The organism is Butyrivibrio sp. DSM 10294 (assembly GCF_028539135.1).
Taxonomy (GTDB): domain Bacteria; phylum Bacillota; class Clostridia; order Lachnospirales; family Lachnospiraceae; genus Butyrivibrio.
Genome location: NZ_JANSWL010000066.1, coordinates 1 through 47,001 on the forward strand (window position 1 = coordinate 1; position 47,001 = coordinate 47,001).

The 47,001-nt window shown below is 42.5% G+C and carries 46 protein-coding genes; 24 read left to right on the top strand and 22 right to left on the bottom strand.

Going from position 1 to position 47,001, the window contains the following annotated elements; translation table 11 throughout:
• Nucleotides 1-185: 185 nt before the first annotated feature.
• Entirely contained in the window at nucleotides 186-1,118 is a 933-nt protein-coding gene (locus tag NXH67_RS06505) for an alpha/beta hydrolase (protein WP_022777373.1), read from the top strand.
• Between the two features lie 120 nt (nucleotides 1,119-1,238).
• Here the strand turns inward: NXH67_RS06505 and trpA are convergent, their stop codons facing one another.
• The 6 genes from trpA to NXH67_RS06535 all read right to left on the bottom strand — a co-directional run bounded on the left by trpA (nucleotide 1,239) and on the right by NXH67_RS06535 (nucleotide 6,593).
• A complete protein-coding gene (trpA, locus tag NXH67_RS06510; protein ID WP_022777374.1) occupies nucleotides 1,239-2,009 on the bottom strand; it encodes a tryptophan synthase subunit alpha in 771 nt (256 codons plus the stop codon).
• Nucleotides 2,002-3,192 (bottom strand): tryptophan synthase subunit beta, encoded by a 1,191-nt coding sequence (gene trpB, locus NXH67_RS06515; RefSeq protein WP_272796817.1) that lies wholly within the window; start codon nucleotides 3,190-3,192, stop codon nucleotides 2,002-2,004. The genes trpA and trpB overlap by 8 nt, the downstream gene beginning before the upstream one ends.
• Nucleotides 3,189-3,794, bottom strand: coding sequence for a phosphoribosylanthranilate isomerase (locus NXH67_RS06520; RefSeq protein WP_272796818.1), 606 nt, complete (start codon nucleotides 3,792-3,794; stop codon nucleotides 3,189-3,191). Before NXH67_RS06520 ends, trpB begins: the two co-directional genes overlap by 4 nt.
• A gap of 33 nt (nucleotides 3,795-3,827) precedes the next feature.
• Nucleotides 3,828-4,607 carry an indole-3-glycerol phosphate synthase TrpC gene (gene trpC, locus NXH67_RS06525; RefSeq protein WP_272796819.1) on the bottom strand — a complete coding sequence of 260 codons (780 nt, stop codon included), beginning with the start codon at nucleotides 4,605-4,607 and terminating at the stop codon, nucleotides 3,828-3,830.
• A 9-nt stretch (nucleotides 4,608-4,616) separates the two neighbouring features.
• A complete protein-coding gene (trpD, locus tag NXH67_RS06530) occupies nucleotides 4,617-5,633 on the bottom strand; it encodes an anthranilate phosphoribosyltransferase (RefSeq protein ID WP_272796820.1) in 1,017 nt (338 codons plus the stop codon).
• A 435-nt stretch (nucleotides 5,634-6,068) separates the two neighbouring features.
• Entirely contained in the window at nucleotides 6,069-6,593 is a 525-nt protein-coding gene (locus NXH67_RS06535; protein WP_022777377.1) for a hypothetical protein, read from the bottom strand.
• A 249-nt stretch (nucleotides 6,594-6,842) separates the two neighbouring features.
• Here NXH67_RS06535 and NXH67_RS06540 point away from each other — a divergent pair, with 249 nt between their 5' ends.
• The 3 genes from NXH67_RS06540 (at nucleotide 6,843) to NXH67_RS06550 (ending at nucleotide 9,119) form a co-directional block, all read left to right on the top strand.
• Nucleotides 6,843-7,268 carry a hypothetical protein gene (locus NXH67_RS06540; protein ID WP_022777378.1) on the top strand — a complete coding sequence of 142 codons (426 nt, stop codon included), beginning with the start codon at nucleotides 6,843-6,845 and terminating at the stop codon, nucleotides 7,266-7,268.
• Nucleotides 7,269-7,273: 5 nt separating this feature from the next.
• Complete coding sequence (locus tag NXH67_RS06545; RefSeq protein WP_272796821.1) at nucleotides 7,274-8,035, top strand: exodeoxyribonuclease III; 762 nt, start codon at nucleotides 7,274-7,276, stop codon at nucleotides 8,033-8,035.
• A gap of 94 nt (nucleotides 8,036-8,129) precedes the next feature.
• On the top strand, nucleotides 8,130-9,119 hold the full coding sequence (locus tag NXH67_RS06550; protein WP_272796822.1) for an AEC family transporter: 990 nt from the start codon (nucleotides 8,130-8,132) through the stop codon (nucleotides 9,117-9,119).
• A gap of 4 nt (nucleotides 9,120-9,123) precedes the next feature.
• On the opposite strand, the gene NXH67_RS06555 is transcribed toward NXH67_RS06550, so the two are convergent.
• The 7 genes from NXH67_RS06555 to dnaA all read right to left on the bottom strand — a co-directional run bounded on the left by NXH67_RS06555 (nucleotide 9,124) and on the right by dnaA (nucleotide 19,342).
• Nucleotides 9,124-10,581, bottom strand: coding sequence for a GGDEF domain-containing protein (locus tag NXH67_RS06555; protein WP_272796823.1), 1,458 nt, complete (start codon nucleotides 10,579-10,581; stop codon nucleotides 9,124-9,126).
• Nucleotides 10,582-10,622: 41 nt separating this feature from the next.
• On the bottom strand, nucleotides 10,623-13,178 hold the full coding sequence (gyrA, locus tag NXH67_RS06560; protein WP_022777382.1) for a DNA gyrase subunit A: 2,556 nt from the start codon (nucleotides 13,176-13,178) through the stop codon (nucleotides 10,623-10,625).
• Nucleotides 13,179-13,210: 32 nt separating this feature from the next.
• Nucleotides 13,211-15,148 carry a DNA topoisomerase (ATP-hydrolyzing) subunit B gene (gene gyrB / locus NXH67_RS06565; protein ID WP_272796824.1) on the bottom strand — a complete coding sequence of 646 codons (1,938 nt, stop codon included), beginning with the start codon at nucleotides 15,146-15,148 and terminating at the stop codon, nucleotides 13,211-13,213.
• A 15-nt stretch (nucleotides 15,149-15,163) separates the two neighbouring features.
• The gene (recF, locus tag NXH67_RS06570) at nucleotides 15,164-16,279 is read right to left on the bottom strand and encodes a DNA replication/repair protein RecF (RefSeq protein WP_022777384.1); all 1,116 of its coding nucleotides are present in this window, start codon (nucleotides 16,277-16,279) and stop codon (nucleotides 15,164-15,166) included.
• The gene (locus NXH67_RS06575; protein ID WP_022777385.1) at nucleotides 16,276-16,491 is read right to left on the bottom strand and encodes an RNA-binding S4 domain-containing protein; all 216 of its coding nucleotides are present in this window, start codon (nucleotides 16,489-16,491) and stop codon (nucleotides 16,276-16,278) included. Before NXH67_RS06575 ends, recF begins: the two co-directional genes overlap by 4 nt.
• A gap of 38 nt (nucleotides 16,492-16,529) precedes the next feature.
• The gene (dnaN, locus tag NXH67_RS06580; RefSeq protein ID WP_272796825.1) at nucleotides 16,530-17,639 is read right to left on the bottom strand and encodes a DNA polymerase III subunit beta; all 1,110 of its coding nucleotides are present in this window, start codon (nucleotides 17,637-17,639) and stop codon (nucleotides 16,530-16,532) included.
• 305 nt (nucleotides 17,640-17,944) lie between these two features.
• Nucleotides 17,945-19,342 carry a chromosomal replication initiator protein DnaA gene (dnaA, locus tag NXH67_RS06585; protein WP_022777387.1) on the bottom strand — a complete coding sequence of 466 codons (1,398 nt, stop codon included), beginning with the start codon at nucleotides 19,340-19,342 and terminating at the stop codon, nucleotides 17,945-17,947.
• 539 nt (nucleotides 19,343-19,881) lie between these two features.
• On the opposite strand from dnaA, the gene rpmH reads away from it, so the two are divergent.
• The 16 genes from rpmH (at nucleotide 19,882) to NXH67_RS06665 (ending at nucleotide 36,324) form a co-directional block, all read left to right on the top strand.
• Complete coding sequence (gene rpmH, locus NXH67_RS06590) at nucleotides 19,882-20,016, top strand: 50S ribosomal protein L34 (RefSeq protein WP_013282343.1); 135 nt, start codon at nucleotides 19,882-19,884, stop codon at nucleotides 20,014-20,016.
• Nucleotides 20,017-20,103: 87 nt separating this feature from the next.
• On the top strand, nucleotides 20,104-20,454 hold the full coding sequence (gene rnpA, locus NXH67_RS06595) for a ribonuclease P protein component (protein ID WP_022777388.1): 351 nt from the start codon (nucleotides 20,104-20,106) through the stop codon (nucleotides 20,452-20,454).
• A complete protein-coding gene (gene yidD, locus NXH67_RS06600; RefSeq protein ID WP_022777389.1) occupies nucleotides 20,451-20,660 on the top strand; it encodes a membrane protein insertion efficiency factor YidD in 210 nt (69 codons plus the stop codon). The genes rnpA and yidD overlap by 4 nt, the downstream gene beginning before the upstream one ends.
• A 32-nt stretch (nucleotides 20,661-20,692) precedes the next feature.
• Nucleotides 20,693-21,991, top strand: coding sequence for a YidC/Oxa1 family membrane protein insertase (locus NXH67_RS06605; RefSeq protein WP_272796826.1), 1,299 nt, complete (start codon nucleotides 20,693-20,695; stop codon nucleotides 21,989-21,991).
• 26 nt (nucleotides 21,992-22,017) lie between these two features.
• Nucleotides 22,018-22,806 carry an RNA-binding cell elongation regulator Jag/EloR gene (gene jag / locus NXH67_RS06610; RefSeq protein WP_272796827.1) on the top strand — a complete coding sequence of 263 codons (789 nt, stop codon included), beginning with the start codon at nucleotides 22,018-22,020 and terminating at the stop codon, nucleotides 22,804-22,806.
• 128 nt (nucleotides 22,807-22,934) lie between these two features.
• Nucleotides 22,935-24,371 (top strand): tRNA uridine-5-carboxymethylaminomethyl(34) synthesis GTPase MnmE, encoded by a 1,437-nt coding sequence (gene mnmE, locus NXH67_RS06615; protein ID WP_272796828.1) that lies wholly within the window; start codon nucleotides 22,935-22,937, stop codon nucleotides 24,369-24,371.
• Between the two features lie 6 nt (nucleotides 24,372-24,377).
• Nucleotides 24,378-26,306 carry a tRNA uridine-5-carboxymethylaminomethyl(34) synthesis enzyme MnmG gene (mnmG, locus tag NXH67_RS06620; protein WP_272796829.1) on the top strand — a complete coding sequence of 643 codons (1,929 nt, stop codon included), beginning with the start codon at nucleotides 24,378-24,380 and terminating at the stop codon, nucleotides 26,304-26,306.
• The gene (gene rsmG / locus NXH67_RS06625; RefSeq protein ID WP_272796830.1) at nucleotides 26,296-27,036 is read left to right on the top strand and encodes a 16S rRNA (guanine(527)-N(7))-methyltransferase RsmG; all 741 of its coding nucleotides are present in this window, start codon (nucleotides 26,296-26,298) and stop codon (nucleotides 27,034-27,036) included. Before mnmG ends, rsmG begins: the two co-directional genes overlap by 11 nt.
• 279 nt (nucleotides 27,037-27,315) lie before the next feature.
• Nucleotides 27,316-28,089: a ParA family protein gene (locus NXH67_RS06630; RefSeq protein WP_022777395.1), complete on the top strand. Its 774-nt coding sequence runs from the start codon at nucleotides 27,316-27,318 to the stop codon at nucleotides 28,087-28,089.
• A gap of 51 nt (nucleotides 28,090-28,140) precedes the next feature.
• Nucleotides 28,141-29,040 carry a ParB/RepB/Spo0J family partition protein gene (locus NXH67_RS06635; RefSeq protein WP_022777396.1) on the top strand — a complete coding sequence of 300 codons (900 nt, stop codon included), beginning with the start codon at nucleotides 28,141-28,143 and terminating at the stop codon, nucleotides 29,038-29,040.
• Nucleotides 29,041-29,062: 22 nt separating this feature from the next.
• Nucleotides 29,063-29,584: a DUF4446 family protein gene (locus tag NXH67_RS06640; protein ID WP_022777397.1), complete on the top strand. Its 522-nt coding sequence runs from the start codon at nucleotides 29,063-29,065 to the stop codon at nucleotides 29,582-29,584.
• A 51-nt stretch (nucleotides 29,585-29,635) separates the two neighbouring features.
• Nucleotides 29,636-30,922 carry a serine--tRNA ligase gene (serS, locus tag NXH67_RS06645; protein ID WP_022777398.1) on the top strand — a complete coding sequence of 429 codons (1,287 nt, stop codon included), beginning with the start codon at nucleotides 29,636-29,638 and terminating at the stop codon, nucleotides 30,920-30,922.
• A gap of 41 nt (nucleotides 30,923-30,963) precedes the next feature.
• Entirely contained in the window at nucleotides 30,964-31,854 is an 891-nt protein-coding gene (locus tag NXH67_RS06650) for a DUF3881 family protein (protein WP_272796831.1), read from the top strand.
• A 23-nt stretch (nucleotides 31,855-31,877) separates the two neighbouring features.
• Nucleotides 31,878-32,585 carry a purine-nucleoside phosphorylase gene (gene deoD, locus NXH67_RS06655; RefSeq protein ID WP_272796832.1) on the top strand — a complete coding sequence of 236 codons (708 nt, stop codon included), beginning with the start codon at nucleotides 31,878-31,880 and terminating at the stop codon, nucleotides 32,583-32,585.
• Between the two features lie 885 nt (nucleotides 32,586-33,470).
• Nucleotides 33,471-35,282 carry a hypothetical protein gene (locus NXH67_RS06660; protein WP_272796833.1) on the top strand — a complete coding sequence of 604 codons (1,812 nt, stop codon included), beginning with the start codon at nucleotides 33,471-33,473 and terminating at the stop codon, nucleotides 35,280-35,282.
• Nucleotides 35,283-35,301: 19 nt separating this feature from the next.
• A complete protein-coding gene (locus NXH67_RS06665; RefSeq protein WP_272796834.1) occupies nucleotides 35,302-36,324 on the top strand; it encodes a DUF6709 family protein in 1,023 nt (340 codons plus the stop codon).
• An 89-nt stretch (nucleotides 36,325-36,413) separates the two neighbouring features.
• Here the strand turns inward: NXH67_RS06665 and NXH67_RS06670 are convergent, their stop codons facing one another.
• Both NXH67_RS06670 and NXH67_RS06675 read right to left on the bottom strand, forming a co-directional pair.
• Nucleotides 36,414-37,436, bottom strand: a complete 1,023-nt coding sequence (locus NXH67_RS06670) for an NAD-dependent epimerase/dehydratase family protein (RefSeq protein WP_022777404.1) — start codon at nucleotides 37,434-37,436, stop codon at nucleotides 36,414-36,416.
• Between the two features lie 43 nt (nucleotides 37,437-37,479).
• A complete protein-coding gene (locus tag NXH67_RS06675) occupies nucleotides 37,480-39,060 on the bottom strand; it encodes a PP2C family protein-serine/threonine phosphatase (protein WP_272796835.1) in 1,581 nt (526 codons plus the stop codon).
• Nucleotides 39,061-39,228: 168 nt separating this feature from the next.
• Here NXH67_RS06675 and NXH67_RS06680 point away from each other — a divergent pair, with 168 nt between their 5' ends.
• Nucleotides 39,229-40,191, top strand: coding sequence for an alpha/beta hydrolase (locus tag NXH67_RS06680; protein WP_272796836.1), 963 nt, complete (start codon nucleotides 39,229-39,231; stop codon nucleotides 40,189-40,191).
• Nucleotides 40,192-40,254: 63 nt separating this feature from the next.
• Here NXH67_RS06680 and NXH67_RS06685 read toward each other — a convergent pair whose 3' ends face one another.
• From NXH67_RS06685 to NXH67_RS06710, 6 genes are all read right to left on the bottom strand, one after another.
• Nucleotides 40,255-40,677: a DUF3021 family protein gene (locus tag NXH67_RS06685; RefSeq protein WP_272796837.1), complete on the bottom strand. Its 423-nt coding sequence runs from the start codon at nucleotides 40,675-40,677 to the stop codon at nucleotides 40,255-40,257.
• A 21-nt stretch (nucleotides 40,678-40,698) separates the two neighbouring features.
• Nucleotides 40,699-41,148, bottom strand: coding sequence for a LytTR family DNA-binding domain-containing protein (locus NXH67_RS06690; RefSeq protein ID WP_022777408.1), 450 nt, complete (start codon nucleotides 41,146-41,148; stop codon nucleotides 40,699-40,701).
• Nucleotides 41,148-42,059, bottom strand: coding sequence for an ABC transporter permease (locus tag NXH67_RS06695; protein WP_272796838.1), 912 nt, complete (start codon nucleotides 42,057-42,059; stop codon nucleotides 41,148-41,150). Before NXH67_RS06695 ends, NXH67_RS06690 begins: the two co-directional genes overlap by 1 nt.
• Nucleotides 42,059-42,973, bottom strand: coding sequence for an ABC transporter ATP-binding protein (locus tag NXH67_RS06700; RefSeq protein WP_272796839.1), 915 nt, complete (start codon nucleotides 42,971-42,973; stop codon nucleotides 42,059-42,061). Before NXH67_RS06700 ends, NXH67_RS06695 begins: the two co-directional genes overlap by 1 nt.
• 130 nt (nucleotides 42,974-43,103) lie before the next feature.
• On the bottom strand, nucleotides 43,104-43,385 hold the full coding sequence (locus NXH67_RS06705; RefSeq protein ID WP_272796840.1) for a DALR anticodon-binding domain-containing protein: 282 nt from the start codon (nucleotides 43,383-43,385) through the stop codon (nucleotides 43,104-43,106).
• On the bottom strand, nucleotides 43,386-44,264 hold the full coding sequence (locus NXH67_RS06710) for an SPL family radical SAM protein (RefSeq protein WP_272796841.1): 879 nt from the start codon (nucleotides 44,262-44,264) through the stop codon (nucleotides 43,386-43,388).
• 116 nt (nucleotides 44,265-44,380) lie between these two features.
• On the opposite strand from NXH67_RS06710, the gene NXH67_RS06715 reads away from it, so the two are divergent.
• The 3 genes from NXH67_RS06715 (at nucleotide 44,381) to NXH67_RS06725 (ending at nucleotide 46,414) form a co-directional block, all read left to right on the top strand.
• A complete protein-coding gene (locus NXH67_RS06715; RefSeq protein ID WP_272796842.1) occupies nucleotides 44,381-45,079 on the top strand; it encodes a hypothetical protein in 699 nt (232 codons plus the stop codon).
• 65 nt (nucleotides 45,080-45,144) lie between these two features.
• Complete coding sequence (locus NXH67_RS06720) at nucleotides 45,145-45,891, top strand: ParB/RepB/Spo0J family partition protein (RefSeq protein ID WP_272796843.1); 747 nt, start codon at nucleotides 45,145-45,147, stop codon at nucleotides 45,889-45,891.
• Between the two features lie 16 nt (nucleotides 45,892-45,907).
• Nucleotides 45,908-46,414, top strand: a complete 507-nt coding sequence (locus tag NXH67_RS06725; protein WP_272796844.1) for an AAA family ATPase — start codon at nucleotides 45,908-45,910, stop codon at nucleotides 46,412-46,414.
• A 32-nt stretch (nucleotides 46,415-46,446) separates the two neighbouring features.
• On the opposite strand, the gene NXH67_RS06730 is transcribed toward NXH67_RS06725, so the two are convergent.
• On the bottom strand, nucleotides 46,447-46,842 hold the full coding sequence (locus tag NXH67_RS06730) for a hypothetical protein (RefSeq protein WP_272796845.1): 396 nt from the start codon (nucleotides 46,840-46,842) through the stop codon (nucleotides 46,447-46,449).
• Nucleotides 46,843-47,001 lie beyond the last annotated feature (159 nt).

The following is a 47,001-nucleotide window of genomic DNA, read 5'->3' on the forward strand; positions in this document are numbered from 1 at the left end:
AAAACATGCTATAATATCGTCAATTTTTGCCATCATTTCTGCAAATTGTATATTTCACGCTCTTACAAAATCCGGATAATGCCACAATTTCCATTAAGAAAATCTAAATAATGCGATAATTCTCCCAAATAATGGTATTATATGATATAGTCGAAACAATCTATAACATATTGTTAGGAGTAGAAATGAGTAAGAAGAATACTTTTTTGAAATTAGGCATTTTTACCGCTCTTTTCGGCGGTGCTTATGCCTTCGGAAATTATATATACGGAATATCCTCAGTTCCCCGTCAGCACACTGACGAAGATGATTATATGGACGCTTCCCCCGAAATAACCAAGGGACGTAAGTTTATCAGAAATCATGAACGCAGACAGGACATGTACATCGACAGCATCGATCAGCTAAGGCTTCATGCATCCTACATTCCTGCCAAAGATGAGAGCCACAGATATGTGATACTTATCCACGGAATCCGTGATAACCACGAATCAGGCGGAATATACGCCGAGCACTACCTTGAGAAGGGTATTAACTGCCTGCTTCCCGACCTTAGAGGCTTTGGTAAGAGCGAAGGCAAATACATTGGCTACGGCTATGATGACAGACTTGATATCCTCGAGTGGATCCACTGGATAATCAAAAGAGATAAGGAAGCCAAGATCATTCTCCACGGAATGAGCATGGGCGCCGCCACAGCTCTTATGACATCCGGCGAAAATCTCCCGGAGAACGTCAAGGGAGTAATAGCAGACAGCTCCTACTCTTCACTTCGTGAACAGTTCGCTGACACCTACAAGAGTTTCAAATACTCTCTGGTTCCCACACCAATCGCACTTGGCATATCAAGAATCGCGATTCTGTGCAAGGCCGGATATGATATCAATAAAGTTCGCCCCATCGATGCAGTTAAGATGAGTAAGACACCTACACTTTTTATCCACGGTGATAATGATACCTTCATTGATCCCCACATGTGCTCACGCCTCTACGAGGCAGCGGCTTGTCCCAAGCAGTTCTGTATGGTTCTTGGCGCGGGTCATATTGAAGGAGTGGTGAAGGATCCAACAAATTATTGGAATAAGATTGGAAGTTTTTTGATAAAGATTTCGTTCTAAATTTATGGCAAGTTGTAAGACAAGGGGACGGTATGAGTCAGTGGGGACGGTTCTTTGTGACTCACGAAAGCGAGTCACAAAGAACCGTCCCCACTGACTCATATCGTCCCCAATTAACTGTCAGGCAATCGCCTCTTTCATACTCTTAACATATTCTCCCACATACTTCGGCGCATCCTTGCCATACTTCTCAAGTATCTTGATAATAGCGGATCCGACAATGACGCCGTCCGAGAGCTTGGATATCTTCTCTGCCTGCTCCGGCGTTGAGATTCCAAAACCGATGGCACAGGGGATATCTGTGTTTTCTTTTACAATTTTGACCATTGAACCAAGATCTGTTGTGATCTCGCTTCTTGTTCCTGTTACTCCAAGGCTTGATACGATGTACAAAAAGCCCTTGGCTTCCTTGGCGATCATGGCTATTCTGTTCTCTGAAGTAGGCGCTATCAGTGATACAAGATCAACGCCGTACTTATCACATACTTCATCAAATTCCTCTTTTTCCTCAAAAGGAAGATCAGGAAGAATGATTCCGTCAATGCCTGCCTCTTTGCAGCCCGCCATGAATTTCTCCGCGCCGTAGGAATATACTACGTTGGCATAGGTCATGAAGACAAGGGGAATCGTAACTTCTTTTCTCACATCCTTAACAAAATCAAAGATCTTGTCTGTGGTAACACCGCCCTTCAATGCACGAAGGTTAGCTCCCTGGATTACAGGTCCTTCGGCTGTCGGGTCGGAAAAGGGAATTCCCAGCTCTATAAGGTCCGCTCCGTTATTGGCGGCTTCTATAACGGTCTTTTTTGTGGTCTCAAGGTCCGGATCACCGCAGGTTATGAAGGCTACGAAGGCCTTACCATTTGCAAAAGCATTCTTGATATTACTCATTGATATCCTCCCCTCTGTAACGGGCAATGGCGGCGCAGTCCTTGTCTCCGCGGCCTGAAATTGTGATTACGATTATCTGATCCTTATCCATAGTAGGTGCGATCTTCATTGCATGGGCAACGGCATGTGAGGACTCGATGGCAGGAATGATTCCCTCTGTTCTTGAGAGGTATTCAAAGGCATCCACCGCCTCGTCATCTGTTATTGCAACATACTCAGCTCTCTTGCTGTCATGAAGATATGCATGCTCAGGGCCGATTCCCGGGTAGTCAAGTCCGGCTGAAATTGAATAAACGGGGGCTATCTGACCATATTCATCCTGGCAGAAATAGGATTTCATACCGTGGAAAATACCAAGTTTGCCGGTATTTATAGTAGCTGCGGTCTCGAAGGTGTCTATTCCTCTGCCTGCGGCCTCACATCCGATGAGCCTTACGCTCTTATCCTCTATGAAATTATAGAAGCTTCCGATGGCGTTGGATCCACCTCCGACGCAGGCTATTACTGCATCGGGAAGCTTACCTTCTTTTTCCAGCATCTGCTCCTTGATCTCTTTGGAAATAACTGCCTGGAAGTCACGGACAATTGTAGGGAAAGGATGAGGTCCCATGACCGATCCGAGGCAGTAATGAGTGTCGCTGATTCTTGAGGTCCACTCTCTCATGGCCTCGGATACAGCATCCTTAAGGGTTGCTGTTCCTGAGGTTACTGGGATAACTTCGGCTCCGAGAAGGCGCATCTTATATACGTTAAGGGCCTGTCTCTTGGTGTCCTCTTCTCCCATGAACACAACACATTCCATTCCAAAGAGTGCTGCCGCAGTGGCTGTTGCAACGCCGTGCTGGCCTGCACCCGTTTCTGCGATAAGCCTTGTCTTACCCATTTTCTTGGCAAGAAGTGCCTGTCCCAGAACGTTGTTTATCTTGTGGGCTCCTGTGTGGTTAAGATCCTCTCTCTTTAAATAGATTTTGGCTCCGCCCAGGTCCTTAGTCATCTTCTCTGCATAATATAGCCTTGAAGGACGACCTGCATATTCGTTAAAAAGCTCTGTAAGTTCCCTGTTAAATTCAGGGTCATCCTTGTATTTATTGTAGGCTTCTTCCAGCTCTATCACTGCATTCATCAGTGTTTCCGGAATGTACTGTCCGCCGTGTATACCAAATCTTCCCTTTGGATTAGTCATAATATTTCTCCTCTTACGTTTTCCACAAAGCGCTTCATCTTTGCTGCATCTTTCTTTTTATCTGTTTCAATTCCCGAGCTTACATCAACACCGAAGGCACCTGTCACCTCAAGAGCCTGTCTTACATTCTCAGGGTCAAGACCTCCCGCAAGGAAGTAATCTCTTTTTATCCCTTGAAGTAGCTCCCAGTTAAAAGGCTTTCCTGTTCCCATTCCTGAATCAAGCAGTACATAATCGGCACCGGATCTGTTGGCAAGATCAACATCCTCTTTTTCTCTGACCTTGAAGGCCTTGATCACCGGAGCCTTGGTCTGCTTCTTGATCACGGAGATGTACTCTTCATCCTCAGATCCGTGGAGCTGTGCAATATCTATGATTCCTTCGCTTATTAGTTCATTGATAAAAGAGATATCCTCATCAACGAATACTCCCACGGCCTTAATTTCGGGATTAAGAAAGCTCTTTAAGAGCTTTGCCTGTTCTTTTGTGACATTTCTGCTGCTTTTTTCATAAAAGACAAAACCTATGAAGTCGGGATTAAGCTTGTTAGCCGCTTCGATATCCTCTTTTCTTGATAAGCCGCAGAGCTTGATCTTTACCATATTTTTCACCATTATATTTCAAATCCGAAGACTTCAGAGCCCCTTAAGTTCCCGCAGGAGAGCTTTTTTATCGGTTGCCCGCATGAGCATCTCCCCTATAAGAACCGCATCAACACCGATGTTTTTTAACGCAATTATGTCTTCCCCTCTTGATATTCCGCTCTCGGATACGAAAATCGTATCTGCGGAAACAAGACTCCTAAGTCTTGCGGAATTTGAAGTATCGACATTAAAGTCCTTAAGATTCCTGTTATTTACGCCTATTATCCTTGCCCCGACCGATACAGCCGTCTCGATTTCCTTCTCGTCATGGGTTTCCACAAGAGCTGACAGTCCCAGATCATCGCAGATATTCATGTACTCTTTTATCTGCTCCTTCTCAAGGATTGAGCAGATTAGAAGAACTGCCTTGGCACCGAGGTTCTTGGCCTCGTAGATCATGTACTCATCTACTGTGAAATCCTTACGGATGCAAGGAGTTGTAACCTTAGCAGCGATCTCTCTTAAGAATTCATCGGACCCCAGGAACCACTTGGGCTCTGTCAGGACTGAGATGCAGTCTGCACCTGCCTCTTCATACTCTTTTGCAATATCAAGATATGGAAAATCCGGCGCTATAAGTCCCTTTGACGGAGATGCCTTTTTGCATTCACAGATAAAAGACATTCTGGGTTTTCTTAAGGCTTTCTCAAATTCGAAATCGCCCTTTGGAAGGCCCTCTGCCTGCCTTCTTACCTCTGAAAGAGGTTTAACTTTTTTAGCTTCTTCTGTCCTGTATGCGGCATGCTGTGCCAGTTCGTCAAGAATATTCATAATCTTTCCTTATGAGTTACTTACTTCGATAAACTTGTTTAATGTCTCTGTTGCCTTGCCTGAATCGATAATCTCTGCTGCAAGCTTTATTCCTTCTGCAAAAGAAGCTGCCTTGCCGCCGATGTATAGAGAAGCTCCGGCGTTCATAAGAACCGCATCTCTCTTGGGTCCCTTTTCTCCTGCCAGAATCTTTCTTGTGATCTTAGCATTCTCCTCAGGGGTTCCGCCTAAGAGGTCCTTCTTCTCACATCTTGTGAGGCCGAAATCCTCGGGAGTTATGGTGTAAACCTTGTACCATCCGTCCTTGATCTCGCAGACTGTGGTGGGTGCACTTAAGGATATCTCATCCAGCTTGTCCTGTCCGTACACTACCATTCCTCTCTTGACTCCAAGGCTTACAAGAACCTGCGCAAGGGGTTCAACAAGATACTCGTCATACACGCCAAGAAGCTGCATTGCAGGCTTGCCGGGGTTGGTAAGAGGACCAAGGATGTTGAATACTGTTCTGAATCCAAGCTCCTTTCTGATAGGTCCTACATATTTCATTGAGGTGTGGTACTTCTGTGCAAAGAAGAAGCACATTCCAACCTTCTCAAGTAGCTCAACGCACTTCTTTGGATCTTGCTGAATATTGACTCCAAGAGCCTCCAAGCAGTCGGCAGTTCCGCACTTGGAAGAGGCTGCTCTGTTTCCGTGCTTGGCAACCTTCATTCCGCCTGCTGCAGCAACCAGTGCTGAGGTTGTGGAAATGTTAAAGCTTCCTGCGTTATCTCCTCCGGTTCCAACTATCTCGAATATATCCATTCCGGTATCAACCAGTGTAGCGTGCTCTCTCATGGCAGCTGCGCAGCCTGCAATCTCATCTGTTGTCTCTGCCCTTGCACTCTTGGTTGAAAGAGCGGACAAAAAGGCTGCGTTCTGTGTAGGAGTTGTTTCTCCGCTCATAATTTCATTCATTACCGCATAGGCTTCATCATAAGTAAGGTCTTCTTTGTTAACGATTTTAACGATTGCTTCCTTGATCATCTTCTTTTTCTCCTGTCTTTACTGTTGTTTTTGGTCGATTAGTAACGTAAAAAAGCGTCTTGGCTATTCTCCTGCCAAAACGCTAAGCAATAAAAAAGTCCTTGGCAGAGAATATACCTCTGTCAAGGACGAATGTACTAAAATACTATCCGCGGTGCCACCTTGAATTCGTAGTGATGATGTTCCTACGCGCTTAATTCGAATACTAACATATTCGTCGCAACTAACGTATGCGCTCACGTTGCAGAATACTCTGCCTCCTGTTTGTTATAAAAGAGGCATTTGACTGCACCCTCAGCGGTCCATTTGACTACCTGTTTCTTACCCGTTCTCAGCTATGTCGGGCTCTCTGTGAAGGCATCTTAGCCTTTATCTCCGCTTCATCAGTTTAAAGTATTAACTTGGTTAACAGTTTAACCCCATTGCCTTAATATGTCAATAGTCTTCAGAAAAGAGATTGGTAGTATAGGTTGCAACTGTCTTGCCATTGGACTCATATATTACAAGACCATAGCATTCCTCACCGCCCGGAAGATCATTTTCATAATATTCTTTGAACTCAAGAGCGGAGATATCTGTGAGGAAAGCCTGTTTGTTACCTACCTTACCACTGTATCCGTAAGTATCGCCTCCTCTGAAAGAGCTTCCTTCAACCTTGAAATTACCATCCTGCTTATATACAAGATAGCCGTCATTAACTGATGAAGTTCCATCATAGGTATAATATGCAATGAAGTCATCTTCGCTGATACTGTCAGGCATTTCCTTTGTGTATTCGCTTATAGTGGCTTCTATATTTTTGAAATCATCATATTTGTTGGCCTTCGAATCTTCAGACAATGACATTTTGTATTTTTTCATATTCTTCGTCAGAGCCGGATTCTTTGACATGCTGCAGCCTACTGCCAAAATAACTACCACAAAAGTCAGAGTTAATGCAATAAACTTTCTGTAATTCATAATTGTTCCACCTTTCAATTGTCATTATTTTGGGGATTTCTCAGAACTAATTATAGTATAGCAACTCAGATATTCATAGAACATCTGCATTTTAGTGGGTTATAATGTCATAAGTCTCCATTTTTTCAAATTGCAGGCCTTTTTCTGACAAAAGGTAGCTGAAATGGGACGAACGACACTTTAATTCTTTAGTTTACGATGTTAGAATAAGACAGCAATAAAAAGGAAGTAACAAACTCGGGAGAAATTATGACGGATTACAATATTAAATATCTTACAGATGACAGCACTCCGTTGCAGATCTCTTTTGACAGTTTTATGGATATTTCTGAGGAAACATCTACTTCTTTCCCTAAATATCTTTCCATGGACAACTTTTGCGGATATTATGCCTATTGCGGAAATCCTCTTAATAATGTTGAATATATAGTAGTGAATAACGGTTATTCCCTTTTGGCATACAAAACAAGATCAAGTGGCGGATTTCGGGATAACTTCGCAGGTATCGTAAACGGTGAGGAGTTATTTCTCGAAGAACTTACATCAGTTCCTCATACTATGAACCTATATATAAATGCCAACGGAGGGTACAATAGTTTCGGTTACCTTTTCTTCAAGCAGAGCGGGAGAGTAACCGTTTTACACACGACCAATATCTTCGGTGATGAGAGGTAAATACTATGAGTACTAAGCTTGTTTCGTGGAATGTCAACGGACTAAGGGCCTGTGTATCAAAAGGCTGCTTTCAGGAATTTATGGACAAAGAAAACCCTGATGTGATCTGCCTTCAGGAGACCAAACTTCAGGAGGGACAGATTGAGATGGATCTTCCCGGCTATGAAGAATACTGGAACTACGCTGAGAAAAAAGGCTACTCAGGCACGGCTATTTTTACCAAGGAAAAGCCCTTATCCGTGACCTACGGCCTCGGAATAGAAGAGCATGACCACGAGGGAAGAGTAATAACCGCTGAATATCCGGATTATTATCTCGTAACGGTCTATGTTCCCAATGCAAAAGAGGATCTTTCAAGACTTGAATACAGACAGATGTGGGAAGATGATTTCCTTGCTTATATCAAAAAACTGGAAGAGAAGAAGCCCGTTATCTACTGCGGCGATCTCAATGTTGCCCACAAGGAGATAGATCTTAAGAATCCCAAGCCCAACCGCGGACACGCAGGCTTTACAGATGAGGAGAGAGCTAAGTTCGACAATGTGGTTAACTCCGGTCTTGTGGATACCTTCAGACATTTCTATCCCGATCTTGAAGGCGCATATTCCTGGTGGAGCTACAGGTTCAACTCAAGAGCCAAGAACGCCGGCTGGCGTATTGACTACTTTGTTGTATCCGAAAGTCTGATCGATAGGGCAGAAGATGCCAAGATTTACGCTGATGCTCTTGGTTCCGATCATTGTCCTGTGGGACTTATTCTTAAATAACAGCAATATTTGTCTAACAGGCTACGAAGGTGTACAATGTTTTGCGGTTTGATTCGCTGACATTTACACCTTTTTTATTGTGAGGAATGATACTATGGATAACCTGATTTTCAGTCTCAATGCGACTTTTCCGATTTTTCTTCTCATGGTTCTCGGATATATTTTCAACAAGATTGGACTTATGGATGAAAAAGCAGCTTCCTGGATGAATAAATTTGTTTTTAAAGTTGCTCTGCCCGTACTTTTATTTGAAGACCTGTCCAAGGAAGATTTCGCAGCAGCCTGGAACGGAAGATTTGTACTGTTCTGTTTTTTGGCAACAGCGATAAGTGTCCTGATGATCACCCTGTTATCAATGTTTCTGGTCAAAAATAAAGGAAGAAGAGGAGAGTTCATTCAAGGCTCCTACAGAAGCAGCGCAGCGCTCCTTGGTATAGCTTTTATCCACAATATCTACGGAGAAGCCGGCACAGGTATGGCTCCTCTTATGATCCTTGGAAGCGTTCCACTCTACAATATTCTTGCAGTTATAATTCTGATGGTCACAGCCCCTTCGGATTATGTAATGGGAGACAGTTCGAAAGAGAGCAGTAGTGACAATGCCAAAAAAGTTCTTATCAAAAAAACATTACTCGGAATCCTTAAAAACCCTATTATTCTCGGTATCTTCATTGGTATGATCTGGTCTTTGCTTCGGATTCCTCAGCCTAAGATTTTTAACACCGTAGTCAGTAACATAGCTTCACTGGCAACACCTCTTGGTCTTATGTCCATGGGTGCCACCTTTGATTTCAAAAAGGCCGCAAATGAAATAAAGCCGGCACTGTGTGCCAGCTTTATCAAGCTTTTTGTATTAGTTGCTATATTTCTTCCTGTTGCTGTAACTCTGGGATTCTCCGGAGAACAGCTGGTAGCCATTCTTGTTATGCTTGGGTCAGCCACAACAGTCAGCTGCTTTATCATGTCCAAGAATATGGGCCATGAAGGAACTCTTAGCAGCAGTATCATTATGATGACTACCTTTGGATGTTCATTTTCACTGACCTTCTGGCTCTATATACTGAAATCTCTAAGCTTAATCTAAGACATCAATAATTTCCTTTTATCCTCTGGAGATTTTCATCTGTCTCTTTCAGCATTTCTCTAAGGGACAGGTTCTCCTCGTGACCAAACTCACAGATTGAGTACTGAAGATGATTGATATATCTGCTGGTTTCTGATAGCAGTATAGCATTCTGCGTTGACATTTCCTGACGGAAAGTTTCCCCCTTGCCTTCATCTTCGGTTATATCTATTACAGCGAACTCATCACCGCGAATTCTGCCGTAAATACTTCCTTCAAATACTTCTTCAAGAATCTTGGCAACTCTCTTAACAGCTCTGTCACCTTCCTCATGTCCGTACATTTCATTGATCTTTTTGAGGGATTCCATATGAATATATGCCACAATGGCGCTGCTACCGGGCTTGAATTGTTCCTTAAGATAATCATAAGCCTTGGCAAAAAAGCCTCGTCTGTTAAGACCACCGGTGAGATAATCCTGATCGCCGATGTGATCAAGAACAGAGTCATCTCTTGCAAGTTCTTCCTGAACCTCGTAGAGCTCTTCATTGGTGCGCTTTAACTCTTTTTCCAGATAAGATACTCTGGAAACTCCGGTTATTACGCTAAGAAGACATTCAAAAAAGTTATCGGTCAGCATCACCGGTTTGAACTCTATGATCAGAAGTCCCAACTGATATTCGCCAACGAATATATCTCCCATGATGAAAATGTTATGTCCGGCCTTGGTAAAGGATGAGATTATCTTGTCTGTACCGATACGAACTTCATCATCCTTAAGTTCTGTGATAGTGCCGTTTATCAGTGCACTCTTGATTGAAATGACTTCAGGTCTCTCCCAGCTGTATTTGATGGTGTTTCTGACCTTTTTGTCATAGAGCATTATTCCGCAGTTCTTGACTCCGGCCTTCCTGGCATCCTCGGCGAAGGTCTGATAAGCCTTCTCGGAGGCATATTTTCTGTGAAGAAGGCTGCTGCTGATGTTGGCAAGTTCCTCAATCGCAGCTGCAGGAGAGCATTCCACAAAGTTAAACTGCTTCTGTGATTCTGAAGGAGGTAGTTCCTTATTCTTGGCAAAATAGATTGCATCACATACAGACTCATAACCCATCTGCTGCATCTGATCATGGTCTGACTGCACGGGATTTACATTGGTAAAACCTTCGCATTCCGTAAGCGTCAGAACAGGAACCGGTTCAAATTTTCTAAGAAATGCCTCTTTTTTAAGAATCGGGGCATTCTTTCCTATTCTCTCGATGTCGATTATAAGTGCATCAAAATCGGTGGTCATGGCATAGTCGAAGAGAGCAGAGTTCTGATAATCATAGGGTCTGTCCTCATTCACCGATTTATCCGTGTATAGGTATCTGCCCGGCAGGATAAAAAGATTAATCTCCTTATCCTTGGCTGCCTGGCAGGCACCAATACAGATATTCTTAACATCTATGTCTTCCAATTCAGATATCAACAGTCCAATATTCATGTATCCCCTCACATATTACTGCCTGATCTGTTAATTGCGACTTATTTCTCTTCAATATCCTCGGAAACATCATCGATGTTGTCGATATCCTTGTCTCCGTCGGAAATCTTTTCTCTTACCTTGGCAATCTTGGCAACAGTGACACCCTTATCAAGATTGATCATCTTAACACCGGAAGTTACACGTCCATGAACAGTGATCTCATCCATACGAAGCTGGATGATGGTTCCCTGGTTGGTGATCATCATGATCTCGTTGTCATCCTTAACTGCCTTGACGCCTACTACGCTACCGGTCTTCTCTGTTATCTTGTAGCACTTAACGCCCTTACCGCCTCTGAACTGGCTGTTGAACTCTTCAAGTGTGGTACGCTTGCCGTAACCTTTTTCGGATACGATAAGAAGTGAATCACCCTGTGAATCCAGCTGCATTCCGACAATCTCATCTGTATCGTCAAGCATCATACCCCTTACACCGATAGAAGATCTGCCGGTTGAACGAACATCCTCTTCATCGAAGTGGATACACATTCCGTTCTTGGTAACAAGGAAAATCTCTGCGTCCTTCTTAACTGTCTTAACTTCGATAAGTTCATCGTCATCACGAAGGTTGATGGCTACAAGTCCGGTCTTTCTAACATTTGAGAAGTCTGTGATAGGAGTCTTCTTAACGGTTCCCTTCTTGGTTACCATGAAGAGGCTCTTGGTCTCATCCTCAAATCCGGTAACAGGAATCATAGCGGATATCTTCTCACCGGGAGCAAGCTGCAGGAGGTTGACGATAGCCATACCTCTTGATGTTCTTGAAGCCTCGGGAATCTGATAAGCCTTGAGTCTGTATACACGTCCTGTGCTGGTAAAGAACATGATGTAGTTGTGTGTTGTTGTCATGAGAATATCTTCAACAAAGTCGTTATCGATTGTTGTGATACCCTTAATTCCCTTACCTCCGCGGTTCTGGGCCTTAAAGTTATCGATGGACATTCTCTTAATATATCCAAGGTCGGTCATTGCGATAACGGTATTAACATTGGGGATAAGATCCTCGATATCAATATCTGACTCATCATGTCCGATCTGTGACTTTCTGTCATCGCCGTATTTATCGGAGATTTCTGTAATCTCTTTCTTGATAACTCCAAGAAGGAGCTTCTCATCTGCAAGAATAGCCTTAAGTTCCTCAATCTTTTTAAGAAGCTCTGCGTGCTCCTGCTCCAGCTTGTCTCTTTCCAAGCCGGTGAGAGTACGAAGTCTCATGTCTACAATAGCCTGCGCCTGAACATCTGACAGACCAAAGCGTCCCATCAACTGTTCCTTGGCAATTGCTACTGTTTCACTGCCTCTGATGATCTTGATAACTTCATCGATGTTATCAAGGGCTATAAGCAGACCTTCCAGGATATGATTACGTTCCTCAGCCTTGTTGAGGTCGTATTTGGTTCTTCTGGTTACAACTTCTTCCTGGTGTCTGATGTAGTGCTTAAGCATCTCGGTGATGCTAAGAACCTTGGGCTCGTTGTTGACAAGAGCAAGCATGATGATACCGAAGGAATCCTGCATCTGTGTGTGCTTGTAGAGCTTATTCAGCATGATGTTAGGGTTAACATCACTTCTAAGCTCGATAACAACACGCATACCTTCACGGTCTGACTCATCACGAAGAGCAGTGATACCGTCAAGCTTTTTGAGCTTAACAAGTTCTGCTATCTTGGAAATCATATTAGCCTTGTTAACAAGGTATGGAAGCTCTGTTACAACGATTCTGTTCTTGCCGCCCTGCATGGGTTCTATGTTGGTAACGGCTCTTACTACAACCTTGCCTCGTCCTGTTCTGTAGGCTTCCTCGGCACCTCTTGTTCCAAGGATGATACCACCTGTAGGGAAGTCAGGAGCCTTAACAATTTCAAGAATCTCCTCAATCTCAGTCTCTCTGTCCTCAAGGACTCTGTTGTCGATCATCTTGACTACAGCGCCGATGACTTCACGAAGGTTGTGAGGAGGAATATTGGTTGCCATACCTACTGCGATACCTGTTGTACCGTTAACCAGAAGGTTAGGATATCTTGAAGGAAGAACAACCGGCTCTTTCTCTGTCTCGTCGAAGTTGGGAACAAAGTCAACGGTGTCCTTGTTGATATCGGCAATCATTTCCATTGAGATCTTGGTAAGTCTTGCCTCAGTATATCGCATGGCAGCTGCGCCGTCGCCGTCCACGGAACCAAAGTTACCGTGACCGTCAACGAGACAATATCTCATTGACCAGGGCTGTGCCATATTAACCAATGAACCATATATAGAGCTGTCACCGTGAGGGTGATATTTACCCATTGTATCGCCGACGATACGGGCGCACTTACGATGCGGCTTGTCGGGACCGTTATTGAGCTCTATCATGGAAAAAAGTATTCTTCTCTGTACAGGCTTAAGTCCGTCTCTGACATCAGGAAGAGCACGGGATGCGATAACACTCATGGCATAGTCGATATAATCGGACTCCATGGTCTTCTGAAGGTCTACTTCCTTGATTCTGTCAGTGGTTACTTTGTCAAAGACGTCATCTGACAATTCGTTGTTGTTATTGTTGTTATTATCAGGCATTTTCTATCCCCTTTTTTACAACCTTGTTTGCTTTAGATATCAAGATTCTTAACAAACTTAGCGTTCTTTTCAATAAATTCTCTTCTTGGCTCAACCTTGTCACCCATGAGAGTAGTAAAGGTTACGTCGATATCGGACTCGGACTCCTCATCCATGTTTACACGAAGGAGTACTCGTCTCTCAGGATCCATGGTTGTCTCCCAGAGCTGCTCGGGATCCATCTCACCAAGTCCCTTGTAACGCTGAATCTTGTTGTTCTGGTCACGTCCAACATCAAGAAGGATCTTATTGAGCTCCTCATCGCTGTAGGCATACCAGACCTTCTTGTTCTTCTCAAGCTTGTAAAGAGGCGGCTGAGCAAGATATACGTGGCCTTCCTTGATAAGCTGAGGCATAAATCTGTATAGGAAGGTGAGCATAAGAGTAGCTATATGCGCACCGTCAACATCGGCATCGGTCATGATAATGATCTTGTCATAACGGAGCTTGCTGATATCAAAGTCGTCGTGGATACCTGTTCCGAAGGCTGTGATCATAGCCTTGATTTCGGCATTACCGTAGATACGGTCAACACGGGCTTTTTCAACGTTAAGGATCTTACCTCTAAGAGGAAGGATAGCCTGTGTTGCACGGCTTCTTGCTGTCTTGGCTGATCCGCCGGCGGAATCTCCCTCAACGATGAAAATCTCGCAGTTCTTGGGGTCCTTGTCGGAGCAGTCCGCAAGCTTACCGGGAAGTCCAAGTCCGTCAAGAGCTGATTTACGTCTTGTGAGATCTCTTGCCTTTCTTGCGGCGTCTCTTGCACGCTGTGCAAGAATAGCCTTCTCAAGAATCTGCTTGGCAACACCGGGGTTCTGCTCAAGGTAGTAGGTGAGCTGCTCGCCAACGATTCCGGCTACAGCGCCTCTTGCCTCGGAGTTACCCAGCTTTTGCTTGGTCTGTCCTTCGAACTGAGGATCCTCAATCTTGACACTGATGATAGCTGTGAGACCTTCTCTGATATCTTCACCGGTGAGGTTCTCCTCACTGTCCTTGAGCATCTTGTTGGCACGGGCATAGTCATTGAAGGTCTTGGTAAGTGCTGCCTTGAAGCCTTCAAGATGTGTACCGCCCTCAGGAGTGTTGATATTGTTTACGAAAGTATAAATACTCTCGTTGTAAGAATCGTTGTGCTGGAAGGAAACTTCAACCTGAACGTTGTTCTTGTTTCCCTCAAAATACATAATGTCGGTATAAAGAGCTGTCTTACTCTTGTTCAGATACTGAACAAATTCCTTTATACCGCCTTCGTAGTGGAAGGTCTGAACAATAGGATCTTCACCTTCCTCAACACGCTTGTCAGTAAGAGAGATTCTAAGTCCCTTGGTAAGGAAGGCCATCTCTCTGAGTCTCTGCTTAAGAATGTTGTAGTCATAGACAGTGGTCTCTTTGAAAATAAGAGCGTCGGGCTTGAAATATACTCTTGTTCCGGAAGCTCCTTCAGGTGCGGTTCCAACCTCCTTAAGAGGGTAGCATACCTTGCCTCTTTCGTATCTCTGCTGATATACCTTACCATCTCTTGTAACCTGGACTTCAAGCCACTCGGAAAGAGCATTAACAACGGAAGCTCCAACTCCGTGAAGACCGCCGGATACCTTGTAACCGCCACCGCCGAACTTACCGCCGGCATGAAGAATTGTGAAAACAACCTCAACACCTGTAAGTCCGGATTTGTGATTCACGTCAACAGGGATACCACGACCATTATCCTTGACAACGATGGTGTTATCCTCATTTATGGTAACTTCAATGTGATCACAAAAGCCTGCAAGTGCCTCATCAACAGAGTTATCAACTATCTCGTATACAAGGTGGTGAAGTCCTCTGCTGGCTGTTGTTCCGATATACATACCGGGTCTTTTTCTGACTGCTTCAAGTCCTTCGAGAATCTGAATTTGGTCAGCTCCATATTGTACTTCTTCGTTAGCCATATTTCGCTCCATTTCTTAGTTTTCGCTGCTTACTGTTCCTTCTGTAACTTTGAACAGCTTATCTATTTCAAATCTGTTATTAACGAATTCATCAAGTCCGGTACAGGTGATGATGGTCTGAATATCACCAATGGTATTAAGCAGGTAATTCTGTCTGTTTGAATCAAGCTCCGACAGAACATCATCCAGAAGAAGTACCGGGTTTTCCTTCTTTGCTTTTTTAACAATTTCTATTTCTGAAAGCTTGAGTGAGAGAGAAGCGGTTCTTTGCTGTCCCTGGGAACCGAATTTTCTGATATCGATTCCATCACTTAAGCTGTCTTCACTTATTCTTTTTCTGACAATAAAAGAAAAATCATCCTTATGAGGTCCAACTGTTGTCTGCTTCAGAATCACATCCTTCTGCCTGGAAGCCCTTAACTTGTGCTCAAAATCAGCTGCGGACACATAAGGCTCATAATAAACGGACAGGCTTTCTTTTTGACCTGTCAATTTCTCATGAATAGGTTGTATTATTTCATTTAATTCGCCTATGAATTTTTCTCTAGTCTTGATAATGACGGATCCGTATTCGCACAGCTGCTTGTCCTGAACATCAAGAAGCACGCTGTTTTCTGGATGTTCGTACAGATCCTTTAGAACTTTGTTGCGCTCGGTGACGAGCTTATTGTACTTAGAAAGACTATTTAGATATATCTGATCCAGCTGACACAGCTCCATATCCATGAATCTGCGTCTCTCTGAGGGACCATTCTTAATAATGCTGAGATCTTCCGGAGAAAAAAATACTACATTAAGCTTGCCTATCAGGTCTGAAGCCTTTTTGATCTTCTGACCGTCAATGGCTATTCCCTTGGATTTGTTCTTGCGAAGGTGCATGTCTACTCGGTACTCTGCACCGTCTCTCTCAAGTATGGTGCGGACATGACCTTCGTCCATTCCAAATCTGATGATTTCCTTGTCCTTACTTCCTTTGTGGGACTTGGTGGTGGCGGATACAAATATTGCCTCAAGAATATTGGTCTTACCCTGGGCATTGTCACCATACAAAATATTTGTACCGCTGCTGAAATCGATCTTTAAATTTTCATAATTTCTGAAATCAGCCAGTTCCAATGACTTTATAATCATTTCTCTATCTTTACCTGCACGCCGTCGTATTCGAAAATGTCACCATCATAGAGCTTGCGGCCACGTCTTTCTTCTATTTCACCGTTTACCTTAACAAGTCCGGCCTGAATATCATTTTTGGCATCAACGCCGGAACCCTCAAGACCTGCTTTTTTCAGTGCCTGTCCAAGTTTGATAAAGTCATCCTGTTCACGTAATTTAACAATTTCCATATTCTTACTTCTAAAACTTTCTATTACAAAAAATATTTTTAATCAACTGTTGTAAAGTTAACCGGAAGAACAAGGTAGATGTAGGTTGATTCCTTGTCTCTGATAAAGCATGGTGCCTTAGGGTTAACGAGGTAAATATCAACAATCTCATCCTCAATTACTCTAAGAGCATCAATGAGGAACTTAGGGTTGAAGCCGATCATAAGATCCTTACCCTGTTTGTCGATGTCAATCTCTTCATCCATGCTTCCGATTGCTGAATTGATCTTGAGCTCCAATGTTCCGTCAGTTACTGATACGATAACAGGCTTCTTGTCACCCTCTTTTACAAGAAGGGTAGCACGGTCGATACAGCTAAGGAACTCTTTTCTGTTGATGCTAAGCTTGGTCTCGTAGTCGCTTGAGAGCATCTGATCTATGCTGAAGTACTCGCCTTCAATGAGACGTGATACTACAGTTGTCTTCTCAAATTCAAATAAAACATGCTTGTCTGTAAAATAGATGCTGACCATCTTGTCGGTGCTGTCACCAAGGATCTTGCTGATCTCACCGAGAGTCTTACCGGGAACAATAACCTTCTTGTATGGATAGCTGCCGCCCAGCTTGACCTTTCTTATAGAGATTCTGTGACCATCAAGAGAAACCAGCTTGAGATTCTCTCCATCTACTTCAAAGAGCTCACCGGCCATGATCTTGTTGGCGTCGTTCTCTGCGATGGAGAAAATAGTCTGCTGAATAACATTCTTAAGAGTAAACTGTGATACTTCTACGCCGTCAATCTTCTCAATAGCAGGAAGATAAGTAAAGTCATCCCCCTTTCTTCCGGGAAGATTGAACTTGGCTTTCTCACAGCTGATTGTTACTTTATTGGATGAATCAGATTCAATTGTTACATCATTGTCAGGGAGTTTTCTTACAATATCTACGAAGATCTTGGCATCGATTGCAATGAAACCTCTCTCTACAATATTTCCTTCTACAATAGTCTGAATGCCAAGCTCCATATCGTTGGCAATGAATTTGATTATGCCTTCGGTTGCATCTATAAGAATACATTCAAGAATAGACATTGTAGTCTTAGAAGGAACTGCTTTAGATACAATCTGCAAACTGCTGACGAGATTTGATTTCGAGCAAACGAATTTCATGTGCGGAATTACCCCCATCGGAAAATATATAAAATAATTATAAAAAAATAGTAAAAGTATTAATAAGAGCTGTTGATATGTTGAAAACCTATTCTATTATACAATTTTCAAGGCTTTTTTACAAATTTTTGATTGTTGAAAACAAAAAAATTGATGTTGAAAATTAAAAAGTTATAAACAAGCCAAATTTTTGCAAATGGGACTATAAAAATCTATCCACCCATTAATAACAATTAATCCCCAGCCAAATCACAAGTTATCAAGATAGTTATCCACAAATTGTTGATAACTCGGTTTATAAAGGCTTAAAGTGAAGGATTTAATTTCTTCATTATAATATCAAGGTTTTTGTTAAGCTCATCGTCAATGGTAATCTTCTGCTTGATCTTGTTGATACCGCTCATTACTGTGGTGTGATCTTTTTTGCCAAGGACCTTACCGATTTCCTCAAGAGAGGCATCAGTATGTTCTCTGCAGAGATACATGATGATCTGTCTGGGAAGAACTATCTCGGAATTTCTCTTCTTGGAGATGATGTCTTCCTTCTTGGTTCCGTACTGCTCACAGACGGTATCGATAATAAGCTGAGGAGTAATAACCTTGGTCTTGTCGGGATAAATGATATCCTTCAGGGCTTCCATTGCATTTTCCAGAGTGATATCAACATTGTTAAGTCTTGAGTAAGCGATGATCTTGTTGAAGGCACCCTCAAGCTCACGGATGTTGGATTTAATATTGGTAGCAATGTAGTTGATTACTTCATCATCTATGGTCTTGCCGTAGTTCTCGGCGTTTTTGCGAAGGATTGCCATTCTGGTCTCATAGTCGGGAGACTGAATGTCTGCGATAAGGCCCATCTCGAATCTGGAACGGAATCTTTCTTCAAGAGTCTCCATTTCCTTAGGCGGCTTATCGGATGAAAGGATGATCTGCTTGCCGGCCTGATGGAGCTCGTTGAAAGTGTGGAAGAACTCAACCTGAGTCTGTTCCTTACCTATAATAAACTGAACGTCATCGACCATGAGAACATCAACGGTACGATATTTGTCACGAAGCTTGGACATGCTCTCTGTCTTACCACTACGGATGGATTCAATAACTTCATTGGTAAACTGCTCGGAAGTTACGTACAGAACCTTGGCCTGATGATTATGTTCCATAATAAAGTGACCTATGGAATGCATAAGGTGAGTCTTACCAAGTCCGGGACCGCCGTACAGGAAAAGAGGATTGTAGGATATTCCGGGAGACTCCGCAACCGCAAGAGCAGCGGAATGAGCAAACTTGTTGTTGCTTCCTACAACGAAGGTATCAAATCTATATTTAGGATTTAAGTTGGCATGTTCAATGTTGGCGTTAGTAACGTAGCGGTTTTCACTGCTTCCGGAATTATCGCTTTCAACTGTTTCTTCATTATTAATAGTATCTTTGTTTAAAATGAAGATTACTTCCACCATTGAATCAAGAAATTCTGAAATTGTAACCTTGAAGAAATCCATATAGTTCTTGCTGATATAAGAAAGAGCCATGGGATTGTCCTGTGGAATAAGGATCTTAACGGTATCCTCTGATGCTTCATAAACAGACAAAGGCTCAATCCAGGTACGATAAGAGATATCTGTGATGCCTGAAAGTGTCCTGATCTGTTTCTTGATGTCCTCCCAGTTGTTTTTGAGATTTTGTGTGATTTCTGATGATTGCATGAAAAAACTCCCCAATTATGCTAATTTTAAACTTTTACTATTTTATATTAAAAGCCACCTAATATCAAATTGTGGATAACTTTTTATTTTTTGCCTGAAAAAAATGTGAAAAATATGTGTTGTGGAAAAACCCCCTTTTTTCCACTTTAAGGTTTCAACCGTTATAAACCGCATAAATCCGGGATTTCTGATTAATTTTCAACCGATTAATAACCCTTTTATCCACAAAAAAAATGAAAAATGTGGATAAAACAGGTCAAAAAATATTAATCAACAGGTTATCCACAAAATCAACATTTTGCTGTGGATAACTATTCAATCTACCATATATTGTTGGAGTTTTTTTGAAAAAAAATTTTTATTTCAGTTAAGATATTTTAAGGGTTTTTAAGGCTTGACTGACCTATTTTTATTTATTATAATTATAAAGATTTTTTCCACACAGGATGTAATCAATTGATAATTATGAGATGCATTTATGTATTCTCATTTAACAGACCCGCAAGGGTTAGTTTGTAGACGAAGGAGGTGTTTCCGTAATGAAGATGACATTCCAGCCTCATAAGCTCCAGAGAGCCAGAGTTCACGGCTTCAGAGCAAGAATGGCTACTAAGGGCGGCAGAAAAGTTCTCGCTGCTAGAAGAGCTAAGGGAAGAAAGAGATTATCAGCATGATTTTAAAGGCCGCAGTTTTATGTGGCCTTTTTTCTTCTGTCTTTTAATCTGAAAACAGTTTTTTCTATATTATAAGGAAACTTAATAATGCTTTTTTCCGAATCAATGAAAAAAACAGATGATTTCCGCAATGTTTATGAGAATGGCAAGAGTTATGCCAATAAGTTTATTGTAGTTTATGTGTGGAAAAATGACAGTTCTCGTAATCATCTTGGAATCTCATGCAGTAAAAAAATTGGGAACAGTGTTGTAAGGCACAGATTTGCAAGACTTGTTCGAGAATCTTACCGGCTACACGAAGATGTATTCAATAGTGGTTTGGATATAGTAGTCGTTGCCAGAGCCTGTGCATCAGATGCAAGCTTTTTTGATATTGAGAGTGCTCTTTTAAGCCTGGCAGGGAAGGCCCGCATAATAAAAAATGGCGGTGAGAAATGAAAAAAATACTTATCTTATTAATCAAGTTTTATAGGAAGTATTTGTCTCCGTTAAAACGAACGAAATGTCCGTATATTCCGACCTGTTCTGAGTACGGACTAGAAGCAATAGAAAAGTACGGAGCCCTTAAAGGGGGACTTTTGGCCGTTTGGAGGATTCTTAGATGCAATCCTTTTTCCAGCGGTGGATACGATCCGGTTCCGTGAGCTTTTAGAGGAGGTTGAATTTGGAGGGATTTTTGTTAACCCAGTACTCTGGGAAAATTGTAGGACCCGTAGCTTGGCTTCTTGGCCACTTGATGAACGGAATTTATACAGTTCTTAATCTTATTGGTATTCCTAATACCGGTCTTGCAATTATCATTTTTACAATTGTTATTTATTTGTGTCTGCTTCCGCTTACTTATAAGCAGCAGAAATTCTCCAAGCTTCAGAGCAAGATGAGTCCTGAACTTAAGGCTATCCAGGCCAAATACAAGGGCAAGAAGGATAACGATTCAATGCTTGCTATGCAGCAGGAGACCAAAGAGCTCTATGCAAAATACGGTGTTTCTCAGACAGGTAGCTGTCTCCAGCTCATTATTCAGATGCCTATCTTGTTTGCTCTTTATCGTGTTATCTATGCAATTCCCGCTTACGTTACTATCGTAAGAAATGCTTTTTATCCCCTTGTTGAGCAGCTCAGAACTACTGACGGAGCTGCTGAGTTCATGCAGACTCTCAAGGGAGCATCAGGTTTTGCCAAGCAGTTTACCAATGATGCTTTTGTTGCAGGCAATGTTGATTATGTAGAGAATACCTACATCGATGTTCTTAATAAGGCAACAACAGCAGACTGGACAAGTCTCCAGGAGCATTTTACAGGACTTTCATCATCAATTGATGCAACACACAGCACTCTGAATCATTTCAATTCATTCCTTGGTCTTAACATTGGTCAGGCACCTTTGGAAATGATCCAGACAGCATTTGCCAACAAGCAGTTCCTTCTTCTTATCGGAGGTATTCTTGTTCCTGCCCTGGCTGCTCTTACACAGTGGATCAACACCAAGCTTATGCCTCAGGCAGCTGATAACAATGGTGGCAAGGTAGATCCCGATGATCCGTCAGCACAGATGGCTCAGTCCATGAAGACAATGAATATCATGATGCCTTTCATGTCAGCGTTCTTCTGCTTGAGTCTTCCTGCAGGTATGGGTATTTACTGGATTGCCGGTGCTGTTATCAGATCAATTCAGCAGATTGTTATCAACAAGCACATTGATAATACAGACATTGATGCAGAAATAGCCAAGAATACCGAGAAGTACAAGAAAAAAATGGAAAAGATGAAGACTTCTCCTCAGATGAACCGCTATGCAAACATGTCTACAAGAACCATCAATAAGACACAGTCCATCTCTTCTTCAACTAAGGAGAATGAGAAGGCCCTTGAGAAGACAAGATCTATTTACCAGGGCAAAGAAATCAAGAAGAATTCTCTTTTAGCCAAGGCAAATATGGTCAAGGAGTTTAATGAAAATAATAACAAGCAATAAATTGCTTATGATTGTGGGAGGTTATAATGGAGTTTAAGGAGTTTACTGCAAAGAACGTTGATGATGCTATTACCGAAGCCTGTGAGAGCTTCGGAGTACCTAGTGACAGACTTGAGTATGAAGTAGTATCAAATGGTTCCGCAGGATTTTTGGGAATCAATGCCAAGCCGGCAATTATCAAGGCAAGAATTAAGGAAGAAAAGCCTGAAGTTGTTGAAGAAGTAAAGAAGCCTGTTGAGAACAAGCCCGCTAAGGAAAACAAAGCTTCCAAGGAAGTTAAGGAAGTTAAAGAGAACAAGCCTGCAGCTGTTAAGACTGAGGCTAAGAAGGAAGAGAAGAAAGTATCGGATGTTGACGGTGCAAGGCTTGTCGATGCAGCTAATTCCTTCCTTAACGAAGTATTTGGTGCTATGAAGATGGAAGTTAAGATAAGCGCCAAGTACAATGAGAATGACAGAATTCTTGATGTTGAACTGAGCGGTGATGAAATGGGAGTCCTTATCGGTAAGAGAGGACAAACACTGGATTCTCTCCAGTACCTTATCTCACTTGTTGTTAACAGAGATTCTTCAGATTATATTCATGTTAAGGTTGATACCGAGAACTATCGTGAGAGAAGAAAGGCAACTCTTGAGAACCTTGCAAAGAACATTTCCTATAAGGTTAGAAAGTCAAGACAGTCAGTTGCTCTTGAGCCTATGAATCCTTATGAGAGAAGAATTATTCATTCAGCTCTTCAGAACGACAGATACGTTACAACTCATAGTGAGGGAGATGAGCCTTTCCGTAGAGTTGTAGTTACTCTCAAAAAGTAATTAACTATTAAAAAGAACCTGCTTCCTTTAACCCGTTGTCAGAGTGAGCGGGTTCTTTTTTTGTCTATTGTGCTATAGTATTATTAGTGAAAAGTTGACCTTTTTTTGATAATAGATGTGGATAAGTTATGGCTTCTGTTTTGAATAATTTTGGAGATGATACAATTTGTGCTATTGCGACTGCTATGTCTGATGCAGGTATTGGAATAATCAGAGTAAGTGGCAGAGACGCAGTGGAAATATGCAGCAAGATTTTTGTTTCGCCTAAGGGTGAACATAATCTTGCATCTCATGAGCCTAATACTATTAAGTATGGCTTTATTTGTGATGAATCACAGACTGAAGATAAGAGAATTATCGATGAAGTTATGATCTCTTATATGAAGGGGCCTAAGAGTTATACCAGGGAAAATGTTATTGAGATCAATTCCCATGGCGGTATGCTGATCATGAATCAGATTCTTACGTTGCTGATTGATAACGGATGCAGACTTGCTGAGCCCGGTGAGTTTACTAAGAGAGCATTTTTGAATGGACGAATTGATCTGACCAAAGCTGAAGCGATTATGGATATCATTAGTGCTCAGAACAATTTCGCACTTGAGAGTTCAAGACAGCAATTAAAGGGTAGTATTTATAATAAGATCAAAGAGCTTCGTGGAAGAATAATTTATGAGATGGCATTTATAGAATCTGCTCTGGATGATCCGGAGAATTATGATCTTACCGGTTACCCTGAGAAGCTCAAAATCGTTACCGAAGATGTTACAAAAGTTATCAATAAATTGATAACCTCCGCTGATGAGGGTAAGATTAGAAAAGATGGTATTAAAACAGTTATTGTTGGTAAGCCCAATGCGGGCAAATCATCTCTTCTCAATGCACTGACCGGAGATGAGAGAGCAATAGTTACAGATATTGCCGGAACTACAAGAGATATTATTGAAGAGACAGTAAGACTTGGAGACATAGTTCTTCATGTTATAGATACAGCCGGAATCAGAAATACCGATGATATTATTGAGAAGATCGGTGTTGATAAGGCCAAAGAAAAAGTTACAGAAGCAGAACTTGTTCTGTATATTCTTGATTCTACTTCTGAACTTGATGATGAAGACAAAGATATTATTGATCTTTGCAAAGATAAGAAGACAATAGTACTTCTAAATAAAGACGATCTGCAAAATGATATTAAGATAACAGATGATATTGTTCGTATGCATTTTTCAGATGATAAAAATGATAAATTACCTATTATAAGAACTTCAATGCTTAAAGGAAATGGACTCGAAGATTTGAAGAAAGCTGTTTCGGATCTTTTCCTTAACGGTGATATTGCACCGAAGCAGGAATTATATATTACTAATCTTCGTCATAAGGATCTTTTAAAAAAATCCTATGACAGTTTGAAACTTGTTGAGCAAAGTATAGACATTGGTCTTTCGGAAGACTTTTTTACCGTGGACCTTTCAAATGCTTATGCTTATCTTGGTGAAATAATTGGTGAAGAAGTTGGAGATGATCTTGTTGAAGAAATCTTCTCCAAATTCTGTATGGGAAAGTAAGATATTATGACAGAAATACGCGAGAAAATTGATGTAGCCGTAATCGGTGCCGGACATGCCGGCTGTGAAGCAGCTCTTGCCTGTGCAAGACTTGGACTTGAGACTGTGATATTTACAATGAGTGCAGATAATATTGCATTCATGCCCTGCAATCCACATATAGGTGGATCTTCCAAGGGACATCTTGTCAGAGAGATTGATGCTCTTGGTGGAGAGATGGGTAAGAATATTGATAAGACATTTTTGCAGTCCAAGATGCTAAATACTTCTAAGGGACCTGCTGTTCATTCACTCAGATGCCAGGCAGATAAAATGGAATATTCCAAAGCTATGAAAAAAGTTTTGGAGAATCAAAAGAACCTTACGATAAAACAGGCCGAGGTTTCAGAGATTCTTTTTGAAGAAGCTGCAGATGATATTAAGAAGGATGGCTACAAAGAGAAAATTGCAGGTGTAAAGATTTTTTCCGGAATCATCTATGAGGCTAAGGCAGTAATTCTTTGCACAGGAACTTACTTAAAGAGCAGATGTCTTACAGGTGAGGCTATCACTTACAGCGGACCAAATGGTCTTCAGCCTTCTAACCTGTTATCTGAATCACTTATTAAAGCCGGAATTGAACTTAGAAGATTCAAGACAGGAACTCCCGCCAGAATGGATGGCAATTCAATTGACTTCTCTAAGATGTCGGAGCAGTTTGGTGATACTCCGGTTATTCCATTTTCCTTTGATACTGATGTGGAAACTATTCAAAAAGAACAAGTTTCCTGTTGGCTTACTTATACCAATGAGAAGACCCATGAGATCATAAGAGCTAATATCGACAGGTCTCCAATTTATGCCGGAATCATTGAAGGTGTTGGACCAAGATATTGTCCTTCTATTGAAGATAAAGTTGTTAAGTTCCCTGATCATGAGAGACATCAGGTGTTTGTTGAACCTGAGGGAACATTTACAAATGAGATGTACATTGATGGAATGAGTTCTTCACTTCCTGAGGATGTTCAGCTTGCAATGTACAGAACTGTTCCGGGACTTGAGAATTGCAAGATTGTTAAGTCGGCTTATGCAATTGAGTATGATTGCTTATGTCCGGGACAGCTGTCACCTACTCTTGAGATTAAGAATATAAGAGGTCTTTTTTCCGCAGGACAGTTTAACGGAAGTAGCGGATATGAAGAAGCGGCAGCACAGGGGCTTTATGCTGGTATCAATGCTGCAATGCAGATTTTTGGCAAACCTTATCTTGAGATTGATAGATCCGAAGGTTATATCGGAGTACTTGTTGATGACCTGGTTACAAAAGAAAACCTTGAACCTTATCGTATGATGACTTCAAGAGCTGAGTATAGATTATTACTCAGACAGGATAATGCAGACATAAGACTTCGTAAAAAAGGTTATGAAGTAGGTCTCATTGATGAAGAAAGATATAACAAGTTAGTTGATAAGATTAATGCTATAGAAAAAGAAGTAGAACGTTTAAAGAAAGCAACTGTCGGTGCCAATGCACGAATACAGAAATTCATGGAAGAGCATGGTAGTTCGACTCTTAAAACAGCAACTTCTTTGGCTGAACTTATATGCAGACCTGAATTCAATTATTATTCTCTTGCTGAGATTGATAATGATAGAGTAGAGCTTCCTAAGGATGTAATAGAACAGGTTGAGATAACCATAAGATATGAAGGTTATATCCAGAGACAGGAGAGACAGGTTGAGCAGTTCAAGAAACTTGAGAAGAGACTTATACCTGCTGATATTAATTATGATGATGTTTCAAGTCTCAGACTTGAAGCAAGACAGAAGCTTGAAAGATTCAGACCAAAGAATATAGGACAGGCATCAAGAATAGGTGGTGTTAATCCTGCTGATGTATCGGTACTTATTATTTACCTTGATTCAATGAATAGAGGAAACAGTGATGAGAGATAAGTATTCAACAATGATTAAAGATTTTGAGGAGCTGGGACTTAGAATATCTGATAAGCAGCTTGAACAATTCAATACCTATTATGAGATGCTTGTTGACACAAATAAGGTAATGAACCTCACTGCTATAACAGAGTTCGAAGATGTATGTAAGTTACATTTTGTTGATAGTGTTTCAGCCGCCAAGTACTTTGATTTTTCCAAAGAGGAATATTCACTTGTTGATATCGGAACCGGAGCAGGATTTCCGGGTATACCTCTTAAGATAATGTTTCCTAATCTGAAGGTAACATTACTTGACTCTCTTAATAAGAGATTGAACTTCTTGAATGATGTTATTGATAAACTGGATCTTAACAGTGAGGGTTATATACATACCCTTCATGGAAGAGCAGAAGATTTTTCAATGGCAAAGGAAGGTTCACTTAGAGAGACTTTTGATATTGCTGTATCAAGAGCAGTAGCAAATATGGCTACTCTATCAGAGTACTGTTTACCCTATGTTAAAGTTGGCGGTAAGTTCATCGCTTTCAAAAGTGAAAAAGCATCTGAAGAATTACAAAATGCAAAGGGTGCACTCCATTTATTAGGTGGTAAGTTATCTGATTGTCAGGAGTTCATGCTTCCTGATTCTGATATCAGCAGAACAATATGTATAGTGGATAAGATTGAAAAGACTTCCAAAAAATATCCTCGTAAAGCAGGAATTCCTTCGAAACAACCTCTGCAATAGATATTGTGATTATAAATTTTGTATTAACTGAATGTTTCACGTGAAACATTACTATTTAAATTATTTGTTCTACTAAAAATTGTTTCACGTGAAACATTAATACCCAATATATTGTATTAAAACCGTGAAACATTAATATTATCCCGATAATTGTACTAAATATGACTACAATTACAGACCACAATATCTAGAAAAAACAACCTAAAAGTAAAATTTTTGGGCAAAGGTATTTGTATTGTGCTAAAATCAAATTAGTGTTTAAAGAGAGTGGGAGGAGAAATGGGAAGAATCATTGCTATCGCTAATCAAAAAGGTGGAGTCGGTAAGACAACAACCTCAATTAATCTTGCAGCAGCACTTGCTGAGAAAGGAAAAAAGGTCCTTGTTATTGATACCGATCCCCAGGGTAATACCACCAGTGGATTTGGTCTTGATAAAAACGAGCTTGAGAATACCATCTATGAACTAATGATAGGGGAGTGTTCTGTAGATGAAGCTATTCACAAAGATGTAGTGGAAGATCTTAATGGACTTGATATCATTCCTTCAAATGTTAATCTTGCTGCAGTAGAGATAGAACTTATCGACGCAGATCAGAAAGAGTACATTCTTAAAGAAGCAATTGCAGAAGTAAAAGATAATTACGACTTTATCATCATTGATTGTCCGCCGTCACTTAGTATGCTGACAATCAATTCTATGACAACAGCCAGCACAGTACTTGTTCCTATTCAGTGTGAGTATTATGCATTGGAAGGTTTGGGACAGCTTGTACATACTGTTAACCTGGTTAAGGAAAGACTTAATCCTGAACTTGAGATGGAGGGTGTGGTATTCACAATGTTTGATGCCAGAACCAATCTTTCCCTTCAGGTTGTTGAGAATGTAAAAGAGCATATTGAAGAGAATGTATATAAGACAATCATTCCCAGAAATATTCGTCTTGCGGAGGCACCCAGCTACGGACTTCCTATTAATTTATACGAACCCAAGTCCGCAGGTGCAGAAGCATACAGACTTCTTGCTGATGAAGTGATCGCAAGAAAGTTTTGATATTATAAGCCGATGAATGACCAAGGTCATTTAATATAGTTGGAGGAGAACATGGCAGCGAAGAATGCAAAAAGAGGATTGGGAAAAGGAATCGACTCCCTGATCCCCGCTAAGGTAACACCCACTAAGACCAAAGAGGAAAAGGTATCCGATACTCCGGTCGAGGGACAGGTTACTAATGTAAAGATCACAAAGGTTGAACCAAACAGAAATCAGCCAAGAAAAACTTTTGACGAGGATAAGTTATTAGAACTTGCGGATTCAATTAAGCAGTTCGGAATGCTTGAACCCCTCACCGTAGTAGACAGAGGTGATCACTATGAGATCGTCGGCGGTGAGAGAAGATGGAGAGCAGCACAGAAACTTGGACTTAAGGAAGTCCCTGTAATAATCAGAAATCTTACCGAGCAGGAGATCGCTGAGATAGCACTTATCGATAACCTGCAGAGAGAAGATATAAATTCAATTGAAGAAGCATTAGCTTTCAAGAGACTTATCGATGAATTCGGATATACTCAGGAGCATGTTGCTGAGAAGATGTCAAAGAGTAGAGTATATATTACCAACTCTTTGAGACTCCTTAAGCTCTGTGAGAAAGTAAGACAGATGGTAATTGATGAACAGATTACCAGTGGACATGCAAGAGCACTTATTCCTGTAGAGGATCCCGAAGAACAGTTCCAGCTGGCTCAGAAGGTTTTCGATGAGAAACTCAGCGTACGTGAGACAGAGAAGCTGGTTAAGAATCTTGGTAAGACTTCCAAGAAGAAATCCGCCAAGAAGAATGAGAGTCTCGAAGCCGTATATGCCAGTGTTGCAGAGAAGTGCAAACAGGCAATCGGAACCAAGGTTGATATTATCTCCAAGGGTGACGGAGCCGGTAAGATCGAGATAGAATTCTACAGCAATGATGATCTTGAGAAGATTACTGACAGACTTTGCAAAGAATAAATATTGGTTGGGGGAATAATTAATGGAGAGCAGTATTTTTTCGGCAATAGGACTTAGCGGTCTGGATCCGGCAATTCTTTTTATCGTTATGCTGGTTCTTCTGATCGTAGCATTTGTTCTGGTATTTGTTCAGAGCAGCAGACTTAAGAAGCTTGAGAGAAAATACAATAAATTCATGAACGGCAAAGAAGCTGAATCCCTGGAAGATGAAATTATAGGAATCTTCCACAACAACAGAGCTATCAAAGCCGAAAATGACAAAAACAGAAAAGATATCATTGATATTAATAGAAGAATGGTACATACTGTTCAGAAGCTGGGACTTCATAAGTACGACGCTTTTGATCAGACAGGTGGAAAGCTTAGCTATGCTATATGCTTTCTTGATGAGGAGGACAATGGTATCCTCATCAATTCAGTTCACAGTGCTGATGGCATCAACTATTCATATTCCAAGAACATCACCGCAGGAGTTGCGGATGTTGAGCTTACCGGTGAGGAGAAAAAAGCTCTTGAGATTGCTCTTAACAGTGTGAATAGATAAATTAAATTGTATGCAATATAATATTATAAATATTTTTGGAGGAATACAGGAATGATCGACATTAAATTCTTACGTGAGAATCCTGACGTAGTAAGAGAGAACATCAAGAAAAAATTTCAGGATGAGAAGCTTCCGCTTGTTGATGAGGTAATCGCACTTGACGAGCAGAGAAGATCAAATCAGCAGGAGGCAGACCAGATCCGTTCTAACCGCAACAAGATTTCCAAGGAAATCGGAGCACTTATGGCTCAGGGCAAGAAGGAAGAGGCCATGGCTCTCAAGGATGAGGTTGCAAAAGAGGCTGAGAGACTTAATGAGCTGGAGGCTAAGCAGAAGGAGCTGGATGAGGAAGTAACAAACAAGATGATGATCATTCCTCAGATCATAGATGAGTCAGTTCCGATCGGAAAAGATGATTCACAGAATGTGGAGATTGAGAAGTTCGGTGAGCCTGTAGTTCCCGATTTCGAGATTCCTTATCACACAGATATCATGGAGTCCTTCAACGGTATCGACCTTGACGCAGCAAGAAGAGTTGCAGGTAATGGTTTCTATTATCTTATGGGCGACATCGCAAGACTTCACTCAGCAGTTATTTCTTATGCAAGAGATTTCATGATCGACAGAGGCTTCACCTACTGCGTACCTCCTTTCATGATCCACGGCAATGTAGTTGCAGGTGTTATGAGCTTCCCTGAGATGGAGGCAATGATGTACAAGATCGAGGGCGAGGATCTGTACCTTATCGGAACTTCAGAGCACTCAATGATCGGTAAGTTCATTGATCAGATCATTCCTGAGGAAGAGATGCCCAAGGCTCTTACCAGCTACTCACCTTGCTTCAGAAAAGAGAAGGGTGCACATGGTATCGAGGAGAGAGGTGTTTACAGAATCCACCAGTTCGAGAAACAGGAGATGGTTGTTATCTGTAAGCCAGAGGAGTCCAAGGAGTGGTATGACAAGCTCTGGAAGAATACAGTAGATCTCTTCAGATCAATGGATATTCCGGTACGTACCCTTGAGTGCTGCTCAGGAGATCTTGCAGATCTTAAGTGCAAGAGCTGCGACGTAGAAGCTTGGTCACCAAGACAGAAGAAGTACTTCGAGGTTGGTAGCTGCTCTAACCTTGGCGATGCTCAGGCAAGAAGACTTAAGATCAGAATCAAAGGTAAGGACGGCAACTACCTTGCCCACACACTTAACAACACAGTTGTTGCTCCTCCGAGAATGCTCATCGCCTTCCTTGAGAACAATCTCCAGGCAGACGGCAGCGTAAGAATCCCTGAGGTTCTTCGTCCTTACATGGGTGGCAAGGAAGTTCTTGTTCCCACCAAATAATTTTTTAGCAAAATAGGTATTAGAAAAGAGGTGTAATCCATTTGCATAAGTTCCTGCGTGCTGTGGGTTTTTCCCAGATCAAAGACAGAAAAGAATTAATAAAACTGATAACCGCATCCATTCAGAATGCTGAGAAAAGATCCTACATAACCACCGGGGACAATGTTATGCTGGCGGAGTTTGCCAAGGATTACGCGGATCGTATAGGTGTGGCTGTCTGCGGCGAGTTCGACGATGAGGACAAATTCATTTACGAATACTATTATCCTTATCTTATTCCCACCGGTGTCAGCACCGAGGAGGATATAAATGTTGAGCGCCACGCAGCCCAGTATTCCTATGCGGGCGTGGTGAACGAGCCCAGGATTGGTGTAACTCTTATCTACTACCTTCAGAATATGGTTCCTTATGTGAAGCTTGAGAACGAGAACAAATTCCCAATCAAGGGAACGAGTCTTAGTCTCTCATCCCTGTCAATCAAGGGACAGATACTGATGCCCATAGCCAAGACCGATGAGGAGAAGGCTGTGGCCAGGAAAAAGAGTAATTACAGAAATAATCTTATTAACAATGCAAGACGGGGTGATGAGACAGCAATCGAATCACTGACTCTTGATGATATGGACCTCTACACATCTATCTCCAAGAAGATAAGGAGACAGGATGTGTACAGCCTTGTGGATACATACTTTATGCCTTACGGCGTTGAGTGCGATCAATATTCGGTTCTCGGCGAGATCACCGAATGCACCGTGGTTACCAATTATGTTACCAAGGAAAAAGTTCACATCATGCGTATCAACTGCAATGACCTTGAGTTCGACGTATGCATTAATGAAGTCGACCTTCTGGGTGAGCCTGCAGTTGGCAGAAGATTCAAAGGAAATATATGGATGCAGGGTGTCATCAATTTTGATGATACTATTAAATAATTAAACGAAAGGAGATTATTAGAATGTCAACACCACACAACAGTGCAGAAAAAGGTGATATTGCTAAGACCGTCCTTATGCCGGGTGATCCGCTCCGTGCGAAATTTATTGCAGAGAACTTCCTCACAGACATCAAGTGCTTTAACGAAGTAAGAGGAATGCTTGGCTTTACAGGAAAATATGAGGGAAAAGAAGTGTCTGTAATGGGACACGGAATGGGAATTCCCTCAATCGGAATTTATACTTATGAGCTTTACAATTTCTATGATGTTGATAACATCATCAGAGTAGGCAGCGCAGGAGGACTTCAGGACAAGGTTAATGTAATGGATATTATCTTTGCCCAGGGTGCTCACACAGATTCCAACTATGGATTCCAGTTTGGACTTCCCGGAACTTTTGCTCCTACAGCAAGCTTTGATATCCTTGAGAAGGCTGTGGCCATTGCCAAGGAAAAGGGCGTAAGATACCATGTTGGAGACGTTCTTTCTTCAGATGCTTTCTATAAGAAGTGCAATGAGAGCGAGCTGTACAGAAACTTTGGTGCGCTTGCGGTTGAGATGGAGACACCGGCGCTGTATATGAATGCGGCGGAGGCAGGGAAGAAGGCGTTGACGATACTTACATGCTCAGACCATCTGTTTAAGAATGAAGAACTTTCCGCAGAGGAACGCCAGACCTCCTTCACAGATATGATGGAGATCGCACTTAAGACCGCAATCCAGCTGTGATGCCGGGTGGCGGACAGTGTAATAAAGTACAAGGTCACGAAAATCGACAAGGAAGTAAGTAAATTGTAATGGCTCCCTTAAGGGGACGCCCAATAAAAAGGAGTACGAAAATTCATCTCACGGTCCTAAACGTTTCAATGAGCCCTGAACATAAATAGTCGTGCATAAGGCACTCCTATTTATAGGTCTCATCTCCACAGGCCCGAAATCGATGAAGCTTTGTACTCCATTTTTATTGGGCGTCTTCTGTTAGTAAGTCTTTGAAATTACTTCCTTGTACGATTTCCGTAATCATGTACTTTATTACAACTGTCCGCCTGCGCGGTGAATTCACAGCAGGTAGTATTGCGATTCAAATAAGTGCGATTCTCTTTTGAGGCTACTTTTGACTAATCACCCCACTTCTATCCGAAATTGAAGTGGGGTGTTTTGGGCCATGCGGCCTTTGAAGGAGGAGGATTTTTGAGGAGATTGTTGGAGTGAGATTGGGAGAAGGAGGTTTTGGGAAGAGGAGGGGGAGTAGTGGTTGCAGGGAGACAGGATAATCGAGGAGGAGGAGGGGGAGTAGTGGTTGCAGGGAGACAGGATAATCGAGGGAAGAGGAGGGGGAGTGTGCAGGAAAGGAGGACGAAAAATCATCGATTTCGGGCCTACGGAGATGAGACCTAAAAAAGGAGTGCCTTATGCACGACTTTTTTGCTCAGGGCTCAGCGGAGTGTTCAGGGCCGTGAGATGAATTTTCGTCCTCCTTTTCTGTACATGCCCATGAATCCCCCTCGATTATCCGTCCGGGAAACCAATACCCTACCGCCGTCAAAACCTTTTGTTGACTAATGGAGCGTATTTGTTTAGTATAGTGGGGAAGTGATTGAAAGTGGGGTAAATATGGGTAATTTATCGATAATTCTGCTCTCCGTAGCAGTCTTTATGGCAATGGTCCTTTATCTTACGATAAATCAGGACAATCGTGAGAAGTGGGTCGGCATTGCTTTTTCTATTGCTTCCCTGGGTGGCCTTTTGGTCTACGGCTACGCGTATTCCAAAAGCCCGGACATGGGCGCAGTCGAAGTTCTCCGCACAGTAATTGATACGGGCCGTATGTTTGCCGGCATGAATAACGTTGCGGTGTTCACCGAAGCGGTTGGTGAAGGTTCGCCGTGGCATATCATGTTCTGGGGAGCGCACTTTTTGGCATATTATTCTATGGCCAGCGTTTTTATCCTGGTTCTTGGTAAGAGTGCCATCAAGAAGTTCAGATCCTGGCTCCTTAGGATCAACGATGTTGAACTCATCTACGGAATCAACGAAAGCTCGCTGGAATACGGCAGAACAGTATCCGAGGGCAAAAGAGTATCAGTTGTGTTTGTTGATACCGACGCCATGAAGTGGGAAGCTGACGTAAGACAGATCGGAGGCCTTATCTACACGGATCCTTCCGCCTTAAATCCTGACATACATCTCATTAAGAGGCTGGGAATTAAGAAGGGAAAGAGCAAGCTCCATCTGACAGCGCTGTCCGACAACGCAGATCAGAACTTTGATTATGCCAAGAAGCTCCTTCGCAGCCTTGAAAAAGGCAATATTAATCCGGAGCAGACAGGTATAACTATCATAGGAAGAGAAGAGCTGGAAGGAATGAGGCTTTTAGCCGGTCCGGGCAAATACGGCTACGGACAGGTTAAGGTCTTTGACAAGACAGAGCTCATCGCAAGACTTTTGATGCAGAAGTTCCCCCTGTGTGATGTGGTGGAATTTGATGAACAGGGTAATGCCAGAAACGGCGTTGAGATCCTTCTTGTGGGATTTGGAAGGCTCGGACAGGAAGTTCTGAAAAAGCTGGTTGCCAACGGACAGTTTGAAGGCAGCTCTTTTAAAGTAAGAGTATATGATCCTAAATTCGAGAAGATAGACGGATATTTCAGATACAGATACAATGCTATGCTTGAGAACTACGACATCAAGTTCTTTGCAGAGGATGGAAGAAGCAGACACCTTACGAATTACGTCTTAGACAATGCAAAGACCATTAACTACGTGATAACCGCAGTGGGGGATGATGAGCTCGGAAGAGAGATCGCGACGGATATTCTTGATCTTTTCCATGAGAAAAAGAGGGTGGTTCCTGTATATCAGTGCACATCCGACAGCGTATGGCAGTACAGATACGGCGAGGAGAGAAAGATCTGGAGTCTTAATGATGCCAATATTCTCTACGGCGGCAAGATGGATGACCGCGCCAAGGAGATCAACCACTTCTATCACGGCGAGGAGGGAGACCTTGAGAGACAGTGGGCAGAATGTGACTACTTCAGCCGCATGAGCTGCAGAGCCAGCGCAGATTTCCTTACGGCTCTGTTCAAGAGACTTAGGATTACCGGAGATGACAAGATTTCAGAGGAGTTTCTTGAGAATCTGGCAAGGACCGAGCATCATCGCTGGAACGCTTTCCATTTTTCCATGGGATTTGCAACGATGGATGAAGAAACTTTGAAGAAGAGAGCAGAGCTGTTCAAGACAGATACGTCTCTTAGAATATCCAAGGATCTGTCGGCTAGACGCCATGCATGCCTGATTCCATGGGATGACCTGGATGCTTTGTCCGAATACGAGAACAAGGTCACAGGCAAAAACATTGATTATAAGCAGATGGATAGAGATAACATTACTGTTATGCTGAAGCTTCTTGCAAATACATAAGAGGAGAATGAATTAAGTTATGATCAACAACAGTATTATCAAAAGGAAGTTTACAATCAGATTAGTGATTCTGATCATCGGAATTATCTGCGCAGCACTTGTAGTTCCGGTTCAGAAGAAGGTCGACAGTATTAACAAAGCCGGTAAAGATGCAGCAATTTCTTTTGCCGAGGCATATGCAAGCGACATGGTAAGCCCCGAGTACAACAAGGATAATTCCTATGTTGCCTATGTGGATATACAGAACAAGCCCGCTGCATTTGCATATTATGATGACTCAGAGCAGTTTGCTTATGTGTATGATGACAACGGAATGTATATCATCAAAGCTTCCAAGAGTAAGCTTGACTCTCTTAGCAGTGAGGTGGCAAGTAATGGAACAGCAAGAGTTCTGGGTGCGGTAAAAGAGCTGGATGAAGAAGTCATGGATATGGCCTTCGAGACCTACTCTGAGTTTGATATTGAAGATCCTATGAACAGAGAAGAGTTTGATGATTATTTCAAGGGCGCTGCTATCTACGAGGGCTACAATTCAAATGCATCCTCTAATTATGTTTTGCTTGAATTTCTGATTGTTGTTGTGGGAATTCTTTGCCTGCTCGGTGGAATTCCAAGTGTTTTTAGCTATGTTGTTAACAGCAAAAAGCTCACAGACAGCGATAAAGAGATGCTTGCAGCAGAGCTTGAGGATCCAAGAACTGTTTTTATGAAGAAATGCGGTGTATTCTTTACACCCAGACACCTCGTATATGCGGACAACCGCTTAGAGGTTCTTCCTTATGAAGAGATTATCTGGTGCTACAAGTACACCTTCAGATATTGCTTCATTCCTGTATTTAACTGCGTCAACGTGCACACAAGTAAGAAAAAGAAGAAGAGAATCGCATTCATGTCACTCTTTGCTTCTTACCCTGACACGATTGTTAAGGAGCTGTTCACTCAGATTAATTATCACAATCCTTCAACTATATTCGGATATACCAAGGAAGCACAGACCTATTACCACTGTGATTATTGGAAAAATACACAGCAGAGCGCTTGATAATTTTAATATTCAAAAAAGAAGCTCCGACTTTTCCCTTATGGGAAGGGCCGGAGCTAATTATTTGCCAAAAAATAAGTGAAGAAATTTTAGATTGAATCCTTAGCATTCTCCATAGCAGCAATGACTTTATCACAGAACTCATCAAATTCAGGGTCTTCCTGATATCTGTCAGGATGAGACTGTATATACTCAAGTGATAAGCGAACACCTTCATGGAAGGGAACGTTGGTGGTCATCTGAGGAACAAGGCGTTTGAGCTTGCTGTTGTCAAAGAGGACGGATACAGATTTATCTCCGATAAGGCTACCGCGGAAGTCATAGCCGTATTTTGTCCCCACATCTGCAAGAAATTCAGAGGAGACATAATAGGGTTTAAGTTCAACTCCGAGTGCATCAGCGATTGTCTGATAGATCTGATTCCAGGACAGAGCTTCGTCGCCTGTTATCTGAAAAGCTTCGCCGATGGCATGTCTGTTGCCCATAAGTCCTGTGAAGCCGATGGCGAAGTCGCTGTTGAAGGTAAGGTGCCACAGTGAGGTGCCATCGCCCTGAATTATTACGGGCTTACCCTGCTGCATACGTTTAATTACCTGATAAAAACCCTTGTTACCATGTACTCCGAGAGGAATTGTTCTCTCATCATAGGTGTGGCTGGGACGAACGATAGTCACTGGGAATCCGTTCTCGCGGTATTTCTTAAGAAGGAATTCCTCGCAGGCGATCTTGTTTCTTGAGTATTCCCAGTACGGATTGGCAAGGGTTGTGCCCTCGGTGATCACGTGATGAGCAGCGGGCTTGTTATAGGCAGAAGCGGAACTGATGAAGATGTACTGCTTAGTCTTATCCTTAAAAAGTCTGTAGTCTCTTTCAACTGCTGAGACATCGAAGGCAATAAACTCGCTGACAACATCAAAGGTCATGCCCTCCAGCTTATTGGCCACAGCTGCTTCATCGTATATGTCAGCTGTTATAAGATTAACTCCTTCCGGAATGTCATCCTTGCGGTTTCCTCTGTTCAGGAGGTAGACCTCCCAGAGCGGGTCCGAGGCAAGAAGCCTTACGATTCCCATGGAGATTGTTCCTGTGCCGCCGATAAATAGTGCCTTCATGTGTGTCTCCTCCTTTTTTCTGTAAAAAACAGTTGGCTATTGATCAATTGTTCCCGAAGTACTTAAAGCAGAGCATCGTTATGTCATCGAACTGGGGGGCATCACTAACAAATCCATCGATATCCTTTTTGACCGCCTCGATAAGTGTCTGAGAATCTGCGTCCGGGTTTTTGTTAAGAGCAGCGAGAAGTCTGTCGGTTCCATATAGTGTATTGTCTTTGTCGGTGGCTTCCGGTACGCCGTCAGTGTAGACGAACAGCGTATCTCCGGGCTGCAGCGTAACTTCGTGTTGCTCAAATTTTATACCGGGCATGGCGGCAACTGCAAGAGAATGTTTGTAGATTCTAAGGTCAAAAGAGCCATTGGAGCTTCTTATGACGGGATGCTCGTGACCGGCGTTGGAGATAATTGCTTTTCCTGTGGATATCTCCAGGATGCAGAGCCAGACGGTTGCGAACATTTCGGCGTCGTTACCCTCACAGAGCTGGTTGTTGACATCCCTAAGTATCTCTGAGGTGGAAAGAGAGCCGCCCATCAGAGTTCTGTTTTTGATAAGTGTTTTGGTGATCACCATGAAAAGAGCTGCGGGTACGCCTTTGCCGGAAACATCAGCCATAACCATGGCCATGTGATCGTCATCAATAAGGAAGAAATCGTAGAAGTCGCCGCCAACTTCCTTGGCGGGATTCATAGTAGCGTAGATCTCAAACTCTTTCCTGTCGGGGAAAGGAGGGAAGATACGGGGGAGCATGTCTGCCTGAATTTGGGTAGCTACGTTAAGCTCTGCGCCGATTCTCTCTTTTTCCGCTGTTACGGTCCTTAGATTGTCGATGTAGGTGACGATGTCTTTTTCCATATTGTGGATGGAGAGGGCGAGATCTTCAATCTCATCTCCGGTCTTGATAGTGGTAAGAGCATCATCAACCTGTGCGCCGTTACTGGTGAAATTACCGGCGCTGGTACGGATCTGCATTACCGGATCGATGAAGTTCTTTCTCATCACTTTCCAGTTCATAACGCAGAAGATTGTAAGAAGAATCAGGGAGATGAGTATCATATTAAAGATGAACTTGTATAGGATCAGTCGAATCTCATTCATATAGGTATCAACGAAGAGAAGTGCCACAACTGTACCGGCGCTGTCCTTGACAGGAAGGCAGCTGGAGGTGAGAAATCCATATTTTTTGGAGTGTCTCACAAGATAGCTTGTGGGCCGCTGGCCGGTGGTAAAGGCATTCCAGATCTCATCAAAGGAAGCAGCGATAGGATCAGTGTCTCCAATAAATGTGTCGGAATCATAGACATAGCGCATGGTCTTATCTTCATAGGGAACTGCGATATAGATGAAGGCGGCGCCTGAGTAATCCTCTACTCTGTGAAGATAGGCATCCATCTCCTCATAGTAATCATCAGCTTCCCAGGTGCGCGTATATTCTGCGATTTTGTCGTGATCGAGGGTATCAAGAAGAATGCTGGCTACAACATAGCCTCTGTCGTTATAGATTTTTTCAACGGATCTGTCAAAGATAAGTGAACCTGCGACGCAGATCAGAATGCTGAAAAACAGCGTAAATACGATGATTCCAAGTAATGCCTTTTTGGTAACTCCCCATTTTCTCTTCATAATTTATACCTTCTACAGATAATGTTTTACCTTTATATCATAACATATTTTTGTTGGGGAAAAGAGTGAGAAATAGGTATTTACTGCCCTTAAGAACAATGATAAGATGGTTGATGCCGACGGTGGGGGAACGCAGGTTATAAGGAAAGAGTAAGGAGAAGGTTACAAATGAAAAGAAAAAAGGTTGTTAAGGGGATTCGTATCGCATTAGGAGTAATCGCTGCGCTGGTAGTAGTACTTGGCTTAGTGGCTACAGGAGTGCTCGGTAGTATGGTATCTAAGGGAGTTCTGTATCAGAACGATGGAAAGGACACCCATGACAACAGTGTGAAGCAGCTCGAGACTTGGGAATATGACCTGGAAGGGTTCCTCGCAGCACATGAAGGTAAGGATGTCACTGCAGAGGCAGAGGATGGAAACCGGGTGCCCGGCACATATTTCGGAGAAGGAAATGAGACCTGCGTCGTTCTTGTACACGGAGCAGGCGGAGACAGATATGTAATGTATCCTCTTGCGGAGCAGTATCTCGAGAGAGGCTATGATGTTATCTCAATTGACCAGAGAGGAAGCGGAGTTAACCCTGATCCCAAGGTAACTTTCGGAATTCATGAATCCCTCGATGTTAAGGCAATGGTGGAATTAGCAAGAACAGAGTTGTCATATGAGACGGTTTTTGTTCACGGTCAGTCCATGGGAGGACAGACAGTTGCTCTGTATGCTTCTAATGTAACACCCGGCGAAACAGGCGCAGCAGACGCAGTTGTTCTTGACAGCCCCGTTCCCGGAATGGAGCTGATGCTTCTTGAGATGTTCGGCGATGGAAACACCAAGGATCCTTTTGCCAGATATCTGGCAGCTTCAGGCAAGATCTACATGAAGCTGGTTGACCACATCGATTATGATGACGCTGATACAATCGAGATTGTTAAAAAGGATCAGATTCCTACAATGCTCATCGTTTCAGATAGAGATGAGGTATGCTTACCTGATCAGGAAGAAGCACTTTATGCAAATATTGGATCCGAGAATAAGACAATCATGCACGTTGACAGTGTTCATATCGAGGGCGTTATTGTTGATCCCGAAGGCTATATGAAGGGTACAATGGAGTTTCTTGGATCAATTAAATGATAATTATCGGATTAAGAAATAGTTGAAAAGAAGGCAGGTGCTATGTTGCACCTGCCTTAAGTTTTAGTCATCGCTGTAGTTTTTAAGTGCGTTGGTCATCTCGTTTGCCTCGCCCTTGGAGAGAGCGTAGGAGATAAGGGCTGTGATAATGTAAACTCCTGCAACGCTGAGGGCTACACCACGGACACCGTTTACAGTTAAGCCGAACCAGTTAAAGAGAACTCCCAGGGTCATGATAATAATGCATAGTATAAGGTAGTGCGCGCAGCTAAGCAGGATTCTGATGGGAACTGAGATTGGCTTTTTGGGGTTATAGGAAAAATAGCAGGTGGTCACCAGTGCAGTCACAAAGCTTGCTGCCAGTATCTGGGGAATGATCATAGTTGTGATGGAATCATAGCGAATAATATTGAGTCCCGCAACAATCATAATTCCTGTATTTATAATCAAAAACCATTTAATAAGATCATGAATAAAATCTTTCATAGTCTGAATCGTCCTTTCGTATTACTTTCCAATACCAAGTTTTTTCTTAAGTTCAGGAACATAGCCCCTGGAAATAATGATGTCTTCACCGTTTTTGAGGCTGGCTATAAATCTGCCGTTAAACTCGGGACTTAAGTGATCGATGGACTTAATGTTTACGATGGCATTTTTGGATATCCGAAGAAATGATGAATTGGCAAGGCGCTCCTCAATCTCAAAGAGCTTTTTCCTGGTATCAAAGCAGTCATTTCTGGTATAAGCAAAAACGTGATTGTCCGTTGCATCGAAGTACAGGATCTCCTTGGTGGGCACCATGCGGATACTCTCATCTGCGTAGAGAGCCATGGTATCAGTGCCTGCGCCATCCTTAAGACGACGAATGGTCCTAAGAACCTCGTCGTCCAGCTCCGCCATCTTTATTATGATTTCATCTTCTTCACCGGGTAAGGGTGTCTCAATTGTAATCTTCATTATCTGTCTTTCTTTTTGCTGATTGATAAATACATGGTTGAAAGGGCGATAAATGTAAGCCCCACAAGAACTAGTATACCTACTTTTCCATACTGGGACAATTGGCTGTTTCCAAGAAAAAGATCCATTCCCATAGCCTTGTCAACTTCCTGCCTGATGATCTTAGGAGTTCCGGAAAACAGGGTGGTCTCAAGGGGTGCAAGCATTATTTTTCTAAAAAGAGAAGTGCCGTAAATAAAAGGAAAACACTTAACAACAAACTGCATGGTGGAACTCATGGAGCCCATGGGGAAATAGATTCCTCCAAAGAATCCGGCCAGTGTACCGAGGATAATGCCGATGCCGCTCCAGGCGCTCTGGCTCTTGATGATGGTAGCAAGAAGGAACATGATGGCAGAATAAACGAAGTTGTTCAGCATGATAAGAAGCATGAGCTTAACATGGACATCAAAAGGAAGTACCGCCATACCCTTGCAAACACCGATAACTTCTGTAACTGCGAAGGTTATGATGCTCATAAGAACGCCTGCAAGCCATGCGCCCGATACATAACCAAGGACGAAAACAGGTTTTTTAACAGGCATTGTGAGCAGAGAATTCAGGCGGTTGCCGGTTCTGTCTTTTATCATGTTGGAGTAAAAAGCATGAGTTACAGTGGATGCATTTATAGTAAGGATTCCGGCGCAGACCCAGAGGAAGCTCATTTGCTCGATAAGCACAGCGTCACTGTCACCGCCTCTTCCGGGAACCATCTTAATGGCATCAAGAATGCTACTGTTGTTCATATCACCCAGGAAAAACACCATCAGCATTATTATGATGAGCATTGATAAGAGTGAAAAAAACACTGCTGAATAATCTCTGAAATACAAACCTAAATTTCTTTTATTTATTGCAAGAAAACTTCTCATTACACTGCCCTCCCAAGACCATTTGTCACATTCAAAAATACGTCATCCATTTTGCCCTGAATAATCTCAAAGCCTTCCACGATTCCCCTAAGCGCCCTTGCGGTTTCAGCTGCTGCAAAGGGATTGTCTGATTCAACGCAGCCGCCGTAGGATGTGGCGATCAGGTTGTCTTTTCCAACTACTTCAAGAACCCTGTTCCTTGAGCTTTCGTCAAAGTAGAGCTTGAGACTGTCTTTTGCAAAACGCTCTTTTAATTCAAAGGGGGTTCCCTCAGCCAGCTTTTTGCCCTGGTTGATAATGATTATCTTGTCAGCGGACTGGGCTTCCTCCATGTAGTGGGTGGTGAGGAACACGGTCATATCTGTGTTGGACCTTAGCTGTTCAACAGCCTCCCACACATCAACTCTTGTTGCAGGATCAAGGCCTGTGGTGGGCTCGTCCAGGAATAGGATCTTTGGTGAATGCATCAGCGCAAAGGCTATCTCGCAGCGTCTTTTCTGGCCTCCCGACAATACTCTGTAGCGCTTGTTCATTATGTCCTGGAGCTTCAGGATGTCGGATAGATCGGAGAGTCTTGCTTTTATGGTTCTGTCGTCAAGCCCCAGCATCCTGGACCTTGTGACGATGTTCTCTTTTACTGTAAAAAGATCGTCCAGCACATTTGACTGGTATACAACGCCGATGCTCTTCCTTATCTCCATGTCCTCTTTGCCAAGTCTGTAGCCGCAAAGATAAGCTTCGCCTTCATCCGGAGTAAGGATAGTGGACATCATGTTCACCGTGGTGGACTTGCCGGCGCCGTTGACTCCGAGGAATCCAACGAAATCGCCCTGCTTTATCTCAAAACTGAGGTTGTCTACTGCACGGAATGAACCGTATCTTTTGGTTATGTTTTTAAGTTCAATGGAATTCATAATCTTTTTCGCCTCCCGTATTTGTCTCTCGGTTTCTTTATAATCGGATAATAAGGCAAGGCGGCAAAAGGCGAAACAGATTATGAAATAAGTTGTAATTTTGGAGGGGTAAGTTGCATTTTGATGTGTTTTACATCTCTTCGGGGCATTCCATTCCAAGGAGTGCGGTGGCATCTTTGATGATTTGCGAAGCAACATTCACCAGTTGAAGGCGAGCTATTTTGATGCTTTCATTTTCTTCCTTTAAGATCGGGCACTCCTGATAGAACTTGTTAAAGTCAGTGCAGAGACTTATCAGGTAACGAGCAACAACGGAGGGCTCGTAGCTTTCTGCTGCGGTGGTCACAGCTTTTTCGGATTTTTCTAAATTCATCCTTAGCTGTATCGATTTCTGAGGAATATCGGAATGCATTTAGAGATCAAACAGGCTCATCTGTGTATACTTATCCGGAAGATCACTCATATATCGGAAACATTCATCAGGGGTTGAGAGAATTCCATTTTTCTTACAGATATCCTGAAAGAGTGCCCTAAGTTCCCTGGAATTAGGGCTTGGAAGCTCGTATGCATTTCCGTATTGTCTGATGTATCTTTCTTTCATACCGGGAAAATGCTTATCAAGTGCATCGTAGTAGTATTCGCGATCGCCTTCACGAAGGGTAAGCCCCATACCGAAATCTATGATGCCCTTGACGCCGGTTCTTACACATTCATTCAAGATAGAGATAATGTTTTCTTTTGTATCATTGATAAAAGGCAGGATAGGAGTCAGCCAGACCACTGTTGGAATGCCTCTTTCCTGCATTATCTCAAGGACTTCAATTCTACGTTTTGTATTACAAACATTAGGTTCAAGAATACTGCACAGTTCGTCATCGTAGGTGGTAAGGGTGATCTGCACTACGCATTTAGCACTTTTGTTTATTTTTGAGAGAAGGTCGATATCACGAAGAATCAGATCGGACTTTGTCTGAAGCGCTGCACCAAAGCCGTACTGTAAGATAATCTCCAGGCATTTTCTGGTCAACTGCAGATCCTTTTCGCAGTGCATGTAAGGGTCTGACATAGCTCCGGTTCCGATCATGCACTTTTTCCTCTTGGACTTCAGGGCCTTTTCCAGAAGCTCCGGTGCGTTCTGTTTTACCTCAATGTCTTCAAAGGGATGAGTGAACTGATAGCACTTGCTTCTGCTGTCACAATATATGCAGCCGTGGGTGCAGCCACGGTATATGTTCATTCCCTGTAAGCCGTTTTTTCCTGTAAGAATTCCCTTTGCGTCAACAAAATGCATCTTTTCACCTTCCCATCTTGATAAATCAATTTTACCATACTATGTATAAATCCAATGGTCTGTTATAATTACGGGGAAAATAACGGAAAATTAGCATAGGTATTGGAACGAAGAGCATGAATTATTTATATTGTCCCGCAGGGAACTATGAGGATTTCGCCAGTGGAAGAGTGATACATGGCGCCAAAGGAATCCCGAATTTCCCTGTCAGATTAATTGCAGAAATATTTGGTCGGGCAATGGCGGCTTCACCTAAGAAAGACCATCTGGTGGTTTATGATCCCTGCTGCGGAGGCGCATATTCCCTGGCAATCATTGGCTTTTTTTACGGAAGCAGTATTGAAAAAATATATGGAAGTGATATTTCCGAAGATATGATCGAATGTGCCCGGAAGAACCTTGAACTTCTTACTTATGAAGGGCTGGACAGAAGGCGCAGTGAGCTTCAAAAGCTATATGAGGAATTCGGAAAAGACTCGCACCGTGATGCAATAGGGAGCGTAGAGACATTAAGACGAAGGCTTGGTAAAGAGATCGCGTCAGAGGTTTTTGTTGCTGATTGTACCAAGGCGCTTCCTGACATAAAGCCGGATATAATCATAACGGATATTCCCTATGGGAACCTCGTGTACTGGGGCGGCGAGGGCGAGATAAATGCCATGATGGAAAGCCTGTACAATATAGCAGGCGATGGTACCATTCTGGCTGTATGTATGGATAAGAGCCAGAAGATCACCAGCGATAAGTGGCAGCGCACTGCCAAACAGAATATAGGAAAAAGGCGATTTGAGATTTTGTGCAAAAAACAGCTATAACCGATTGCGATATATAATTCAGCGGGAGGCGACGGTATGATATCTCTTGTCGGGAGGTTGGAGTAATGAAATACAAAAATGCAAAAGATATCTTTCCGGAGAAACTCCTTAAGCAGATTCAGAAATATGTATCAGGAGAAACCATATACATTCCGGCCGGAACAGAGAAAAAGGATTGGGGAGAGACTTCGGGGTATCAGCAGTTTATCCGTGAAAGGAATGCTGCGATCAGGGAAGCTTTTCAAAACGGAAAAACTATTGAAGCATTGATGAATGATTACTCTCTTTCTTACGACTCTATCAAGAAAATTGTTTACAGTAAGAAGGAGGTTACTATGCTTAAATACAGTGCAACAGTTGAGTCAGCAATTGACTATGGCAAACAGGACAAAATGGATGCCTGGGTGCATCTTTACCTTAATTCGGAGGGAAAGAACATCCCTTTTTCAGATGGACTTAAGCTTTGCGACCGGTATTTTTTCAGCCCGGCAAAGTTCCCAATAAGCTTCTTTGAGAGATGCTCGGGACCTGAAGAGGACATGAAATACCGCGTAGATAAAGGCTGGTGGGAATACAAAATGTCCGAGTTAAAAAAGGCAATTCAGGCGGGAGCTAATATGCCCCCCATCATTGTTAATTACGTAGACGGTAAATTTGAATTAAATGATGGAAACCACAGATTGCAGGCGTATCGCGATCTTGGAACCAAGGAAGCCTGGGCTATTGTCTGGATCACTGAAGAACAGGAATTAAAAGATTTTACCTGCAAATACGGAGAGTATGTAAAAGATTGCACGGTTATCAGAAGATAAGTTGGAGGGAACTTAAATGAAACTATATATTATCACCGGATGCTGCGGCTCCGGAAAATCCACTATGAAGGATGCTTTGGCAACACTTCTTGATAAGGATAAGTACAGCTGTATAGACAGCGATGAAGTTGGCCTTAACTGGTGGGACTATAAAGGAACCGAGAGAGAATCCAAATATAAGGATGATACTATGGCCAAGGCGGTAGAAATGGCAGGTGGAAAAGACCTTATCTTTGTCTCCTGCATCAATCCTCAGGACTACATAGCAAGCCAGGAAATCCCTGAGTGTGTCGAGTCAACAGATTTTATTGTTCTTTGCCCTGCTGATGAGGAGATTGTTAAAAGGCTTAAGGCAAGACCTGAGGAGAGAGGTTTTACTTCCGATGAAGTGATCGAGCCTCATGTTGGTTTTAACAGGTGGTTCAGGAAGAACAGAGGAAAGTTTTCGATGTTCATCGACAACACGGATAAGAGTGTCGATGAGACAGCGAAGATGATAGAGGGATTTATTGTCAGGGGATGAATATGATTTGAAGTTATTTGCTCTAACCCTTATTACCGCTCGGAAGCAGTTATCATCAGTTCAATCAATACTGCGAACTGTTTCAGCCACGGAAAAACAATCTCAGTGTTTACTTTATACGGTAGTTTCGATAAAACGCTTTCACTTTGAGCTTCCTTTGTCACGCAGATGAGAAAGGAAGCATCATCAATAAGAGTCTCATCACACCATGGCATTTCATCCAATTTGAAACCTGCTGTCCCGGGAGCGATATCATTGATGTCTTTTTGATCCTTCAGAAAAGATATCAATTTCTCCTGATGGTTGGTTTTTTCAAGATCGTTTGCCGCCATTATCAGAAGTTCCAGAAAACAGTCCGTTCCCTGATTGGACATGTCAATCCATTCACTCGTTGGTGATGATTTGCTTAGCTGTATTATGTTGCCCATGGTACCTCCATAAACTCTAATTGAACAAAATCGCTGCGCGATGGCCTGCCTAGGCTGTGTGCAGTGATTTTCTTTTTATCAAAAAGGCAGTAGAAAGTAAGTCCTAATAGTAGTATTGTTGTAGTCGCGAAACTTAACAATCAAACAGGATCATTACTA

Excerpts from the sequence above, each read along its gene's own strand:
- NXH67_RS06540 (WP_022777378.1), top strand. The coding sequence starts at position 6,843 with ATGACGGATTACAATATTAAATATCTTACAGATGACAGCACTCCGTTG.
- NXH67_RS06675 (WP_272796835.1), bottom strand. The coding sequence starts at position 39,060 with ATGAAGAGAAAATGGGGAGTTACCAAAAAGGCATTACTTGGAATCATC.
- NXH67_RS06715 (WP_272796842.1), top strand. The coding sequence starts at position 44,381 with ATGAATTATTTATATTGTCCCGCAGGGAACTATGAGGATTTCGCCAGT.
- trpA (WP_022777374.1), bottom strand. The coding sequence starts at position 2,009 with ATGAGTAATATCAAGAATGCTTTTGCAAATGGTAAGGCCTTCGTAGCC.
- NXH67_RS06520 (WP_272796818.1), bottom strand. The coding sequence starts at position 3,794 with ATGGTAAAGATCAAGCTCTGCGGCTTATCAAGAAAAGAGGATATCGAA.
- NXH67_RS06685 (WP_272796837.1), bottom strand. The coding sequence starts at position 40,677 with ATGAAAGATTTTATTCATGATCTTATTAAATGGTTTTTGATTATAAAT.
- NXH67_RS06730 (WP_272796845.1), bottom strand. The coding sequence starts at position 46,842 with ATGGGCAACATAATACAGCTAAGCAAATCATCACCAACGAGTGAATGG.
- NXH67_RS06695 (WP_272796838.1), bottom strand. The coding sequence starts at position 42,059 with ATGAGAAGTTTTCTTGCAATAAATAAAAGAAATTTAGGTTTGTATTTC.
- NXH67_RS06550 (WP_272796822.1), top strand. The coding sequence starts at position 8,130 with ATGGATAACCTGATTTTCAGTCTCAATGCGACTTTTCCGATTTTTCTT.
- NXH67_RS06630 (WP_022777395.1), top strand. The coding sequence starts at position 27,316 with ATGGGAAGAATCATTGCTATCGCTAATCAAAAAGGTGGAGTCGGTAAG.
- NXH67_RS06535 (WP_022777377.1), bottom strand. The coding sequence starts at position 6,593 with ATGAATTACAGAAAGTTTATTGCATTAACTCTGACTTTTGTGGTAGTT.
- NXH67_RS06705 (WP_272796840.1), bottom strand. The coding sequence starts at position 43,385 with ATGCATTCCGATATTCCTCAGAAATCGATACAGCTAAGGATGAATTTA.
- rnpA (WP_022777388.1), top strand. The coding sequence starts at position 20,104 with ATGCTTTTTTCCGAATCAATGAAAAAAACAGATGATTTCCGCAATGTT.
- NXH67_RS06635 (WP_022777396.1), top strand. The coding sequence starts at position 28,141 with ATGGCAGCGAAGAATGCAAAAAGAGGATTGGGAAAAGGAATCGACTCC.
- NXH67_RS06725 (WP_272796844.1), top strand. The coding sequence starts at position 45,908 with ATGAAACTATATATTATCACCGGATGCTGCGGCTCCGGAAAATCCACT.
- serS (WP_022777398.1), top strand. The coding sequence starts at position 29,636 with ATGATCGACATTAAATTCTTACGTGAGAATCCTGACGTAGTAAGAGAG.
- yidD (WP_022777389.1), top strand. The coding sequence starts at position 20,451 with ATGAAAAAAATACTTATCTTATTAATCAAGTTTTATAGGAAGTATTTG.
- NXH67_RS06665 (WP_272796834.1), top strand. The coding sequence starts at position 35,302 with ATGATCAACAACAGTATTATCAAAAGGAAGTTTACAATCAGATTAGTG.
- NXH67_RS06690 (WP_022777408.1), bottom strand. The coding sequence starts at position 41,148 with ATGAAGATTACAATTGAGACACCCTTACCCGGTGAAGAAGATGAAATC.
- gyrB (WP_272796824.1), bottom strand. The coding sequence starts at position 15,148 with ATGGCTAACGAAGAAGTACAATATGGAGCTGACCAAATTCAGATTCTC.
- NXH67_RS06670 (WP_022777404.1), bottom strand. The coding sequence starts at position 37,436 with ATGAAGGCACTATTTATCGGCGGCACAGGAACAATCTCCATGGGAATC.
- gyrA (WP_022777382.1), bottom strand. The coding sequence starts at position 13,178 with ATGCCTGATAATAACAACAATAACAACAACGAATTGTCAGATGACGTC.
- NXH67_RS06700 (WP_272796839.1), bottom strand. The coding sequence starts at position 42,973 with ATGAATTCCATTGAACTTAAAAACATAACCAAAAGATACGGTTCATTC.
- NXH67_RS06575 (WP_022777385.1), bottom strand. The coding sequence starts at position 16,491 with ATGGAAATTGTTAAATTACGTGAACAGGATGACTTTATCAAACTTGGA.
- NXH67_RS06555 (WP_272796823.1), bottom strand. The coding sequence starts at position 10,581 with ATGAATATTGGACTGTTGATATCTGAATTGGAAGACATAGATGTTAAG.
- mnmG (WP_272796829.1), top strand. The coding sequence starts at position 24,378 with ATGACAGAAATACGCGAGAAAATTGATGTAGCCGTAATCGGTGCCGGA.
- trpD (WP_272796820.1), bottom strand. The coding sequence starts at position 5,633 with ATGATCAAGGAAGCAATCGTTAAAATCGTTAACAAAGAAGACCTTACT.
- trpB (WP_272796817.1), bottom strand. The coding sequence starts at position 3,192 with ATGACTAATCCAAAGGGAAGATTTGGTATACACGGCGGACAGTACATT.
- recF (WP_022777384.1), bottom strand. The coding sequence starts at position 16,279 with ATGATTATAAAGTCATTGGAACTGGCTGATTTCAGAAATTATGAAAAT.
- rsmG (WP_272796830.1), top strand. The coding sequence starts at position 26,296 with ATGAGAGATAAGTATTCAACAATGATTAAAGATTTTGAGGAGCTGGGA.
- jag (WP_272796827.1), top strand. The coding sequence starts at position 22,018 with ATGGAGTTTAAGGAGTTTACTGCAAAGAACGTTGATGATGCTATTACC.
- NXH67_RS06640 (WP_022777397.1), top strand. The coding sequence starts at position 29,063 with ATGGAGAGCAGTATTTTTTCGGCAATAGGACTTAGCGGTCTGGATCCG.
- mnmE (WP_272796828.1), top strand. The coding sequence starts at position 22,935 with ATGGCTTCTGTTTTGAATAATTTTGGAGATGATACAATTTGTGCTATT.
- NXH67_RS06505 (WP_022777373.1), top strand. The coding sequence starts at position 186 with ATGAGTAAGAAGAATACTTTTTTGAAATTAGGCATTTTTACCGCTCTT.
- NXH67_RS06660 (WP_272796833.1), top strand. The coding sequence starts at position 33,471 with ATGGGTAATTTATCGATAATTCTGCTCTCCGTAGCAGTCTTTATGGCA.
- rpmH (WP_013282343.1), top strand. The coding sequence starts at position 19,882 with ATGAAGATGACATTCCAGCCTCATAAGCTCCAGAGAGCCAGAGTTCAC.
- deoD (WP_272796832.1), top strand. The coding sequence starts at position 31,878 with ATGTCAACACCACACAACAGTGCAGAAAAAGGTGATATTGCTAAGACC.
- NXH67_RS06710 (WP_272796841.1), bottom strand. The coding sequence starts at position 44,264 with ATGCATTTTGTTGACGCAAAGGGAATTCTTACAGGAAAAAACGGCTTA.
- dnaN (WP_272796825.1), bottom strand. The coding sequence starts at position 17,639 with ATGAAATTCGTTTGCTCGAAATCAAATCTCGTCAGCAGTTTGCAGATT.
- trpC (WP_272796819.1), bottom strand. The coding sequence starts at position 4,607 with ATGAATATTCTTGACGAACTGGCACAGCATGCCGCATACAGGACAGAA.
- NXH67_RS06720 (WP_272796843.1), top strand. The coding sequence starts at position 45,145 with ATGAAATACAAAAATGCAAAAGATATCTTTCCGGAGAAACTCCTTAAG.
- NXH67_RS06545 (WP_272796821.1), top strand. The coding sequence starts at position 7,274 with ATGAGTACTAAGCTTGTTTCGTGGAATGTCAACGGACTAAGGGCCTGT.
- NXH67_RS06680 (WP_272796836.1), top strand. The coding sequence starts at position 39,229 with ATGAAAAGAAAAAAGGTTGTTAAGGGGATTCGTATCGCATTAGGAGTA.
- dnaA (WP_022777387.1), bottom strand. The coding sequence starts at position 19,342 with ATGCAATCATCAGAAATCACACAAAATCTCAAAAACAACTGGGAGGAC.